The sequence below is a fragment of the Variovorax sp. FW305-3-2-15-B-LB1 genome, from assembly GCF_058787635.1.
The window spans coordinates 1-53,655 of record NZ_JBYSZY010000015.1 but is presented as its reverse complement, the minus strand read 5'-3'; the positions used below and the strand labels follow the sequence as shown (position 1 = coordinate 53,655).

Genomic DNA, 53,655 nt, shown 5'->3' with positions numbered 1-53,655 from the left:
CTTGCCACCCCATGACCACGACCCTGCGCTACCTGGATTTCGACTACAGCGAAGACACCGAAGACCACGGCACCTTCGACGCCATGGCCTCGACCCCGCCCGAGCGCACGCCCGAGGTGGAAGCCGAGATCGCGCAAGTGCTGGCCTGGGCCGAGGCCACCTTCCCCGGTGCGCGCGGCGCGCTCGACGACGGTGCGGTGTGGGACTGCGACGTGCAGCGCACGCGGGAAGACAACCCGCGCCTGGACACCCTCACGCTCTCGCTCAGCGGCACCGCCGACTTCTGCGCGGCGCTGCGCGAGCACTTCGGGCTCGACTGAAAAAAGTCGAAGGCTTTCTCAGGCGGTCTTGTTGCGCAGGCGCAGCAGGCTCAACCCCAGCAGCACGAAGGCGCCGCCCGACACGCGGTTGAACAGCTGCGCGCGCTTGGGGTTCGCGAACTGCTTCTTCAGCAGGCGCGCCAACAGCACGTACGAACCATGCGCCAGCACCGAGCCGGCCGCGAAGGTCGTGGTGAGCACGGCGAACTGCGTGAGGATCGGCGCGTCGTGCGTGAGGAACTGCGGGAACAGCGCCGAGAAGAACAGGATGCCCTTCGGGTTGGTCAGCGCCACCGTCACGCCATGCCCGAACAGCCGGCGCGCGGAACGCGAAGGCGCCGGCGCGGCCGACGGTTGCAGCTCGGCGAACACGCTCGTGCGGCTGCGCCACTGCCGGATGCCCAGGTACACGAGGTAGCCCGCGCCTGCCACCTTCAGCACCATGAAGGCCGTGGCCGAGGTGTTGAGCACCACGCCCAGTCCGCCCATCGCGGCGGCCGAGACCAGGAAGAGCCCGCAGGCGTTGCCCAGCGAGCTGATCATCGCGCGGCGCGGGCCGACGGTGATGGCGTTGGAGACCGTGAGCAGCACGGCCGGGCCGGGCGTGAAGGCGACGAGCAGGGTCACGCCGCAAAAGAGGAGCCAGGTGGAGAGATGCATGGAAGGGAATTCGCGCGAAAGCAGTGGAAGAAGGCCGTCGCAAAACTATAGTCCGGGCAGCCGCGCGCCGCTCGGGCCGCGCCGATAGTCCCCTGACATTCCTCACCCATGATCACCTGCTACCTGCGCTACATCGTCGATCCCTTCAAGCTCAAGGAATTGGAGCACTACGGCAAGCTCTGGATTCCGCTGGTCGAGAAGTTCGGCGGCCAGCACCACGGCTACTTCCTGCCGTCCGAAGGCGCGAACAACGTGGCGCTGGCGATGTTCAGCTTCCCGAGCCTGGCCGCGTACGAAACCTACCGGGCCGACTCGATGCAGGACGCCGACTGCCAGGCCGCCTTCCGCTACGCCGAAGAGACCCGCTGCATCGTCAGCTACGAACGCAGCTTTTTCCGCCCCGTGTTCCGCTGAGGTTCAGGCGCCCAGCGCGATGCACAGCGCGTGCAGGTTGGGCACGATCAGCTGCGGACGCGCGCCGTGCTCCCACGGCCGCTCGTCGCGCACCAGCCAGGCGGCCTGCATGCCGGCGTTGAGCGCGCCCACCACGTCGAGCGCGGCGTCGTCGCCCACGTGCAGCACGTCCTTGGGCAGTAGGCCGACCGAGGCCGCCGCGGCGCGGAAGATCGGCGCGTGCGGCTTGCCGCTGCCGAAGGTGCGCGCATTGAAGGCGGTGCGGAACCACCGGCCGACGCCGGTCTTGTGGAGGTCGGCGTTGCCGTTCGACACCGCCACCAGCGGGTAGCGCTCGCTGAGCCACTTGAGCGCCGGCAGCGCGTCGTCGTACAGCATGACGCGGTGGCGCTCTTCGAAGAAGGCATCGAAGGCCGGGTCGGCCAGCGCCGGGTCTTCGCCCGCGCGCACGAGCGCCGTGCGGATCGACTCGCGGCGCAGCGCGCTCAGGTCGTGCGCGAGGTCGGAGCGCTCCTTGGCGGTGGCTTCGCGCAGCTCGCGCAGCACGCCCGGCGTGAGCAGCAGCGAGGCCGTCTTGGGCGCCTCGCGCAGCAGCCATTCGTGCAGCACGCGCTCGGCACGCTCGATGGTCGGCCAGATCGGCCACAGGGTGTCGTCGAGGTCGAGCGTGATCGCCGAGATGCGCGAGATGTCGAGCGGCGTGGCGCCGCCGGGCGCCGGGGAAGCGGAAGTCATGCCCGAGAATATCGCATGCCTCTCGCCTCCGATGACCGCAAGAACGAACGCACCGCCGTGCTCTGGTGCAACCTGGGTTCGCCCGATGCCCCCACCGCCGCCGCGGTGCGCCCCTACCTCGCCGACTTCCTGGGCGACCCGCGCGTGGTCGAGATTCCCAGGGCGCTGTGGGCGCTGATCCTGCACGGCATCATCCTGCGCACGCGGCCCGCGAAGTCGGCCGCGAAGTACGCCAGCATCTGGCTGCCCGAAGGCTCGCCGCTCAAGGTCTGGACGCAGAAGCAGGCCACCCTGCTGGCCGGCTGGCTCGGCGAGCGCGGCCACCGCGTGACGGTGCGCGACGCGATGCGCTACGCCAACCCGTCGATCGCCTCACGGCTCGACGCGCTGCAGGCCGAGGGCGCCACGCGCGTGCTGGTGCTGCAGGCCTACCCGCAGTACTCGGCGACCACCACGGCCAGCGTGATCGACGCGGTGAACGCGTGGAGCCGCCGCCAGCGCCGCGTGCCCGAGTTCCGTTTCGTCAACCAGTACCACGACGACCCCGCCTACATCGAGGCGCTGGCCCAGGGCATCGAGAAGCACTGGAAGACCGAAGGCCGCGGCGAGCTGCTGGTGATGAGCTTCCACGGCATTCCCGCGCGCAACATCGCGCTGGGCGATCCCTACGAGGCGCAGTGCCTCGAGACCGCGCGCCTGCTCGCGGCACGGCTGGGCCTGGCGTCCACGCAGTACCGCACGACCTTCCAATCGCGCTTCGGCCGCGCCAAGTGGCTGGAGCCCTACACCGAGCCCACCCTGCGCGAACTCGGCGCGCGCGGCGTGAAGCACGTCGACGTGGTGTGCCCGGGCTTTCCGGCCGACTGCCTCGAGACCCTCGAAGAGATCGCCATGGAAGGCCGCGAAGCCTTCCTGCACGCGGGCGGCGAGCGCTTCGGCTACATCCCCTGCCTCAACGACAGCCCGGCGTGGATCACCGCGCTCACGGGCATCGCCGAACGCCACCTGGCGGGCTGGCCCACCCGACCCGACGCGACCACGCCATGAAGAAAGACCTGCACGAAGCCAACCGCCAGTCGTGGAACGCCGCCACGGTCGCGCACAACAGCCACAAGGGCGACCAGGCCGCCTTCTTCCGCGCGGGCGGCTCCACGCTGTTCCCCGAGGAAAGTGCCCTGCTCGGCGACGTGGACGGCCTGTCGGTGCTGCACCTGCAGTGCAACGCGGGCCAGGACAGCCTGAGCATCGCGCGCCGCGGCGCACGCGTGACCGGCGTCGACATCTCCGACGAGGCCATCGACTTCGCCACCCGTCTCTCGGCCGAGTCGGGCGTTGCGGCGCGCTTCGAGCGTGCGGACGTCTACGACTACTTCGAGGCCGCCGCCGCGCGCGGCGAGCGCCACGACCTCGTGTTCTGCTCGTACGGCACGCTGTGCTGGCTGTCCGACATCGGCGCCTGGGCGCGCGGCGTGGCGCGGCTGCTCAAGCCCGGCGGTCGCTTCGTGATCGTCGAGTTCCACCCGTTCGCGCTGGTGTTCGACCCGCAGTGGAAGTTCCACTACGACTACTTCAACGACGCGCCCGTGCCCGAGGAAGGCGTGGGCGACTACGTGGCCGAGTCGGGCGACGGCCTCGTGGCCGACGACCGGCCGATGCCCGGCGTGCAGGGCTTTCGCAACCCGCACCCGAGCTTCGAGTTCACCTGGGGCGTGGGCCAGGTGACGACCGCGCTCGCGCAGGCGGGCCTGGCCATCGAGCGCTTCGAGGAGTACCCGTACACCAACGGCTGGAAGCCCTTCGAGGGCATGCGCGAGATGGGCGGACGGCGCATGGCCCCGCCCGAAGGCATGCCGCGCATTCCGCTGATGTACGCGCTGGCGGCCCGCCGCGCCTGAACGGACTCAGAAGCGGCCGAGGTAGTCCAGCTTGCCGATGGGCACGCCCTTGTGGCGCAGCACGTCGTAGGCGGTGGTCACGTGAAAGAAGAAGTTCGGCAGCGCGAACTGCAGCAGGTAGCGCTGCGCCGTGAAGTGCGCCTCGCCTTCGCGTGCCTTGATGGTCACGGGGCGTTCTTCGTGGCCGTCGATGAGCGCACGGTCCACGCCGGCCAGGAAATCCTGCGTCTTCACGATGCGCGCCAGCAGGTCGTCCCAGGTCTTCTCTTCGTCGGGAAAGCTCGGGGCCGTGATGCCCGCGATGCGCGCCGTGCCCAGCTTGGAAGCGTCGCTCGCGCGCTGGATCTGGCCGGCCAGCGTGAGCATGTCGGGCGCCAAGCGTGCTTCGACCAGCGTCGCCGGGTCGATGCCCTGGGCCTTCGCATGCGCGAGGCTCTTGTCGAGCAGGTGGGTGAGTTGCCCGAGTCCGCGGGTGAAAACCGGCACGGACAGGTCGTACATCGAGAGGGCCATGACGAGGTGATCTTGGAGTTGAAGTCGGCGCGATTGTGAGCGCGCCGTGCCTTCAACGACCGGCCGCGCGGATAAACCCCTCGATCGGGTCCAGTTGTTCCGGTACGTTGAGCGCGGGCGCATGGCCGCAGCCCGGCACCTCGATCACCTGCAGGCGCCCGACCGCGCCCGGCCCGCGCCGATGCATCTCCTCGATCACCTCGGGCAGCACCAGGTCGGACTCGGCGCCGCGCAGGCACAGCACCGGCGCCTCGATCACGTCGTAGTGCGGCCAGATCAGGTAGTCGTTGTCGTGCGCGCTGAACTGCTTGACCATCGCCGGGTCGTAGTGCGGCGTGACGCGGCCGTCGGCCAGGCGGCGCGTGGAGCTTTCGGTCAGGCGGCGCCACTGCGCGTCGCTGAGCCAGCCGTAGGGCTTGTAGACCGTGCGGAAGAAGGCCTCGAGTTCGGCCACCGTGGCAAAGGCCGGCGGGTCGCCGGCGTAGGCGCGGATGCGCTCGATGGCGGCCTGCGCGAGCTGCGGCGCGTTGTCGTTGAGCGTGAGGCTGGCGATGCGCGCTTTCATGCGCGGCTCGAACAGGCCCGACGCGCAGACCGTGCCGATCGCGCCACCCATCGAGGTGCCCACCCAGTGCACGCGGCCCAGCCGCAGCTCGTCGCACAGCGCATTGGCCAGGCGCGCGTAGAACGCGAGCGTGTATTCGTCGTCGGGCGACGGGCTCCACTGGCTCAGGCCGCGCCCCAACGTGTCGGGGCAGATCACGCGGAAGCCGCGTGCCGCGAAGTGCTGCGCCAGCTCGTCCATGTCGCGGCTGGTGCGCGCCAGGCCGTGCCAGGCGATGACGACGGGGGCGTTGGCGGCGCCCCAATCGAGCCAGTGGATTTCACGGCCTGCGAGTTGCGCGTAGTGCGATGACGGCGTCATGGTGCTGTTGTTGTTGCCGTCGCTCATTTCGCCGCCCTCGCCCGCAGCTTGCCGACGATGCCGGTCGGGAAGTAATACACCGACAGCACGAACAGCACGCCCAGCCACAGCAGCCAGCGGTCGGGCGACAGCAGCGCCGCGAGCCACGGCAGGCCGCTGGCGGCCTCGTTGCCCAGGCGCAGCAGGTCCTGCAGGTAGCTCTGCGCCACCACGAACAGCACCGCGCCGATGGCCGCGCCGTAGATCGTGCCCATGCCGCCGATCACCACGATGAGCAGCACGTCGATCATGATCTCGAAGCTCAGCGAGGTGTCGGGCCCGTTGTAGCGCAGCCAGATGGCCAGCATCGCGCCGGCCAGCGTGGCGAACAGCGCCGACAGCACGGCCGCCGTGGTGCGGTACACCACCACGCGGTAGCCGATGGCCTCGGCGCGGAACTCGTTCTCGCGGATGGCCTGCAGCACGCGGCCGAAGGGCGAGTTCACGATGCGCAGCATCGCCAGCACCAGCACCACCGCCGCCACGAACAGCAGGTAGTAGCACAGCAGACGCCCGTCGAGCGAGACGCCGAAGAACGGTTCTTCGGCGAACTCGAAGCTCGGCGAGATCAGCTCGGGCAGCTTGAAAGTCAGGCCGTCTTCGCCGCCGGTGAAGTCCGACAGCTGCGAGGCCAGCGTCTGGAACGCCGAAGCCACGGCCAGCGTGATCATCGCGAAGAAGATCGCGCGCACCCGCAGCGAGAACAGACCGATGGCCAGCGAGAGCACCAGCGAGATCGCGAGCGACGCGCCCAGCCCCACCAGCACCGCGCCCCAGTTGGGCCCGAGCCGCGAGGCCGAGATGGCGATGCCGTAGGCGCCGATGCCGAAGAACATCGTGTGCGCGAAGCTCACGATGCCGGTGTAGCCCAGCAGCAGGTCGAAGCTCGCGACCAGCACCACGAACACCAAAATCTTGGCCGCGACGCTGAGCGCCTTGACGCCCGGGAACAGGAACGGCGCGAACGCCAGCGCCAGGAACAGGGCCAGCAGCAGCAGCGCCAGCAGGCGGCTGCGCGGCATGTCGTTGGAGAGAAGTCGTTTCAGGAACATGACGGCTTTCTCCTCAACGGTTCGCCACGGGGTACACGCCCTGCGGGCGCCACAGCAGCACGGCCACCATGAGGAAGATGCTCGCGAACTGCGTGAGCGTGGGCAGCAGGAAGCCGATGTAGTTCGTCATGAGTCCCACCAGCAGCGCGCCGAGCAGCGCCCCGCCGGTCGAGCCCAGCCCGCCGATGATGATCACGATGAAGATCAGCACGTTGACCTGCGCGCCCATCTGCGGCACCAGGTTCTGCTGGAACAGCCCCCACATCACGCCGCCCAGGCCGGCCAGCGCGCTGCCCACCACGAACACGCCGACGAACAGGCGCCCGATGCGGTAGCCCAGCGACTCGACCATCTCGCGGTCCTGCACGCCCGCGCGGATCAGGAGGCCGATCTTGGTGCGGCCCAGCGTCCAGGCCAGCACGCCGAACACCACCACGCCCACGGCCACCGCGAGCAGGCGGTACTTGCTGATGGCGGCGTCGCCGATCAGCAGCGAGCCGCGCAGCGCCTCGGGCAGCGGCAGCGGAATCTGCGCCGGGCCCCAGATCACCTTGATGAGCTCTTCGCCGATGATCATGCCGCCCATGGTGATGAGGATCTGCTTCAGGTGCTGGCCGTACACCGGCCGCACGATGAAGCGCTCGAAGGCCAGGCCGATGGCACCGGCCACCGCCATCGCGGCCAGCATGGCCGGAAACACGGCCACGAGGTTGCGCCACAGCTCGCCCGAGCCGGTCCAGTCGCCCATGAGGCCGAGCACGCTGCTGGCCACGAAGGCGCCCAGCGCAATGAACACGCCGTGGCCGAAGTTGAGCACGTCCATGAGGCCGAACACCAGCGTGAGGCCCGAGGCGATGATGAAGATGATCATGCCCATCGCCAGCCCGGCCACCGTGAGCGTGAGCCAGGTCGAGACCGAGCCCGTGAGCGGCAGCGCGACGAGCGCGAGGATGGGGGCAAGAAGCAGAGGCTTCCAGTCGAAGTCGAGTTTCATAGGGCGAGTCCGAGCAGCGATTGCTGCAGTTGCGCATCGGCGGAGAACGCGGCCATCGAGCCGCTGTGCACCATGCGGCCGTTGTCCATCACCGCGACGGTGTCGCCCAGGCGCTGGGCGAAGTGGATGTTCTGTTCGACCAGCAGGATCGTCACGCCGCTCGCCTTGAGCTCGCCGAAGGCCTCGATCATGTTGTTGATCATCACGGGCGCCAGGCCCTTGCTGGGCTCGTCGATGATGAGCAGCTGGCGCGGCTCGACGATGGCGCGCGACACGGCCAGCATCTGCTTCTGTCCGCCCGACAGCTTGCCGGCCGGGTGGTTCCAGAACTTCTCGACCGCGGGAAAGAGTTTGAAGATCCACTTCAGCCGCGTGTCGTCGATGGCGTCGGCGTTCTTGGCGCCGCGCGCGGCCAGCACCATGTTCTCCTTCACCGTGAGGTCGGAGAAGATGCCCATGTTCTCGGGCACGTAGGCCACGCCGAGTTCGGCGATCTGCGGCGTGTGCAGGGCCGTGATGTCCTTGCCGGCGAACTGCACCCTGCCCTGCGACGCATGCCACAGGCCCATGATGGTGCGCAGCGTGGTGGTCTTGCCCGCGCCGTTGCGGCCCAGCAGCATGGTGAGCTGGCCCTTGGGCACGGCCAGGTCGACGCCGTGCAGGATGTGGTACGCCCCGATGTGCGTCTGCACGCCTTCCAGGGTCAGCAAATTTTCGGTGCTCATGCGGCCTCCTTCGCGATGCCCAGGTAGGCCTCCTGCACCACCGGCGAGGCGATCACCTCGGCCGGTTCGCCGTCTGCCACGAGCGTGCCGTTGTGCAGCACGATGATGCGGTCCGCGAGCTCGCGCACCACGTCCATCTTGTGTTCGACCAGCAGGATGGTCTTGGTCTTGTCCTGCTTGAGCTTGCGGATCAGGTCGAGGATGACGGGCGCCTCGGCCGCATGCATGCCGGCCGTGGGCTCGTCGAACATGAAGACCTTGGGTTCGAGCGCCATCAGCAGCGCCACCTCGAGCTTGCGCTGGTCGCCGTGCGGCAGGCTGGCCACCGTGGCGTGGGCGCGCGGCTCGAGGGCCACGTCGGCCAGGATCTGCTCGGCGCGCTCGGTCAGCGCCTTGTGGTCGCTCCAGATGCTCCACAGGTTGAGCCCGTGGCGGTGCGCGCCGGCGCGCGTGGCCTGCACCGCGAGCCGCACGTTCTCCAGCACCGTGAGGTTCGGGAACAGGTTGGTGAGCTGGAACGCGCGCCCCAGCCCGGCGTGCGTGCGCGCCGACGGCGACAGGTGCGACAACGGTTGCCCGTCGAGCGACACCGTGCCGGCCGAGGCCTTGAGCTGCCCGGAGATCAGGTTGAAGTAAGTGGTCTTGCCCGCGCCGTTGGGGCCGACGATGGCCGTCAGCGTGCCTGGCGCGAATGCGCAGCTCACGCTGTTGACGGCCACGTGCCCTCCGAAGCGGATGGTCAGATCCCGGGTCTCAAGCATTGTGGAAAGGTCCTTGCGAATCGAAAAAATCAGTGCAGGGTGAACGGCCTCAACAGGTGCCGATCACGTAGTAGTTGGTGCCCGTCTGCTTCAGCGTGGTCATGGCGTAGATATTCCACAGACCCATCGACTGGCCCGAGCCGTTGGCATAGGTCAGTCCCCACAGCGCATAGGCGCGCCCGGCCATGGTGTGCGTGTAGTTGCTCGCGGTGTAGCAGGTTCCGCCGCCGCCCGGGCCCGCCGTCGTCGCGCCCGTGGCGGCCGCCGACATCGCGCCTTCGACGTTGCTCGCGTTCAGCGCGGCCACGGTCCAGCTGTAGCTGGTCGACGCGGCCAGGCCGGTGTCGGTGTAGCTGGTGCCGGCCACCGGCGAGGCGTTGACCTTGCTGCCGCCGCGGTACACGTTGTAGCCACTGGCGCCCGAGACGCCGGCCCAGCCGATCACCATGCTGCTGCTGGTCGCGCCCGAGGTGCCCACACCGGTGGGCGCCGGCAGCCCGCCGCCGCCGGCCGAACCGGTGACGCGGTCGATCATGGCCTTCATGGCCGCCATCTGCGGGCCCGACTTCTTGGCGTAGTTGGCGCTGTCGTAGCCCCACCAGTCCCAGCAGCTGTTGGTGGCCGCGGTGCTGGTCTGCGGGTAGATCAGGATGATGTTGTTGGTGTCGGCCCAGCGGTTGTAGCCCGTCTTCTTGACGTACTGGTCGCTCACGTCGGTGTAGTTCTGCTTGCAACCGTGCAGCACCAGGTGCACGCGGCACGAGGTGGTGGTGCAGGCCTGCGGCACGTAGAGCCAGCCGGTGGCGGCCACGCCGTGGCCGGTGACGAACTCCGACTGGTTGAACTCGGTGAAGGTGCCGCCCAGCGCGCCGTTGTTGCGCGGGTTCAGCGGACCATACAGCTGCGTGAGGATCTCGCCCGCGAGGTCGAAGCCGCAGTTGTTGATGTACGGCGCGGCCGTGGTGCTGCAGGCGCCGCCGTAGTCGTCGGTGACCATCGCGTGGCCCGCGCCGAGGTTGTTCTTGTAGACCGTGTTGGCGGCCGGCACGAAGCTCTGGTAATACGTCTTCAGGTCGTCCATCACCGGCTGCTTGACGGTGTTGTCGGAGGTGCCCGAGAACAGGTAGACCTTGGAGTTCGTGAGGTTCGACACCGGGTCGATCGCACCGCTGGCGGCCCAGCTGTTGGTGGTGCTCACGAGCGTGGAGACCGGGATGCTGGTGCTGTGCGTCATGCAGCGCCCGGTGGCATTGACCACCGAGCCTTCGGCGCAGTAGTACGGACCGCCGGCGACCACGCCCGCGCCGCGCTTGAAGGTGGCCGAATAGGCCACGTGCAGCTGCACCGCCATGAAGCCGCCGGCCGACAGGCCGGACACGCTCACCTCCGCCGGGTTGGCGCCCAGTGCCGGCAGCGGCACGGCCGCCGTGGCGGCCTGCGCCGCCGCCGTGATCACCGCTGCTGCGGCAAACCCCTTCCAGTTGTTCCATCGCATCGCTGGCATCGCTGTCTCCTATTGGTTTGTGTATCGAACGCTTGCTTGCAGACTGACGAATCGACCGTGGAGCGCGACAGCTGGCGCGGACGCAGGCTGGCGCTTCGCCCGGCGGCCATCCGGGGCGAAAAGGGGGCGGCGCCTGCATGCGCGCCGCGGGTTCAGGGGGCGATCAGCGCCGTGTTCAGCGCTTGTTCTTGATGGGGATGTCCATCTCTTCCGGCTTGATTTCGTGCACCAGCTCCGGCACGCCCCACGCGAACGCGGGGTCGGCCTTGATCTTGAAGTGGTACATCGACTGCATCGCCTGGTGGTCTTCCTTGCGGAAGGTCATCTTGCCCTTGGGCGTGTCGAAGCTCATGCCTTCCATGGTGCTGATGAGCTTGTTGGTGCCGGTGTCGCCGTTGGTCTTCTTCAGCGCCGTCACCACCGCCATCGCGGCCGAGAAGCCGCCTGCGGTGAAGAAGTCCGGCGGCGTCTTGAATTCCTTGTAGTGGGCTGCGACCATGGCCTCGTTCACCGGGTTCTTCGGGATGCCGAAGTAGTAGTAGGCCGCGCCTTCCATGCCCGGCAGCGACTTGTAGGCCGCCATGGCCGGCAGGATGTTGCCGCCGGTGGCGATCTCGATGCCGTAGCGCTTCAGGTCGAGGTCGACGATCTTGAACGGGTTGCCCGCGCCGGCCCAGACGATCCAGATGATCTTGCGGCCCGGCTGGTCCTTGAGCTTGTCGATCAGGCGCTGCGCACCGGCCGTGAAGTCGGTGGTGGCGGGCGGCAGGTATTCCTCGTGGGCGAGCTTGGCTTTCTTCAGCGCGGCGCCGAAGGCCTTCACGCCGTCGCGGCCGAAGGCGTTGTCCTGTGCGAGCGTGGCGACGGTGACGCCGGCCTTGTCGATGGCCACGGCGTTGGAGATGGCGTCCTGGCTCGAGTTGCGGCCGGTGCGGAAGATGTACTTGTTCCACTTGTCGCCGGTGATCGAGTCGGCCACGGCGGGCTCGACGATCAGGATCTTCTTGTACTCCTCGGCCACCGGCAGCATGGCCAACGCCACGCCCGAAGCGGTCGGGCCGACCGCGAGCGCGGCCTTGTCGTCGGAGTACGCCGCGGCCAGCAGCGACTTGCCCAGGTCGGGCTTGCCCTGGTCATCCTTCTCGATGACCACCAGCTTCTTGCCGTTGACCATCATCGTGCCGCCGGTGGCGTAGTTCAGGCCCATCATCAGGCCGGTCTGCGTCTGCTTGCCGTAGGCCTCCAGCGCGCCGGTCTTGCTGTAGACGTGGGCGATGCGGATCTCGTTCGATTGAGCCCAGGCGGGCATGGTGGCAACGGTGGCGCCCAGGGCGGCCAGGGCGATGAGGTGGCGACGGTGCATGTCTTGTCTCCTGATAAAGGTGACTGAATATTGCACAGTTCGTGCCACCCACCTAAGCCATTGATAACAAAGGCTTCCTCATTCGGGCGCAACCGGTTTCGCCTGATTTCAGTGCATTTGCGTTGTCTTGTTTTCAGACAACTGTCTGCTGATCAGTCAGGGTTTCCCAGCAGAGTCGCGGCGCGCCGCGAGCCAGCTTTCGAACTCGCGCTCGGCCCGCATCCGCAGCTCGTTGCGCGTGTGGTTGCACACCGCATGCGCGAGGCGCCGGTGCTTCTGCTGGCGCACGCCGCCCAGCGTGGCGTCGAGCAGGTGCTCGATGGTGGCCGACTCGGGGCGACCGTGCGGCTCGTCGAAGTCCATCGGCAGCCCGCACCAGTGGCAGTTCGGGCCGAAGGTGGAGCGCAGTGCCTTCACGCTCATGACAGTCCCATCCCCGTCATGCGTTCATACAGCGTGGCGCGCGAGATGCCCAGCAGCCGCGAGGTCGCGAGCTTGTTGCCGCCGGTGCTCTCGAGCGCGGCGGCGATCGCCTTGCGTTCCAGCTCGACCACCTGCTGCGACAGCGGGCGCAGCAGGGCTGCCTCCTGGTCGACGTCGCGCAGGCCGTGCGAGGTGTCGGGCGCCTCGATCTGCTCCAGCCCGGCCTCGCGCAGGATGCGTTCGAGCTGCGCCGCGTCGATGCGCTGCGAGTCGCTGCGCATCGTCACCTGCTCCAGCACGTTGCGCAGCTCGCGGATGTTGCCGCGCCAGTGCTGGCCAGCCAGCAGCGCGAGCGCGTCGGGCGTGAGTTCGGGCGGGGCCTCGCCGCTGCGCAGCGCCATGTCCTCGCCCAGCGCCTCGACCAGCGCCGGGATGTCGCTGCGCCGCTCGCGCAGCGGCGGCACGCGCAGCGGCAGCACGTTGAGGCGGTAATACAGGTCTTCGCGGAACAGGCCGCGGCGCACCAGCTCGGGCAGGTCGCGCGAAGTGGCGGCGATCACGCGGGCGTCGAAGGGAATCAGCTTGTTGGAACCCAGCGGCTCGATCTCGCCTTCCTGCAAGGCGCGCAACAGCTTGGCCTGCAGGCCCAGCGGCATGTCGCCGATCTCGTCGAGGAACAGGCTGCCGCCGTCGGCCAGCTTGAACTTGCCTTCGCGCCCGCGCTTGTCGGCGCCGGTGAAGGCGCCGGGCGCGAAGCCGAAGAACTCGGCCTCGAGCAGCGTGTCGGGCACGGCGGCGATGTTGACGCTGACGAACTGCCCCTTGGCGCGCGTGGACGACGCATGGATCGCATGCGCCAGCAACTCCTTGCCGGTGCCGGTTTCGCCCAGCAGCAGCACCGGGCTGGTGGACTGCGCGGCGCGGCGCGCGTGGCGCTTCACCTCCACCGCCGCCGGGCTGCTGCCGATGAAGCTCGCGAAGGTGTACTTGGAACGGCGCTGGCCGTCGGGCGCGTGCTGGTACAGCGGGTTGTTGCGCTGGCTGGCCAGCTCGCGGCGCGCATCGTCGAGGTCGCGCTGCAGCAGCGCAAACTTGCTGATGAGCGGCTGCAGCGTGGTCTCGGGCTGGTCGAACAGCACGATGCCGATGGCGCCGATGACCTTGCCCAGGCCCTCCCCGTCTTCGCGCTCCTCGCGCAACGGGATGCGGCTCACGACGAAGGTGCCGGCCTTGTTGGTCAGCAGGTCGATGAGGATCGGCTCGCCGGTTTCGAGCACGCGGCGCATCATGGTGTTGGGAATCACGTCCTCGACCATGTGGCCCATGAACTCGTCGATGGACGAGAAACCCAGCGCCGGCAGGAAGCGGCGGTAGCCCTCGTTCACCCAGACGATGCGCCCGCTGCGGTCGACCAGGAACATGCCCTGGCTGATGCTCGAAAACAGATGGAACATCGAGCGCGCGGCGAGCGCCAGGATGCCTTCGGCGTCCAGGGGCAAGGCGGGCGACGGTGCGGCGGCAGAGGGAGCGACGGACATGCGCGGATCGTACTGTGTGCGGCCCCCGCCCCTGCCGCGCGCAGGCCCACATGCAACCAAAAACAAAAGCCTTCAGCAAGCCTTAAGTAAATCAATCGTTTGATTTCAATCATGCTCTAATCGCGCCGATGAACGCCAGGGACCCTCTCACGCCAACGCCCGTGCCCTCGCCGCGCCGCGCCCCGCGCAGCGACGGCGCCGAGGCGCGCCACCGCCTGCTGCACACCGCGCTGCGGCTGTTCGCCCAGAACGGTTTCGCCAAGACCTCGATCCGCGAGATCGCGCGCGAGGCCGGCGTGAACGTCTCGGCCATCAGCTACTACTTCGGCGACAAGGAGGGGCTGTACTCCGCCACCTTCAACGAGCCGATGGGCAGCGATTCGAACGACCTGGTGGCCGCCTGCAACGTGCCCGGCCAGTCGCTCGAGGACACGCTGCGCATCTGCATGGCGGCCATGATCGATCCGCTCAAGCAAGGCGAGATCGTGCGCCAGTGCATCCAGCTGCACATGCGCGAAATGCTGGAGCCCACCAGCCAGTGGGCCAAGGAACTGGAGCGCGACATCAAGGGCCCGCACCGCGCCATCGTCGAGCTGCTGTGCCGCCACCTGCAGGTGGAGCGCGCGGACGACGACATCCACCGCCTGACCTTCGCGATCACCGGGCTGTCGATGCAGCTGTACGTGAGCCAGGATTTCATCGAGGCCCTGCGCCCGTCGCTGCTGCGCACGCCGCGCGCCATCGACACCTGGGCCGACCGGCTCACGGGCTACGCGATGGCGCTGGTCCAGGCCGAAACCGCACGCCGCCGCCAGGTGGCCGCCGAGCAGAGAAAGAAGCCATGAGACGACTCCGACGGATTGCCCTTGTTCTGAGCCTGCCGCTGGGCCTCGGCCTTGCCGGCTGCGGCCTGACGCGCCCGCCCGCCGCGGTGCAGGCGCCCTTCCCCGCGCAGTGGCACGCGCCCCTGCCCCACGGCGGCTCGCTCGCCGCGCTGGCCGAGTGGTGGCGCCAGCTGGACGACCCGCTGCTGGTCGAACTGATCGCCGCCGCCGAAACCGCCAGCCCCAACCTCGCGAGCGCCGCGGCGCGCGTGGCCGAGGCGCGCTCCACGCGCGTGCAGGCCGGCGCGGCGCTGCTGCCCAGCCTGGACGGCACGGCGTCGGCCAGCCGGGGTGTTTCGGGCTCGTCGTTCGGATCCGGCGGTTCTTCCAGTAGCAGCAGCAGCGCCTCCACCGCGCCGGTCACCACGCTGCAGGCCGGCCTGCAGTCGAAGTGGGAGATCGACCTGTTCGGCCGCCTGCGCGCCGACCGCGACGCGGCCCAGCAGAAGCTGGACAGCGCCACCGCCAAATGGCACGACGCCCGCGTCGCCGTGGCGGCCGAGACGGCCAACGCCTATTTCGCCGAGCGCGCCTGCCAGCAGCAGCTGAACGTGTCCGAATCGGATGCCAAGTCGCGCGGCGAAACGGCGCGGCTCACCGACCTGTCGGCGCGCGCTGGTTTCACCGCGCCGGCCGACGCCGCGCTGGCGCGTGCCAGCGCCTCCGACGCCTCCGGCCGCCTCACGCAACAGCGCGCCCTGTGCGCGGTGCAGCGCAAGGCGCTGGTGGCGCTCAGCGGGCTCGACGAGCCCACGCTGGCGCAGAAGCTCGCGGCCTCGCCCACGCAGCGTTCACTGCCCGTGGTCGGCGCCATCGCCAGCGTGCCGGCGCAGGCGCTCTCGCAGCGGCCCGACGTGTACGCGGCCGAACTCGGCGTGGCCGCAGCCAGCGCCGAGGTGGGCTCGGCCGAGGCCGAGCGCTATCCCAAGCTCACGCTCTCGGGCTCGATCGGCCGCATGCAGATCCGCACCAGCGGCTTTCGCGAATCGCTCGACACCTGGACGGTCGGCCCGCTGTCGCTCACCGTGCCACTGCTCGACGGCGGCGCGCGCGCGGCCAACTCCGAGGCGGCCAAAGCGCGCTACACCGAGGCCGTGTCGCTCTACCGCGCCAACGTGCGCCAGGCGGTGCGCGAGGTCGAGGAAGCCCTGGTGAACCTCGACGCCACCACCGCGCGCAGCACCGACGCCGACAGCGCGGTGAAGAACTACCAGGCCTCGTTCGACGCCACCCAGGCCCGCTACAGCAGCGGCCTGACCAGCCTGTTCGAACTCGAGGACTCGCGGCGCACGCTGTTCGCCGCGCAGACCGCGCGCGTCTCGCTGCAGCGCGAGAGCACCGAGGCCTGGGTCTCCCTGTACCGCTCGATGGGCGGCGGCTGGAGCCGCCCCGCCGAAGCATCGTCCTCTATGACCACCACCCCGGCCGCCAAGGTCGCGACGTCGCCATGAAAACAATGAAGCGTTCCACCCTTGTCCTCGCGCTGCTGGCGCTGATCGTCGTCGTTGGCGCAGGCCTGTGGCTCACCCGCAAGCCGGCCGACGACAAGGCGGCACCCGCCGCGAAAGGCCCCGCCCAGCGCCCCGCGCTGACCGTCTCGGTCGCCAAGCCCGAGGCCACCGAGCTGACGGTCACGCTGGCCGCCAACGGCAACGTGGCAGCTTGGCAGGAGGCCGTGATCGGCTCCGAATCGAACGGCCTGAAGCTGGCCGAGGTGCGCGTCAACGTGGGCGACACCGTGAAGAAGGGCCAGGTGCTCGCGGTGTTCTCGCCCGAGACGGTGCAGGCCGACATCGCGCAGGCGCGCGCCTCGCTGGCCGAGGCCCGCGCCTCGGCCGCCGACGCCGCCGGCAACGCCGCGCGCGCCCGCACGCTGCAGGCCACGGGCGCGCTGAGCCAGCAGCAGATCAACCAGTACCAGACCACCGAGCAGACCGCCAAGGCGCGCGCCGAGGCGGCCGAGGCCGTGCTGGCCGCGCAGCAGGTGCGCGGGCGCAACACGCAGGTGCTGGCGCCCGACGACGGCGTGATCTCCGCGCGCACCGCCACGGTCGGCAGCGTGGTGGGCGCCGGCACCGAGCTGTTCCGGCTGATCCGCCAGGGCCGGCTCGAATGGCGCGCCGAAGTCACCTCGGCCGAGCTGGGCCGCGTCGCCGTGGGCACGCCGGCCTTCGTGGTCAGCGCCAGCGGCGCGCAGGTGAAGGGCACGGTGCGCAGCATCGCGCCCACGGTCGATCCGCAGACGCGCGCGGCGCTGGTCTACGTCGACCTGCCCAACGTGCAGCAGAACACCGGCGTGAAGGCCGGCATGTTCGCGCGCGGCGACTTCGAACTCGGCCGCAGTTCCGCGCCGACGGTGCCGCAAAGCGCGATCGTGCCGCGCGACGGCTTCAACAACGTCTTCACGCTGCTGCCCGACGGCCGCGTGGCGCAACTCAAGGTGCAGACGGGCCGCCGCCTGAAGGACCGCGTGGAGATCACCAGCGCCCTGCCCGAGGGCGTGCAGATCGTGGTGCAGGGCGCGGGCTTCCTCAACGACGGCGACCTGGTGCGCGTGGTGGATGCCACGCCCGCAGCGACGCCTGCGTCCGCCACCCCGGCGAAGGCGGGGGCATCCGCCCCTTCGCCTAAGTAAGCCAACACAAGGAACACGCCATGAACGTTTCCGCCTGGTCCATACGCAACCCCATTCCGGCGGTGATGCTGTTCGTGCTGCTCACCTTCGGGGGGCTGTTGTCGTTCAACGCCATGAAGGTGCAGAACTTCCCGGACATCGACCTGCCGACCGTCACCGTCTCGGCCTCGCTGCCGGGCGCCGCGCCCTCGCAGCTCGAAACCGACGTCGCGCGCAAGCTCGAGAACTCCATCGCCACCATCCAGGGCCTGAAGCACATCACGACCAAGGTGCAGGACGGCGCCGCCACGCTGATCGTCGAGTTCCGCCTCGAGAAGCCCGTGCAGGAAGCCGTGGACGACGTGCGCTCGGCCGTGCAGAAGGTGCGCGCCGACCTGCCCGCCGACGTGCGCGACCCGGTCGTCACCAAGCTCGACTTCGCGGCCCAGCCGGTGCTGGCCTTCACCATCGCCTCGTCGCGCATGGACAACGAGGCGCTGAGCTGGTTCGTCGACAACGACATCACCAAGAAGCTGCTCGCGCTGCCCGGCGTGGGCGCCGTGAACCGCGTGGGCGGCGTCACGCGCCAGGTGCACATCGACCTCGACCCGGCCAAGCTGCAGGCGCTGGGCGCCTCGGCCGCCGACATCTCGCGCCAGCTGCGCCAGGTGCAGACCGAAAGCGCCGGCGGGCGCATCGACCTGGGCGGCAGCGAACAACCGGTGCGCACCATGGCCACCGTGCAGTCGGCCGACCAGCTCGCCGACATGCAGATCGCGCTGAGCGACGGCCGCCGCATCCGCCTGGACCAGGTGGCGCGCATCAGCGACACCATCGCCGAGCCGCGCGCCGCCGCGCTGCTCAACGGCAAGCCGGTGGTGGGCTTCGAGGTGGCCCGCAGCCGCGGTGCCAGCGAGGTGGAAGTGGGCCGCGCCATTCAGAAGGCGCTGGCCGACCTGCGCGTGCAGCGTCCCGACATCGAGCTGACCGAGGCCTTCAACTTCGTCGACCCGGTGGAAGAAGAGTACGACGGCTCGCTGCACCTGCTGTACGAGGGCGCCATCCTCGCGGTGATCGTGGTGTGGCTCTTTTTGCGCGACTGGCGCGCCACCTTCGTCTCGGCCGTGGCGCTTCCGATGTCGGTGATTCCGGCCTTCGTCGGCATGTACCTGCTGGGCTTCTCGGTCAACGTGATCTCGCTGCTCGCGCTCTCGCTGGTGGTCGGCATATTGGTGGACGACGCCATCGTGGAGGTCGAGAACATCGTGCGCCACCTGCGCATGGGCAAGTCGCCCTACCAGGCGGCCATGGAGGCGGCCGACGAAATCGGCCTGGCCGTGATCGCCACCACCTTCACGCTGATTGCGGTGTTCCTGCCCACGGCCTTCATGAGCGGCGTGGCCGGCAAGTTCTTCAAGCAGTTCGGCTGGACCGCGTCGCTCGCGGTGTTCGCTTCGCTGGTGGTGGCGCGGGTGCTCACGCCGATGATGGCGGCCTACATCATGAAGCCCATCCTCACGCAGGAGAAGGAGCCGGGCTGGCTGCGCTGGTACATGCGCGCCGTGGAGTGGAGCACCCACAACCGCTTCAAGACGATGGTGATGGCCACCCTCTTCTTCTTCGGCTCGCTGGCGATGATCCCGCTGCTCAAGACCGGCTTCATTCCGGCCGACGACAACTCGCAGACGCAGGTCTACCTGTCGCTGCCGCCGGGCTCCACGCTGGCGCAGACCACGGCCGCAGCCGAGGAAACGCGCCGCCGCGTGATGCAGATCAACCACGTGAAGAGCGTCTACACCACGGTGGCGGGCGGCAGCGCGGGCGGTGACCCGTTCGCGAACTTCGGCACGCCCGAGACGCGCAAGGCCACGCTGACGATCCAGCTCGACCCGCGCGGCGACCGGCCGCGCAAGCAGCTGATCGAGAAAGAGATCCGTACCGCGCTCGAAACCCTGCCCGGTGTGCGCAGCACCGTGGGCCTGGGCGGCTCGGGCGAGAAGTACATCCTGGTGCTCACCGGCGAAGACCCGGCGGCGCTGTCGGCGGCCGCGGGCGCGGTCGAGAAAGACCTGCGCACCATTCCCGGCCTGGGCAACATCACCTCGACCGCGAGCCTGATCCGCCCCGAGATCGCCGTGCGCCCCGACTTCGCGCGCGCCGCCGACCTGGGCGTGACCAGCTCCGCCATCGCCGAAACCTTGCGCGTGGCCACGCTGGGCGACTACGACCAGGCGCTGGCCAAGCTCAACCTCGCGCAGCGGCAGGTGCCGATCGTGGTCAAGCTCGAAGACTCGGCGCGACAAGACCTCGACCTCATCGGACGCCTGTCGGTGCCGGGCGCGCGCGGGCCCGTCATGCTGAGCCAGGTGGCCTCGCTCACGATGGAAGGCGGCCCGGCCGTCATCGACCGCTACGACCGCTCGCGCAACGTCAACTTCGAGATCGAGCTGTCGGGCGTGGGCCTGGGCGACGCCAAGACGGCCGTCGAGGCCCTGCCCTCGATCCAGAAGCTGCCGCCGGGCGTGCGCATCGCCGAGGTGGGCGACGCCGAAGTGATGACCGAGCTGTTCGCCAGCTTCGGCCTGGCCATGCTCACGGGCGTGTTGTGCATCTACATCGTGCTGGTGCTGCTGTTCAAGGACTTCCTGCACCCGGTGACCATCCTGTGCGCGCTGCCGCTCGCACTGGGCGGGGCCTTCGTGGGCTTGCTGATCGGGCAGAAGGCGCTGTCGATGCCCTCGCTGATCGGCCTGATCATGCTCATGGGCATCGCCACGAAGAACTCCATTCTTCTGGTGGAGTACGCCATCGTGGCGCGCCGCGACCACGGCATGAGCCGCTGGGACGCGCTGCGCGACGCCTGCCACAAGCGTGCGCGGCCCATCATCATGACCACGCTCGCCATGGGCGCCGGCATGCTGCCCATTGCCGTGGGCTTCGGCACCGCCGACTCGAGCTTCCGCTCGCCGATGGCGATGGCGGTGATCGGCGGGCTGATCACCTCCACGGTGCTGAGCCTGCTGGTGGTGCCGGCCGTGTTCACCTACGTGGACGACATCGAGCACTGGATCCGCCGCACCGTGCGCAAGGTGCGCGGGCAGCCGGCCGATCCGCACATCGACGACGACCTGGTCGAGGCGCCGCAGCGCTGAGACCTCTGAGCGCGGGCAGCGGTGAACCCGCTACCGCGCCTCGATGTTCAGCACCACCACGCCTGCCACGATGGCCAGCAGGCCGACCACGCGGGTCAGCGTGACCGCTTCACCGAACCAGACCATGCCGGCGACCGCGATCAGCGCGGTGCCGGCACCGGCCCAGACCGCGTAGCCCAGCCCCACATCCAGTTCGCGTACCGCGAGCGACATGAGCCAGATCGCGCCGGCGTAGCAGGCGGCCGTGAGCAGCGATGGCAACAGGCGGGTGAAACCTTCGGCATGGCGAAGGGCGATGGTGCCGGCGACTTCCGCCGCCACGCTGGCCGCAAGCAGCAGCCAGGCCAGAGTCTGTGGACTCTTCATGGGAATACCTCGTCACACCCCTGCCGTACCGGGCATGGAATGCGGGCGATGCAAGCGGTACCCCGAACGAAGCCGCCATTCTGGGGACATGCGGCGACGCGGTGATGACTGCGCAGTCAAGCCCCTTGGCGCCGCAGGCGCATTCAAAAAAAATGCCGCGGGCGCCAATCGCCCGCGGCATGTGAACCGAAAGAGAAAGCCGGTTGCGTCAGGCGTCCAGCTGCGCCAATCGCTTCAGCTTGCGTTCGCTCATGCGCTTGGCCAGGCGCGGCAGCACCAGCACGGCGACGATGGCGATGATCACCACGATCGACTCGGGGCGCTGGAAGAACACGATCGGACTGCCCTGCCCCATGGCAATCGCGTTGCGCAGGTTGGCTTCGGCGAGCGGGCCGAGGATCATGCCGACCACCACGGGCGCGGTCGGGAAGTCGAAGCGCCGCATCACCACGCCCAGCAGGCCGATGCCGAACAGCAGGAACAGGTCGAAGGTGTTCTGGCGCATGCCGTAGGCACCCACGGTCGCGAAGATCAGGATGCCGGCGTACAGCTGCGGCTTCGGGATCTTGAGCAGCTTGACCCACAGGCCGACCATCGGCAGGTTGAGCACCAGCAGCATCAGGTTGCCGATGTACAGCGAGGCGATCAGCGCCCAGACCAGCGCGGCCGAGGTGGTAAAGAGCTGCGGGCCCGGCTGGATGCCGTAGTTCTGGAACGCGCCCAGCATGATGGCCGTGGTGTTCGACGTGGGAATGCCCAGCGTGAGCAGCGGGATCAGCGCGGCGGTCACGGTGGCATTGTTGGCGGCCTCGGGGCCGGCCACGCCTTCGATGGCGCCGGTGGTGCCGAACTCGGCCTTGGCATCGGCGTCCTTCGCGAGCTTCTTCTCGGTGGCGTAGCTCAGGAAGGTCGGGATCTCGGTGCCGCCGGCCGGAATGCAGCCGAAGGGCGTGCCGATGGCCGCGCCGCGCAGCCAGGCGGGAATCGAACGCTTCCAGTCGCGCGAGGTCATGTGCACGCGGGTCAGCTTGTTTTGGCCCTCGACCACGCGGCCTTCGTACAGCACGGCGTACAGCACCTCGGCCACCGCAAACAGGCCCACCGCCACCAGCACGATCTCGATGCCGTCGAGCAGCTCGGGCATGTTGCCGGTGTAGCGGCCCTGGCCGGTGATCTGGTCCAGCCCCACGCAGCCGATGGCCAGGCCGACGAACAGCGCCGTCATGCCGCGCAGCGTGCTCTTGCCGAGCACCGCGCTCACGGTGGTGAAGGCCAGCAGCATCAAGAGGAAGTACTCGGGTGCCGCCAGGCGCACGGCGTAGTCGGCCACGAAGGGCGCGAACAGCGTGACGACCACGGTGGCGATGGTGCCGGCCACGAAGGAGCCGATGGCGGCGGTGGCGAGGGCGGCGCCCGCGCGGCCGCTCTTGGCCATCTTGTTGCCCTCCATCGCTGTGACCATGCTGGCGGTTTCGCCGGGCGTGTTCAGCAGGATCGAGGTGGTCGAGCCGCCGTACATGGCGCCGTAGTAGATGCCCGAGAAAAAGATCATCGAGGCCGTGATGTCGACCTTGCCGGTGATCGGCAGCAGCATCGCCACCGCCACGGCGGGGCCGATGCCGGGCAGCACGCCCACGGCCGTGCCCAGGGCACAGCCGATGAGGCACCACAGCAGGTTGATGGGGGTGATCGCGGCCGCGAAGCCGGTCATCAGTGCGTTGAAGATATCCATTTGGCGTGGCTCCGCTCAGATCCAGCCGGTGCTGGTGAGACCCGGCAGGCTGATGGCCAGGAACTTGGTGAACATCCAGAAGACCGGGGCCGAGATCGCCAGGCCGGTCACCAAGTCGGTGACCCAGGTGGCCGGTGCGTTGACCTTGGCCTGCCCGGCGGCGCGGCGCAGGCCCTGCACGGCCAGCAGGTAGCACAGCGCGCAGCTCAGGATGAAGCCGATGCTGGTGATGAGCGCCGCATTGAGCAGCAGGCCCGCCGCCACCCAGATGAAGCCGGGCCAGTAGGCGGCGTCGGCGCCGGAGGGCGCGTCGAGCTCGCGGAAGCCGCCGCTGAACGCTTCCCAGGTGATCCACGCGCCGCAGACCATCAGGACGATCGAGACCATCCAGGGCAGGAAGTTGGGGCCGACGCCACCGTAGCCGGCTTCGGAGGAAATGCCGATGGCGCCGAAAGCCAGCGCGGCGCCGGTCAGGAGCACGCCGAGACCGACGACGTATTGCGGCCAGCGGGCCGCGCCGGAGGTGGCCTCAGCGGAATGTGAGACCGAGGATTCTGGAGTTGTCATTTTTTGCTCCCGCAGTCGTGGGGGAAAAGAACTGCCTCCTTCCAGAAACACCGCGGAACTGGCTCTGCCAGGCCGCAGGTGTTGCCCCCGGAAGGGGGTTGGCGCAGCGACACGAAGTGCGCGCAGCCTGGGGGCGAGCCAAATTCAAACCATGCCGGACTTGGCCATGATCGCGCGCAGGCTGGCGAAGTCGTCGTCGACGAACTTGGCGAACGCGTCACCCGACAGCACGGCCGGCGTCCAGTCGTTCTTCTTGAGCGACTCGGCCCACGACGGGCTCTTGAGCGCGGCCAGCACCATGTCGGTCAGGGCCTTGCGCTGCTCGGCCGAGATGCCGGGCGCGCCGTACACGCCGCGCCAGTTGCCGATCTCGACGTCGATGCCCTGTTCCTTCAGGGTCGGCACGTTGATGCCCGGCAGGCGCTGGGCGGAGGTGACAGCAATGGGTTTCATCTTGCCGGCGGCGATGTACTCGGCGAACTCGCTGTAGCCGCTGCCGCCGATGGTGACGTTGCCGCCCAGGATGGCGGCGGTGGCTTCACCGCCTCCGCGGAAGGCCACGTAGTTGATCTTGGACGGATCGGCGCCGACCTTCTGCGCAATCATGGCCGCGGCGATGTGCTCGGTGGAGCCGCGCGAACCGCCGCCCCACTTGACGCTGCCCGGGTCCTTCTTGAGCTGCTCGACCACGTCCTTCATGGTCTTGAACGGCGAGTTCGACGGCAGCACGAAGACGTTGTATTCGGTGGTCAGGCGCGCGATGGGCGTGGCCTGCGACAGGTTGACCGGCGGCTTGCCGGTGATGATGCCGCCCAGCATGACCGAGCCCATGACCATCAGCGCGTTGGCATCGCCCTTGGAGCCGTTGACGAACTGGGCCAGGCCCAGCGCACCGGCGGCACCGCCCTTGTTGTCGTAGGCGACGGTGTCGGCCACCTTGGCGTCGGTCAGGGCCTTGCCCAGCGCGCGGCCGGTGGTGTCCCAGCCGCCACCCGGGTTGGCCGGGATCATCATCTTGACGTTGGCGGCAGCGCGCGCCGACAGCGGCAAAGCGCCGGCAGCGGCCAGTGCGGCCAGGGACTTCAAAAAGGTATCGCGACGCATCGTTGGTGTCTCCTGAGAACTTGGGAACGGATGGAACCTGACTTGGACCTGAGCCGCTATCATGCGCCGCCCCGCTGTCAGTTGGCTGTCCACCAGACTGGGGAAAACACCGAAGTACCGACCCCTGCCCGTATGAAGCTGCTGCTCGTCGAAGACGACCCCTCGATGCAAATCACCCTGCAGCGCACCCTCGGGCGACGCCGCATCGACGTGCGCATCTGCGGCGACGGCGCGCAGGCGATCGCGCAGTGGCGCGCCGTCGAGCCCGATGTGGTGGCTCTCGACCTGAGCCTGCCGCACGTGGACGGCTTGCAGGTGCTGGCCCAGGCGCGCGCCGAGGGCCTGCGCACGCCGGTGCTGCTGCTGACCGCGCGCGGCACGGTGGGCGACCGCATCATGGGCCTGAACGCCGGCGCGGACGACTACCTGCCCAAGCCCTTCGACCTGGACGAGCTCGAGGCCCGCATCCGCGCGCTGCGCCGGCGCAGCCTGAGCGCGGGGCCCGACCCCACGCTGAACCCGCTGGAGGTCGGCAGCCTGCGCTTCGAGCCCGACAACGGCGCCGTCTACCACCGCTCGGAACTGCTCGAGCTCACGCCGCGCGAGCTCGCGCTGCTCAAGGCGCTGATGATGAAGCCCGGCCACGCGGTCACCAAGGAGCGCCTGTTCGAGCTGGTGTTCCCGGGCGAATCCGAGGTGCAGTACGAGGCCATCGAGGTGGTCGTGTACCGCCTGCGCAAGAAGCTGGTGGGTACCGGCACCGTGCTGATGACGATGCGCGGCCTGGGCTATCTCTTGCGGGCCGAGACTTGAGGGCGGCCCTGCGGCGCACGATGTCGTCCCTGCGCGCGCGGCTCCTGCTCGGCATCCTGGTGCCAGTCGCGGTGTTCGTCGTGATCAATAGCGTGAGCCTGTACCGCCAGAGCCTGGCAGCCGCCACCACCGCCTACGACCGCACGTTGCTGGCCTCGGCCAAGACCATCGGCGAGCAGCTCGACGTGGAAGGCTACGACGACATGGCGCGGCTGCGCGCGATCGTGCCCTACTCCGCGCTCGAGGCCTTCGAGGCCGACAACCGCAGCCGGCTGTTCTACCGCGTGTCGGCGCTCGACGGCGAGATGGTCTCGGGCTTCGCCGAGCTGCCCTTCTGGCGCGGGCGCATCCCCGACCGCGGGGCGTACGCGGCGCTGGTCGATTTCTACGACGCCGAGTTTCGCGGCCAGCCGGTGCGTGTCGCCGTGATGCTGCAGCCGGTGGCCAGCGCGCGCGGCCGCGGCATGGCCGTGGTGCAGGTGGCCGAGACGCTGGAGCTGCGCGAGACGCTCGTGCGCAAGCTGCTGCTCGACATGCTCTGGCGCCAGTTGCTGCTGATGGGCGTGATCGCGCTGGTCACCGTGGTCGTGGTGCAGCGCGCCACGCGGCCGGTGCGCGAGCTCGGCGAAGCCATCGAGCGGCGCCCCGAAGACGACCTCTCGCCCATCGACGCGCCCGGCGCCCCGGCCGAGCTGCGCCCGCTGATCGACGCCACCACCGAGGTCATGGGCCGGCTGCAGCGCCTGCTCGACCACCAGAAGCGCTTCGTGCGCGACAGCGCCCACCAGTTGCGCACGCCGCTGGCCGTGCTGAAGGCGCAAGTGCAGTCGGCGCGCCGCGGCGACGTGGCACCCGAGCAGGCGCTGGTCGAGATCAGCCAGACCGTCGAGCGCGCCACCACGCTGGCCAACCAGATGCTGTCGCTGGCCAAGGTGGAGCAGTTGCGCCAGCAGCCCGAGTCGGCGCTGCTCGACCTGGGCGACGTGGTGCGCCACATCGCGCTCGACCTGTCGCCGCTGGTGGCCGACAAGGCGCTCGACTTCGAGCTGGCCGCCGACGACGCCGTGACCGTGCGCGCGCACCAGTGGATGCTGCAGGAACTCACGCGCAACCTGCTGCACAACGCCATCAAGCACAGCCCCGCGGGCGCGCCGCTCTCGGTGCGCGTGCAGGCCGAGGGCGACGAGGCCGTGCTCACCGTGCGCGACGACGGCCCGGGCATTTCCGCCGAGCTGCGCCAGCGCCTGTTCGCGCCGTTCTCGGCGGGCAACACCGCGAGCGGCTCGGGCCTGGGCCTGGCGATCTGCCGCGAGATCGTTCTGGCCCTGGGTGGACGCATCAGCCTCGACAACCGCACGGTACCCAACCCCGGCGGCACCGACCGCGTGACCGGGCTCGACGCCGTGGTGCGGCTGCCGCTGTCGCGCCACAATGGCTGACCTTTCTTTTCCGACCTTCATGGACCGTCTGCGCATCGACAAGTGGCTCTGGGCCGCCCGCTTCTTCAAGACCCGCTCGCTGGCCGCGGACGAAATCGGCAAGAACCGCATCCAGGTGAACGGCGAGGTCGCCAAGGCTTCGCGCGAGGTCAAGGCCGGCGACACCGTCGCGATGCGCCTGGGCCCGCTCACGCGGACCGTGACCGTGCGCGGCCTCAGCGGCCAGCGCGGCCCGGCGCCCGTGGCCCAGCAGCTGTACGAGGAAACGCCCGAGAGCCTGGCGGCGCAGGCCGCCTTCCGCGAGCAGCGCCGCATGGGCAGCGAGCCGGCCCTGGCCATCGAGCAGGGCCGCCCGACCAAGCGCGACCGGCGCGAAATCGACGGCGTGCGCCACCAGGCCGAGTGGGACAACCGCTGGAGTGCGTCGATCGACGAAAGCAACGGCGACGACGACCACCCGCCTCCACGCGGTCGCCCGCAGCGCTGATTCGCGTACCCTGCGGGCTTCGTTTCTTTTTTGACGGAGCGCCCGCAGATGTCCAAGTTCAAGAAGTACCGCGTCGGCAGCAAGTTCAAGCTCTCGCGGATCGACCCCGACGATACGCCCTTTCTCACGGATGACGAGTCGGCCCAGCGTGCCGAGCTCGACACCCTGGCCGTCGAGCTCGATGAGCTGCAGGACGTGCTGCATGCCGAAGGCCGGCGCAAGGTGCTGCTGGTGCTGCAGGGCATGGACACCAGCGGCAAGGACGGCACGGTGCGCTGGGTGTTCTCGCGCACCTCGCCGCTGGGCGTGCGGGTGACGGCCTTCAAGGCGCCCAGCGAGGACGAACGCGCGCACGACTACCTCTGGCGCTGCCACGCCGCCGTGCCGCGCACTGGCGAGATCATGGTGTGGAACCGCAGCCACTACGAGGACGTGCTGGTGCCCGTGGTCGAAGGCTGGATCGACGGCGACGAGGCCCGCCGCCGCTATGCGCAGATCAACGACTTCGAGCGGCTGCTCACCGAGACCGGCACCGTCGTCGTCAAGTGCATGCTGCACATCGACAAGGACGAGCAGCGCGAACGGCTGCAGGCCCGCATCGACACGCCCGGCAAGCAATGGAAGTTCAGCATGGGCGACCTCGAGGTGCGCACCAAGTGGACCGACTACCAGAAGGCCTATCAGAACGCGCTGGCCGCCACCTCGAGCGACCACGCGCCCTGGCACGTGATTCCGGCCAACAGCAAGCGGCACCGCAACATGATGATCGCGCAGCTGCTCGTGAAGACGCTGCGCAACATGAAGCTCAAGCCCCCGCCGCCCGACCCGGCGCTCAAGGGCATGGTCGTGAAGTGAGCCCGGAAGGTCCGGCTCAGGAGCGGCGCACGGGCGCCGTGGGGCGCATCGGTGTCTGCGCCAGCACGCGGCAGTTGCCGAACTCGCAGCGCACGGCCCAGGCCACGCCGGTGGTGCACGGCACGCTGTAGCTCTCGTAGCCCGGGCCCTTGGCCGTCAGCTCGGCGCGCGGCTGCACGTTGCAGCGGCCGGCCTTGGCCAGGCGCTCGACGTTGTAGGTGTCGATGCCCGTACGGCGCGGCTTGAGGGCGAGCACGGGGTTGAAGGTGTTGCCGTAGAACGTGTCCTGCACGTTCGGGTCGAGGTTGCGGTAGCCGCGCTTGGCCATGCAATGGACGATGGCGATCTGCTGGTGCTCGGCGATCAGCGCGCTGCTGGGGCGGGTGTTCCAGTCGATGACGGCGGCGCTGATGCCGGTGTACGAGGCCGCGGCGACGATGCCCTGGCCGTGCACCGTGATCAGGCCCAGGCCCAGCGCGGCCCACATGGCGTCGCCCGATTCGCTGCGCGCGGTGATGCGGGTGGCGGCGGTGCGGCAGTCGGCCACGTCGCTGTCGTAGCGCACCTTGTCCACGCCTTCCATGGCCACCATCGGCACGTACGACATGCCGGTGCCCTGGCCGGGCCCGGGCGGCGGTGCGCTGGCGCATCCGGCCAGAACCACGGTGGCCAATGCAATGCTGAGCGGCAGCTTCATGGGAATCCCTCGTCCTCTTCGCGGTAGTTGCGAGGGATTTAACCATACATATAGTTACTCTTGAATCGACTTGTCGCGAATGAGAGACGTCCTCCAGACGGGGCATTCGGGCGGCGATCCGGGGCCTGCGACAGGGCAAGGTACAGTTTTCACCCCTCCCCGGTTTCCCCTCCATGCCCTGTATTCCCCGGCTTTCCGCTCCCCACTTTCTCTCGATCGCACTCGCCGCCGCATCCTTCGGTGCCGCAGCCCAGCAGCCGCAACTTTCCGCTGTCGACCTGGCCCGCAAGAACGCCTGCATGGCCTGCCACGGCCTGGTGCACAAGCAGGTCGGGCCGGGCTTCGCGCAGATCGCCGAGCGCTACCGCGGCGACGCCGCCGCACCGGCACGTCTGGCCGACAAGATCCGCAACGGCAGCGTCGGCACCTGGGGCCGCGTGATCATGCCGCGCCAGTCGCTGGTATCTGAGGCCGACGCGCAGCTGCTCGCGCGCTGGGTGCTGGCGCAGCCGCAACAGCAGCAGCCACCCGCGCGCTGAATCGCCGCTCAGGTCGACAGCTGCGACGGCGCGGCCGACGCCACCCGGAAGTCCGCTGGGAACGTCCAGGTGCCGGGCGCCTCGCGCTTGCCCAGCTGGCTCAATTGATAGCCCATGCCCCACACCGCGTGCAGCGACAGGCCGTGCGGCTGGTCGACATACAACCCGAGCTTGCGGCGCAGCTTCGACACGTTGGCGTCCAGCGTGCGCGAGCCGGCGGCCACGCCGCTTTGCCAGCCGATCATTTCCAGGTGCTCCCGGTCCAGCGGCCGGTTCATGTGGCGGAAGAATTCGGCCGCGAGGTCGAATTCGATCGGCGTCAGGCGAATCTCGGTGCCGGCCACGTCGACCATGTCGAACGGCGACAACAGGCTGAATTCCTGCCAGTCGAGGCTGCGCGGCACCACCGGCCGGTTGCGCTGGCGCAGAAAGAATTCGAGCATGAAGTACATCTCCTCGAAGGTCGACGGCTCCGGCAGCACGGCGTCGTCGGGGCCGGCATGCAACAGCGACAACCCGCGGATCTGCCGCTTGCGCGCGCTCATGATCAATGGCGTGTGATAACGCAGCGTTTCACGCACCTGGCCCACGAGTTTTTGTACGTCGTCGGGCGCCGACGGAATTGAAAGCAGCAGTGCCTCGAAATTACCGCCGGGCGCCACCTGCGAAATCAATTCGTCGACATGCGCAAATGCGACGGGCGTATAACCCAGCATCTTGACGGCACGACTGGCGTGCCACCGCGTTCGGGGAGAGGGGTCCAACACTGCAATGTGCGGGGAGTTTTGCTCAAACATTGAAAATTACCTTGCACACCGTGGCGTCACAAACTTCTATTTTTGCCCCGTTGGCGGGGAAATCGACTTTCATCATTCAACCCTTCAGGAATAAATTGCTCTGAATTGTTGAAGGCAGACGCATTTTTTTACGAATGCATTTACGGCCGGCGCAATTCCTTGGGAAGTGAATCTATTCCCAAATAAAGTTCACAGGTATGAATGAAGGGAACAGAAATATGAGGATCGGGCACGGCGGCCACGCCATGCACCCATCCACCGGCCAGGGCGGCCGGGCCGGCGGCGCGCCGGTCAGCTGACGAGCAGCGTGCCGTCTGCCGCGGCCTGCCCCTGCTGCAGGGCAAAGGTGCGCGGCGTGCAGCCGTACTTCTTGCGGAAGACGAGGCCGAAGTAGGCCGGGTCCGCAAAGCCGCAGTCGTAGGCGACCTGGGCGACGAACTTGCGCGCCCCCTCGGGGCTGCGCAGCATGCGGGCCGCGGCCTCGAGCCGGTCGTTCTGCAGGGTTTCGAGAAAGGTCATGCCGCGCGCGGCCTTGGCGAACACCTTGTGCACGTAGCGCACCGACACGTTGAAGCTGGCGGCCAGCTTCTGCGCATCGATCTCGGTGTCGGCGTGGTGCTCGCGAATCCAGGCCCGCATGCGGGCGTGCAGGTCGCCGTCGCGCGGCGACACGCGCTCGCCCAGCGCGCCCGGCTGCGCCCTCAAGCCGTTCTGTTCCAGCGAGAACGACAGCATCGACATCAGGTGCTCACCGAGCAGCTGGCGCTGCGCGGGACTCTGGATGCTGCACAGGTGCTCGACGTCCAGCGCCCGCAGGTAGCCCGACAGCATCCCGGCCCAGCCCTTGGCGCCGGCCAGCCGCAGGTCGGTGGACTGGTCCGCATGCGGCAGCCAGCGGTTCACCACCGCTTCCGACAGGCCCAGCGTCCATGAGTTGGTGGCCTCGGTCGAGCGCAGGCGCAGCGGCTGCCAGGAATCGATCAGGACCATGTCGCCCGCAGCCAGTTCGATGCGCTGGCGCTGCTCGCTGATGGCCAGGCCGCCGTCGAGCTTGATCAGCAGGTGATAGGGATAGACCTCGGCGCCCATGAGCTGGCTCGGCCCTGTGCGCTCGATGGTCGCGCCGCTGCCGTGCACCCGCATGAAGGCCATCCCGGCCGTGTCGACGATGGTGAGTTCCTGCTGGAAGTGGCTGCGCTCGGGGCTGTCCAGCCGCCCCACGTGCGGGCCGATCTCGTCAGCCCAGAAGGCGAACCCGTCTTTGCGCGACACCATGCCGGTGTGAAAGCGCTGGATGCGACTGTCGGTGTCGGACATGCGGCACGCCCCTCTTCCTCCATGCAGCCGGCGCCACGCCAGAAGCCGCGGGTCATGAACGGGAACTCCCGATTTTTCCTGACAGGTCCGCGTGGACCTCGGATAATTTTTACAAACGATAACAGAGATAACAGCCCGGGTGTTCGGGGGGATGGCGCACAGCGCCCACCGGCGCAAGCCACGGTTCCAGGCCTTGCCGATCGCCGGTCGGCGGGCCGGTCCGGGCCCGCTTCGCCCTTCGGCCGGCGCTCGCCGCGGGCAATTGCATCCGGATGTGACTCGCGACACATCCGCGCCGCGAAAGCGAATGTCAAAAGAGGGCGCGATTCGTAGCATTCCTTCGGATCGAACGTCAACCGGAACTCTCTCTACTGGGGATGAAATGGCTGCCTTGTTTTTCACGGAACTCGAACCTTTCGGCACGCGATGGCGCGCAGCGCTGGCGTCCTGCCTGCCAGCGCTGCGCCGCGACGCCGAAGTGGTGCGGCCTTCGTCTCCCCCACCGGCGGACCGGGTGTGTGCGCTGGTCTTCATCGCCAACCTGGCGCAACTGGCCGACTCCGACGGCCCGGAGGTGGCAACAGGCGTGAGCCGCGAGATCCGGCGCCGGCTCTTCGCGGCCTTCCCGCCGTCGGGCGACACCGACCTGAGCTGCCTGCGCGACGACTGCTTTCTGCTGCGAACCCGCCACGCGCGGCTGGACGACCTGCTGGCCGCGCTCGGGCGCGAGCCGATCCTCGTGAAGGGCATCGCCGCGCAGCCGCTGCTGCATGCCGACTGGATCGCCCTGCGCGACAGCGGGCCGATGAGCCCGGCCGAGATCGAACTGGCACTGTGGGCCGCACAACCGCATCCCGCGCCGACGGCCAAGGGGCGGCCTGCGAGCGATGTCGTGGTGGACGACATCGAACACGTGTACGACCTGCGCATCGCGCGGCAGGGAGATGCCCTGTGGCTGCGCGAGCGCTGTCTGCGAGGCGCCGAGGAACGGGCCCGGATCGACACGCTGTTCGCGCAGCTCCAGCCCGGCTGAGATGGCCTTGCCGCCTTCAGCCCATCGCAGCCCGGCCCGGCGAAGGGGCGCCCGATGGCGAGTCGCCCCGGGGGCGCCGCACCGTCCTGTTCCTTGACCGCCGCCCGTGGATTCGCCCATGAGAACGAACCGCCGATGGTCTCGCAACCCCCTTGGCCATGTATCTCCATCCCCTGATCGCCAGCGTGCCGCCCGACGAGCGCGCCGCCTTGATTCGCAGCAGCGCGCTGCATTCCTACCGGCGCAACGAGATCGTGCTGCAGGCGGACACGCACACCGACCGCATCTACTGCGTGGCCACGGGCCTGCTGCGCGCGGTCGACCGGGACGTGACGACCGACTTCATCCGCCGGGGCGATTTCTTCCTCGGCCCCTCGCTGGGCGAGAACAGCTACCAAGCCACCTCGACGCTGGTGGCCGCCCTGCCCTCGTCGGTCTACCACCTGCCGGTGGCCGCGGTGCGCCGGCTGTGCGCGCTGTACCCCGAGGTGACCATGGGCCTGCTGGAGATCGCGATGAAGCGCGTCGCCATGGTGCGCGGGCAGCTGCGCCGCATCTCGTCGCTGTCGTCCGAAAGCCTCGTCAGCCGCGTGCTGCACGAGCTGACGCAGCTGGCGCCGGCCGCCACGGGCGGCTACGACAAGCGCATCACGCAGGCGGTGATCGCGTCGTACTCGGGACTCTCGCGCGAGGTCGTCAACAAGACCATGCGCGACATGGAAAGCCGCGGGCTGGTGCGCCGCGACGACCAGGGCGTGCACGTGCCGCCGACCTTCGCCTCGACCGATTTCGGCAGCCTGCCGCCGGACGCCCACGAGCTCTCCGACGAGCTCTGTGCCTGGAACGGCGACAGCCCCGAAGCGCCATGACGCGCCGCCTTCACCGGCCCTGACACAAGGACAGCACCGACGATGCCCAAAGGAATTCCGAACCCCGTCGACATGTATGGCATTTCGCCCCGCCCCTGGGGCTTCGAGGTGTCGCTCGTGCGAAACGGCGTGCGCTACGCGCGCCTCTTCGGCCACGCCAGCTACGGCGGCCCCCAGCAGGCGCTGCGACGCGCCCAGGCCTGGCGCGACACCATCGTGAAGGAGCATCCGCCGGTCGCGCGCAAGGAACGCGCGCAGACCCTGCGCAGCAACAACAAGACGGGCGAGCCCGGCGTCTTCAGCCGCTTGTCCGCACAAGGCAAGCCGGTGGCCTGGCTGGCCAAGACCTACCTCGGCAACGAGGAGATCCTGCGCGCCGAATTCGACCTCGCCGACTGGGGCCCTGCGGCCCGCGCGCATGCCATCGGCGAGCGGCAACGCCAGCTCGGCCGCATGGTCGGCCTCGCGCGGCTGCACCCCGCCGAAGAAGCCATCCGCCGGCGCCCGCCGCCCGACGACGAAGCGGCGCTGCCGCCCAAGCGCTCGAAGTCGGAGATCGTGCGACGCAATAACACGAGCGGCGTCAGCGGCGTGCAGTTCAAGACGCCGCGCGCGGGCCATCCCGGGTACTGGGTGGCGATCACCTACACGGCGGGAAAGGGCAGCGTGAGCCGCTCGTTCTCGGTGCGCACGCTCGGCTACGACGTGGCGCGCGACATGGCCATCGCCGAACGCCAGCGGCAGTTGCAGGCGAAGACGACGGACGACAACGCCTGAGCACCAGCAGCGTCCCGGCGAGGATTTGCAACGCCGCCCTGGCGTGAAAAGCGCGATTTCATGCGCAGTTATTTGCGGGACACCACACCAGCTAGCGCTGGTTCTGCTGCTCGCTCCTGTGCGCAATGACCGCGTCGCGCACCGCACGCTTCGGCGCCAGCTGCGGCTTGCCGCAACTGCTGCAGCGATAGAAGCGCAGGCCGGGCAGGAACTTCATCCACGACCGTCGGTGGATGCGCTCCAGCCCGGCCAGTCCGCATCGGCAGCGGACGAAAGGATTGCCGAAGGCCGGGCCGGACGCGCGGCCGTGGCGTGTCGTTGCGTACCCAGGAGCGTCGGTGTGCATGCGGGTCATCGTGCCGACCCACGGGCACGCCGCGCGCCCGACTGTGATCCCGCTCACTTGCCGCCGCAACAAATCTGCGCGCGGTGATCCGCGCCTAGGCGGCAGCGGGCTCCTGCGGCTCGCCCAGCGACAGCATCAACCGGTTGGCCCAGTTGAAGAAGGCCGCGCCGTGCACGACGTCGGCAATCGCGAGATCGTCCAGCCCCTGCGCGCGCAAGGCCTCGACGTGCGCGGACCCGAAGGTCGACGGCGTGGCCGACAGCGCGACCGAGGCCTGCACGATCGCATTCCAGCGCGCGCCCAGCTCGGCCTGCACGCCCTCGTCGAGCAGGCGCTGCACATCGTCCGTGCGCTGTGAGAAATGCGAGGCGAAGCGCGCATGCACCGAGGCGCAGTAGATGCAGCCGTTGAAGCGCGAGGCCGCGGCGGCCGAGAGCTCGCGCTCGGCGCGTGGCAGGCCGGCGTCGGGGTTGTAGAAGATGTCCTTGTCGGTGCGGGTGCGCGCGCCCAGGATGTCGGGGTCGCGTGCCAGCAGGCGGAAGTACGGCGACTTGGCGCGCGACGCATCGACGAGGCCCGCGTAGTGGCGCTCGGTCAGTTCGTCCTCGGGCAGCGGCGCGAGCCAGGGCAGCCATTCAAGCTGCGCCTGCGTGAAGCTGCGCGGGTGCGTGTTGCCGGGATGGGTCAGGGTCGATTCGGTGCTCATGGGGCGCTCATGCAGAAGGGGTGGCCAGCGCGCGCAGGCCGATGACGACGCGGATCTGGAACGCGAGGAACGCCACCAGCTGCGACAAGGTGACGATCTCCGTGGTGCGCCATCCCGCATCGAGCAGCGCCTGCAGTGCGGCCGGGCTGGCGTCGCGCGGGTGGAAAACCAGCAGGTGCGCATGTGCAAGGCCGGCCGACAGCCGTTCGCCGAGCACCGTGCGCTGCGCGCCATCGATGGCATAGACAGGACCGGCTTGGTCTTCCACGCTGAGCGGGCCCACCGGATAGCGGCCGTACGGCCCTTGCGCGGCACCGCGTGCGACCTCGGCCTCGATGGCCTGCGCCACGCCCTGCCCCGCCAAGGCCTCGGCATAGAAGCGCGCCACCTCGGGTTGCCCGTGCAATCCGGCGACGAAGGCCGCGATGGCGAAACGGTCTGCGATCTCGAAGTGGCCGGCCACGGGCTCGGCCGGCGCGAACAGCGCGAGATAGCTCTGCTGCGCCTGCGTGCGCGCCTGCTCGCGCTGCGCGCGCAGGCGGTCGAGCGCGCTGCCGGGCGCGATGCCCACCAGCCGGTCGATCACGTCGACAGCCTCGGGAACGGGAGAAGAAGAAACAACGGCATTCATGGAAACAACAGCCTAGAGAAGCGCAAGCGATTGAAGGTCCGGCACGCCCGTGTCGCGCGCCCAGCCCAGGGCCGGTGCGACGACCGTGGCGGTCAGTTCGATGGAACGCAGGATGGCCGCGTGCGGCGGATCGACCGAATGCACCTGGCACACGAGGTCGGTCACACGCCCGAGCGTGCGGTCGGCGCGCAGCGAGGCGATCACGTCGTCGGGCGCGCCGACATGCACGTCGTACGCGGCGATCAGTTCGTCGAGCGGCGCATCGGCGCGGACGCGGTCGGCCAGGCCGATCTGCCCCGTGGCGGCGGCCTGCACCACCGCGCGGCGCAGCCCGGTCTCGGCCAGGCGCAGCGCCTCCTTGCGGGTGTCCGCCACGAACACGCTGCGCGAGCCCACGATGCGCGGCGTGCGCCCCGGCGGCAGCGCGGCCAGGTAGGCGTCGATGATCGGGTCCTGCAGGTCGGCCAGCGATGCGTCGGGCGCCTGCGCAGTGCGTGGCTGCGTGCGCGAGAGCATCAGCCCGTCGCCAGCCGTGCCCGCGCGCGTGCCGCCACTCACCGAGAACGTGGCCTGCCAGAGTCGGCCGAGCAGTTGCGCGCCCGCCGGGTACAGCGTGTCGCCGCCGGGCAGCGGCCGGCCGGCCCAGGCGTCGCGCACCGTGGCGAGCTGCCGTTCGAACAGCGCCGCGCGGTCGTCGCTGTCCAGCCCGAAGGCCGCGAAGGACGCCGGCGTGCCGCCCGTGCCGACGCCCACTTCGAGCCGGCCGCCCGAGAGCAGGTCCAGCACGATCGCGTCTTCGGCCGTGCGCACCGCGTTCTCCAGCGGCAGCGTGACGATGCCCGTGCCCAGGCGGATGCGCCGCGTGCGCGAGGCGACGTGGGCGAGGAAGACGAAGGGCGACGGCAGGCCGCCCTCGTGTTCATGGAAATGGTGCTGCGCCACCCACGCGGAATCGAAGCCGAAGGCCTCGGCATGGGCGATCTGTGCGGTGACGAGGCGGTAGCGCTCGGCGGCGGGGGCATCGTCGAGCAGCCGGCTGAAAAAGCCGAGCCGCTTGCGCGGGGAAGTGAAGGTACCGGGCATCCGAAGGCCTGTGGGGTCGAGAGCCTTCGAGTGTTGCGCCGCAGGCCGCTCGAATGGAACGCCGGTTTTCGCGTTTGCTTATGCGCTTTGCGCGCATCGGGCGTTCAGTGCGGCATCGCAGGTGATCGCCGTGTGAAGCGCCGCAGCCAGCCCACGCCCGCCCCGGCGCCGACGGCCATCAGCCCGGTGGTGGCCAGCATCGCCGCCGTGTGGAGCGCGACGGCCGCGAGCGCCAGCACGAGCGAGCCACTCATCGCGCCCTTCGCCGCATCGCCCATGCACAGCGGGATCAGCGCCGGCACCAGCATCAGCCCGGCACCATGCGCCGTGGACATCATGAAAGACCACAGCGCCAGCCCCGCGTGCCCCGCCGGCGCACACGCCATGGCGGGAAGACGGCCCGACAGGTGAACGAGCACGACCACGGCGATCAGCCCGCCGGCCAGCCACTGCAGCAGGCCCCGGTCCATCGACAGGCCGAAGGCCACCGCAATGACCACGAGCGCCACCGAGGCGACGTGCCCGACGCCGATCGGCCACAGCGCCCGCAACGCCTGCGCCCGGTCGTGCGAACGCAGGCCCCATGCGGCGGCGAACATCCAGCCGGTGGTGGGGTTCAGGCCGTGCAGGACGCCCATTCCCGCCACCGCCAGCCAGGGCCAGAGGCTTGCCATGGTGCGGACCGATCGACACGCCAGGTCGCGCGCTTCTTACGACTGCGCGTGGCAGCAACCACCCGCCGCCGCAACGGGCGCGGGTTCGTAGCGGTCGTGGTGACGGATCCAGTCCATCGCGTAGGACGGGTTGTGCTCGTCGCGGCCCTTGGGCACGAGGTCGAGCATGTTGTACGTGCCCATCATCACTTCCACGCCGCGACCGTAGGTCGAGTAGGTGTGGAACACGTCGCCGGCGTCGTCCTTGAAGAACACGCTGACGCCGGGTGCCTCTTCGCTCGGGAACGGCTGCTTCACGTAGTTGTAGGCAACGGCGCCGCTGGCCATTTCGTCGGGCGTGAAGCTCACGCCGAAGTCGTGGTTGAAGTCGTTGTCGTGCGACGAGACCCAGGCGAACTGCCAGCCCATGCGCCGGCGGAAGGCTTCGATGCGGGCCAGCGGCGCGCGCGACACGGCCACCAGCGTGACGTCGCGGTGCTCGAGGTGCACGCGCATGCCGTCGGAATGGTCGGCCATGAACGAGCAGCTCTGGCAGCCCTGCTCCCAGTCGGGGCCGAACATGAAGTGCTGCACCAGCAGTTGGCGGCGGCCTTCGAACAGGTCGGCCAGCGGGCGGCGGCCCTGGGGCGTGTCGAAGACATAGGCCTTCTCGACGCGGGTCCACGGCAGCGCGCGGCGCTCCTCGGCGATCCGATCACGCAGCTGGGTCAGTTCCTTCTCGCGCGCCAGCAGCGACTTGCGCGCGTCGATCCAGTGCTCGGGGGTCACGACGGGGTGATTCACTGGGGTGTTCATGGTGTGCTCCTTGGCGTGTGTGTTGTTCAGGCCGTGGCCGTCTTCGGGCGCCGCACCGCGCGGACCTTGCTGGCCCGGCCGTCGCCGGCGTAGAAGAGCCCCGCGCCGTCGGACTCCAGGCCGCTCACGCCGACGCCGCTGGGCATTTCCAGCCGCGCGATCACGTCGCCGCTGGCGGGGTCGATGCGGCGGATGTCGCTCTGGTCGCCTTCCCAGGTGCCGTGCCAGAGTTCGCCGTCGACCCAGGTCACGCCCGTGACGAATCGGTTCGATTCGATGGTGCGACGGATCGCGCCGGTCGCCGGGTCGATCTGGTGGATCTTGCGGTCGCGGTACTCGCCCACCCACAGGCTGCCTTCGGCCCAGGTGAGGCCCGAGTCGGAGCCGTTGCCGGGCGCGGGAATCGAGGCCAGCACCTTGCCCGTGGCGGCGTCGATCTTGTCGATGCGCGCCTCGACGATCTGATAGAAGCAGGTGCCGTCGAAGGCGGTGCCGGCGTCGCAGGCGACGTCGATGCGGCGCGTGGCTTCGCCGCTCGCGGGGTCGAAGGCGACCAGTTGCCCGCCGGTGGCGGCCCACACCTGGTGGCCGTCGTGCGTCACGCCGTGGATGCGCTCCACGCCTTCGAACGGTCCGTACTCGCGCACGATCTGCGCGGCCTGCACCGCGCCTTCGAAACGGTCCTTGCCTGCCTTCTTGCTCTGACTGCTGCTGCTCATGGTGGGCTCCTGTAGGTGCGCCACAGGGGGTAGCGCATGAGCCCGACTCTATTCAATCGGCAGCGCGGCGGGGAGTAACAAGATCGTCGTGAATCCCGCCAGCGGCGGGGCCAGCCAGCGGCGCGCCCTGGCCTGACCGATGGCACGCACGCGCCGCTGCGCCTCGAGTTCGGCCAGCGCGCGCTGCACGGTGCGCTGGCTCGCGCCCAGGGCCAGCGCAAGCGCCGAGGTCGACCAGGCCGCGCCGTCGGACAGCAGCGCCACCAGCGAAGCCTGCTCGCCGTCGATGGGCGGTGCCAGCACCACGACCGGACGCGCATCCAGAGGTTGGAGGATGAAGCCCTGCGGCGTGGCCTCGATGCGCGCCATCGGCTTGACGAGCGCGCGCAGCCGGCCGATCTCGACGCGCAGGCGCGCGCGGTGCGTTTCGTCGGGGTCGCGGGTGCGGAAGGCGTCGGCGATCAGCGTGTCTCGGTCGACATCGCCGGGCCAGGCCGCAGCCAACGCACGCGCCAAGGAGAACAGCACGGGCCGGCGTGCGAGCGAACGCCAGGTGTCGCCGCCCCCGACGCCACGGCGGCAGGCATCGACGACGAGTGCATCGGACGCGAGCAGCGCCTCGACCTCATCGAGGCGCAGGGCCTGTTCGCCGCTTGCAGCGATGCGCCGGGCGGCGGGACGTTCGAGCGCGGCGCGCGCCTCCGCCACTTCGGCCAGCAGCGCCGGCACGCGCGCACGCCAGGCCGCGTCGTGCGCGCGGTCGAGCGCCGCGCGTGCCGCGGCGGTGCGCAGCGAACGCAAGGCCAGCTCCGCCGACGCCAGCTCGGCCACCGCCGACAGCAACGGCGGCAGGCTGTGCCCGTCGAGCAGTGACAGCGCGGCGGCGGCCTCGTCGAGCCGGCCGAGCAGCAGCAGCCGGCGCGCCGCGATGAGCCGCGCCTGCAGCGCATTGGCCAGGTCGTCGCGCGCCTCGAGCGTGGCCGCCGCCGCGATCAGCGCGCGCGGCGAACCGCCCAGGTCGCGCATCGCGAGTGCCACCTCGGCCTCGGCGACGACGCAACGTGCGCGCGCCAGTTCTTCGTGTGATCCGAAGCCGCTTGCAGCACGCCGCAGCAGCTCGCGCGCACGCGGGTGCTCGCCCAGCTGGGCCATGGCGATGCCGCGCAGCGCGAGTGCCGGCGGGTCGTCGCGCAGGGCCACGCGCTTGAGGGCACCCAGCGCGTCGCCGGCAGCGAGCGCGCGCGCGGAGGCGGCGATGAGGGAATCCATGGGGCGACAGGCTACAACACCGCCGGTGCGCTGCGGCCCGCCCCCTCACGAGGCGGTGTCGTCAGTCCAGCGAGATACCGCGCTCACGGATCAGCGCGTGCCACTTCTTGGTCTCGGCGAAGGCGTAGGTCTTCATCAGCACGCTGTCGCTCGGCACCGGCTCCCAGCCGCCTTCCTGAAGCTTCTTGCGCACGCTCTCGTTGCCCACCGCCGCCTGCATCTCCTTCGAAAGGCGCTCCTGGATGGCGACGGGCGTGCTGGCGGGCACCACCAGCCCTTGCCACGCGTAGGCCTCCGAATCCTTGAAGCCCTGCTCGCCCACCGTGGGCACGGCGGGCAGGATCGGCAGGCGCTTGGCGCTGAACGCCATCAGCGGAATGACCTTGCCCGACTGGATGGCGCTGAGCCCCGACGAGGTGTCCACCACCATCAACGGCACCTGCCCGCCCATCACGTCCTGCAGCGCAGGTGCGGCGCCGCGGTACGGCACGTGCATGGTCGACAGGCCGCTGCGGCTCAGGAACAGCTCCATCGCCAGGTGGTGCGGGCTGCCGTTGCCCGGCGAGGCGTACGACAGCGTGCCCGGCTTGCTCTTGAGCTGCTCCATCAGGGCGCCGATGGTCTTGAGGTTCGTCGAGGGCGCCGCCACCAGCACGAGCGGCGTGCGCGCCATCAGGCCGAGCATCGCGAAGTCGCGGTCGACGGCATAGGGCAGCTTCTTGTAGAGCGCGGGGTTGTACACGAGCACGCCGTTGTCGGCCGTGAACACGGTGTAGCCGTCACCCGGCGACCGGGCCGTGACCTCGGCGCCGATGATGGCGCCCGCACCGGCCCGGTTGTCGACGATCACCGGCTGGCCAGCCTGGACCGACATCTGCGCGCCGATGGTGCGGGCCAGGAAGTCGCTGCCACCGCCGGCGGGGTAGCCGACGATCCACTTGATCGGCTTGGACGGAAAGGCCTGCGCCTGCGCTTGCGCGGGAGCCCCCGCGAAAGCAAGTGCAGCGGCCGCGAGCGAAAGAAAACCGCGGCGCGCAAGGCGATGAGAAACGGGCATGAACGATGTCTCCTGGCAGTGGTTGTTGTGATGGCGCTGCGATTGGATGCGAGCTTCATTCATGGTTCAATCAGATATTTCTTTCCCACTTATCGGATAAACCGATGAATGTCACGTTGCGCCAATTGCGCGCCTTCATCGCGGTCGCCCGCGCCGGCAGCGTGACCGAGGCGGCTTTGCGGCTGCACATCACGCAGTCGGCGCTGAGCGGCCTCATCAAGGACCTGGAGTCGAACCTGGGCGTGCAGATGCTTCACCGCACGACGCGCAAGCTGCAGCTGTCCAGCGCGGGCGAGGTGTTCCTGCCGATGGCCGAGCGCATCCTGCAGGACCTGGGCATGGCGCTCGATGCGGTGTCCGACCTGCGCGAGCTGCGCACCGGCACCGTGCGCATCGCAGTGCCGCAGGTGATGGCGTGCACGGTCATGCCGGAAATCATGGCCGCCTTCGCCCGGAAGTACCCCGGCATCCGCGTGCGCCTGCAGGACTCGATGGTCGAAAGTGTGCTGGGCCGGCTCATCAACGGCGACGTGGACCTGGCCATCGGCCCCGAGCGCGACGCGCCCGCCAACGTGGTGGCGCGCACGCTCTTCACCCTGCCCTTCCTCGCGGTGCTGCCCCCGGGGCATCCGCTCACCAAAAAGCAAAGGGTCGCCTGGAGCGACCTGGTCCGCTACCCCGTGATCTCGCTGCAGGGGGAATACACGCAGCTGCTCAGCGCCGAGCTGTATGCGTCGCCGGGTCGGCTGGAGTTCAGCCCGACGCATGAAGTGGCCTTCCTGACCACGGCGCTGAGCATGGTCGAGCACGGCCTGGGCGTGACCACCTGCCTGCCGTATGCGGGCGAGCTGCTGCAGCGCCAGCAGCTCGAATTCCGCCCGCTCGTCACGCCCGTGCTCAGCCGCAAGTTCCAGGTGTGGCTGAACAAGGACCGGGGGCTCTCGCCGTCGGCGCAGGAGTTTCTGGACTTCCTGCTGCAGCACATCGAAGACCACCCGGCGCCCGAGGTGCGCGCGTTCCGCAAGGCGCGCTGATCACGCGCGCAGCGGGCCTCAGCTGCTGCCAGCGCCTGTCACGGGTGCCTGCACCCTCGCCGCCAGCCGCGTGCCGCCGTCGCCCGCGTCGATCTGCAAAGTGCCGCCGATGCGGGCCATGCGCGCCTGCATGCTGCGCAGGCCCAGTCCGCCGATCGATGAGGCGACCGTCACCGCGTCGAAGCCCACGCCGTCGTCCTCGACGCTCAGGAGCACGCCCGCTTCGCCGTCGGCCAACAGCTGCACGCGCAGGGTCCGCGCGCGGCTGTGCTTCACCACGTTGGCCAGCGCCTCTTCGAGCAGGCGCGTGAGGCCCAGCACCTGGCGCGCGGACAGCGCACAGGGCCAGGCCGCGGGGGTCTGCCAGTGGCTGCGCACGCCCATCTCCTCGAACAGGCGGCCGAAGCGGTGGCGCATCGGCGCCAGCCATTGCGTGGGCGTGGCGGCGACCGGGGCCGCGCCGCCGCTGTGGGTGTCGATGATCTGACGCAGGTCGTCGCGCAGCGACTTGAACATCGACAGGTACTGCGGCCGCTGCAGCGCCTCGCCCGACTGTTCCACCAGCGCGATCGAGCGCACCAGCGAACTGCCCAGGCCGTCGTGCAGGTCGTGCGCCACGCTCAGGCGCTCGTGCAGCCGCACGTTGTCGAGCTCGAGGCGGTGTTCGCGGCTGAGCGTGTCGGCCAGCTCGGTGCGCGCGCCGCGCACTTCGCGTGCGAGGTCGTCGTTGAAGTTCTCGACGCGGCGCAGGCTGCGCGTGAAGCCGCCTGCCAGGATGAGCGACATGCCGATCATGATCAGGGGCGCCGTGACCACGGTGTAGCCGAAGCGGTCGTCGATGACGCGCAGGATCATCAGCGCGTCGTGCACCGCGGCCACCAGGAAACCGAAGGCACACAGGGCCAGCAGCAGGTGCTCGGTCTTCTTCGTGTCGAGCGCGCGCAGGATGAACTGCACGCACACGGCCATGAAGAGCAGCGAATACGCGATGAACACCGCCAACGTCGCGACCGACAACGCAGGCTGCGGCAGCAGCGCGATCGCCGCCACGGCCAGCGCGGCCACGGCCCACAGTGCGCGGCTCAGGCGCGGAAAGCGCTGGCCGCCGAAGTGCCACATGAACATGCAGAAGCAGCTCACGTACAGGACCATCCAGGCCGTGATCCAGCGCGACCACGACTCGGTGGAGGCGAACGGCCACGGCAAGGTGCTGACCACGGTGTTGCTCGCGAACACCAGCCAGGCGATGGCGCTGAGCGCGTACCAGCCGTAGGCAACCTCCTGCCGGCGCATGAGCCACAGCACGAGGAAGAAGCAGCCCAGCGTGATCGAGATGACGAGGTTGACCGCGGGCAGCACGCGCGCGAACAGGCGGCGTTCGTCGTGGTACGCCACCGCCACGTCCGCCGGGCCGAGCACCACGCGGCCCAGCCCCGAGCCGTACATGCTGCCGCCCACCACCTGCACCCACAGCGTGTTGGTGCCGGGGTTCAACGCGGCGGCCGGCAGGAAGAAGACGCGCGGCGTGTTCCAGCTGCGGCTCAGCGGCTCGACCAGGCTGGCGTCGCGCCAGAGCAGGTTGTCGTTCAGCGAGATCGCGCCGGCCATGCTCAGGTAGTCGAAGGCCACGCCCAGCTGCGGCGCGTCGTCGCGGCCTGCGCAGGGGCGCTGCCAGTCGATGCGGTACCACACGATGCCCTCGAAGCCGGGCCAGCGCGTGGCCCAGTGATCAGGCAGCGTCACCGGCTGCCAGCCGTCGATGGGCGGCGGTGCCTCAGGCCCCGCGCCGGCGGTGGCGCGCACGGCCCGCACGCTGTCGATGTGCGGCGCGCACCCTTCGGCAGCCCATGCCGTGTGCGCGAACAACCACCACAGGCTCAGGCCAGCAAGCCACGCGAACGCGCTGCGAAAACGGCGCGCGTGCGCGAGGAAACGGTGAGCTTGCGGTAGATGTTCTTGATGTGGCATTCGACGGTGTGCCGCGACAGGAAGATCTGCTCGGCTATCTCGCGGTTGGTCAGGCCTTCGGCAACCAGCTGGAGGATCTGCAGTTCGCGCGCGGTCAGCACATCTTCGCCGACGCGCCCCGGCGTGGCCGGCGGCGCCTGGGTGAGGTCGAGGATGCGGCGCGCGATGAAGGGATCGATCGGTGCCCCGCCGCGCAGCACGCTGCGGATCGACAGCAGCAGCTCCAGGTCGTCGCGCTCCTTGAGCACGTAGCCGGTGGCGCCGGCGCGCAGCGCGTTGAGGATCAGGTCGTCGGTGCTCCAGGCGGAGATCACGAGGATGCCGGGGCCGTCGTCGGCATTCATTGCCGCACCGGTGGGCGCGCTCATCTGCGCGATCAGCTCCACGCCGTTGCCGTCCGGCAGGCCCAGGTCGACCAGCACGAGCGCGAACGGCTGGCGCGCGAGTTCGATGCGCGCATCGGCCAGCGTGGCCGCGAGCACCAGCACGTCGTTGCCGTAGCCCAGCTGGTTCAGGATGCCGACGATGCGCCGCTGCATCAGCGCGTCGTCCTCGACGATGAGCACGGGCGCCGGCAGGTCGGGGCTGGGCGGCGGCGTCATCGCCGGACCTTCGGGCTGGGGAGAGAAAGCGGACATCAGGACGGTTCGGACAAGGTGGGAAGCATGCCCGAATCATCACCCAGGCTTCGCGCGCGAGGCTGCAGTGTCCCCTCGCGGCGGCGCGGCGGCCATCACCAGATCTGGGGGTTCTGGTGGCACGGCGCGGCATCGGTCGGCCTTCGCCTACAGACAGGCACCACGCGAGCGGAGATGGTGGGGCCATGACACATCCGATCGAACTCATCATCGACGAGCCGGCGCCCGGATCCTTTGTCTGGCGGCTGCTCGAAACCGACACCGACGGTGCGCATCCCACCGTCCTGCGCTGCGCCTTCGACCCGGTCGAGAGCTACGAGCTCGCGCTGGCGTCGGGACAGCGCGCCCTGCGCACCGAGATGCGCACACACGGCGCTACAACGGAAGGCCACTGAGCGTCAGCATGCGCTGACGGCGGCTTCGCGAGGCGTCCTACCGCTCTCGCGCCGTCGGTTCCTAGGATGGTTTTCGGGCGCCGGTTCTCTTGCGCTTGTCGCAGTGAAGCAACCGCCGGCGTCTTCAAGGAGATGACCATGCAAAGAAAGCTCATGTGGATGTGCGTCGTTGCCGTGTCCTGTCTCACGGCCGTCTCGGCGCAAGCGCAAGTCAACCCGCCGCCCGCGGCCACGGTCGATCCGGCGGTCGCCGAATACAAGGCGGCCCGCGACAAGATCTCGGCCGACTACAAGACCGACCGCGCCGCGTGCGATGCCATGAAGGACAACGCCAAGGACGTCTGCGTCGAGGAAGCCAAGGGCAAGGAAAAGATCGCCAAGGCCGAGCTCGACCAGAAGATGAAGCCCAGCGACGGCAACGCCCGCAAGGTGGCCGAAGCCAAGGTGGAAGTGGCCTACAGCGTCGCCAAGGAAAAATGCGACGACCAGAAGGGCGAGGCCAAGTCGACCTGCGTGAAGCAGGCCAAGGCCGATGAAAGCAAGGGCATGGCCGAAGTCAAGGCGATGAAGAAGTAACCAACCGGGCCGCAGCCCTTCCCGTTGGCGCTGGCCTGGGGCGGTCGCATACTCGACAGATGCCCTCCTCTTCCACGCGTCCACGGGTCTACCTCGCCGGCCCCGACGTGTTCCGGCCCGACGCCGCGCAGTACTTTGCCGCGCTGGCCCTGGCCTGCGACGCGCTCGGCATGACGGCCGTGCCGCCGTTCGACGGCAAGGCGGCCGGCCCCGACCCCGCGCGCCGGATCTACGAAGAAAACATGAAGCTGCTGCGGTCGGCGGACGGCGTCATTGCCAACCTCGCGCCGTTTCGCGGGCTGGAGCCCGACTCGGGCACGGTGTTCGAGGTCGGCGTGGCCATCGCGCTGGGCCTTCCGGTGGCCGCCTACGGCGTCCCGCCGGGCACCTATGCGCAGCGCGCCGCCACGGCGGGCGTCGTCGGCCGCGACCCGGACGGCAGCCTGCGCGACCCCGAGGGCACGCTGATCGAAGATTTCGAGCTGCCGCTGAACCTCATGCTGGCCTGCTCGGTGCGCTTTTCGGACCTGGCGACCGACGCCTTGCGGGTGCTGGCCGAGGTGTTGGGGTCTGCGCCCGCCCAGCGGCAGTGAGCCGAAATTCGTGAAATAAGTCACAAATCAAAGGCGGGGTATCACCAATTTTGGGGAGCACGCCCCTAGAAGTAAGCCTTTCAGCCTCTTTTTGCGTTGGACACGCCAACGCCCCAAAAAGGAGGCCCGGATGCCCCCCTCAGATCAACAAGCAGTTTTCGAAGCGGCGGGCCGCCTGGGTTCCATGGAGGTCCTGACCACGCAGACCAGCGCCGTCGTCTCGATGCTGCGCGCGCTGTACGCCGCGCACCCCGAGCCGGCCAAGGTCCGCTATCACTTCGACCGGCTGATCGGCCAGTTGCTGACCAGCCCCTACCTCAGTCACGACCCGGATCACGCGCTGATCCTCCAGGACACGGCCGCGACCCTCGTGCGGCCACCGCTCGAATCCGACCCGGTGCGCTGAGCATCGGATGCACACCCAGGAGACACTGAAATGAGTTTTGAAAAAATCAAACTCCGGTTCGGCCGGTCGTTCCGTCGCGGCGACCGCGTCGTCTGCGAAGGCCGGCTCGGCACCATCACCGGAGCGACCTATCCGCATGTGCGGGTGCGTTTCGACGGACGGCAGATTGCGGTGCCTTGCGATCCTTGCGAACTGCATGTGGGCACAGCGCCGATCGCGACGCTGTCCGCGCTCGAACCGCAGCCGTCCTGAAGAGATCGCCTCGCCTTTTCGGCGGGCAGCCACGCATTGCGAGCAGACGCAAAAAAGCCCCGACTGGCGGGGCTCTTTTGGGCTGTTTGATCACTGCAAGGTGATCAGGAAGCCAATCCTGGCGGAACCGGAGGGATTCGAACCCTCGATGAGGCTCTACACCCCATACTCCCTTAGCAGGGGAGCACCTTCGGCCACTCGGTCACAGTTCCTGAAAGCAACCGCAATTATGCCATTACTTAAGCGCTCGGTTGGTCCAGATCGAACGCTTTATGCAGTGCGCGCACCGCCAATTCCATATATTTTTCGTCGATCACGACCGAGGTCTTGATTTCGCTGGTCGAGATCATCTGGATGTTGATGCCCTCTTCGCTCAACACACGGAACATCTTGCTCGCCACACCCACGTGGCTGCGCATGCCGATGCCCACGATGCTGACCTTGCAGATCTTGGTGTCGCCCACGATTTCGGTGGCGCCCAGCGAAGGCATCACCTTCGACTCGAGCAGTTCGACCGTGCGCGCGAACTCGTTGCGATGCACGGTGAAGCTGAAGTCGGTCTTGCCGTCCTTGCTGAGGTTCTGGATGATCACGTCGACTTCGATGTTGGCGTCTGCCACGGCACCGAGGATGTGATACGCGATGCCCGGCTTGTCGGGCACGCCGAGCACCGAGATCTTGGCTTCGTCGCGATTGAATGCGATGCCGGATACGACGGCTTGTTCCATGTTTTCGTCTTCCTCGAAAGTGATCAGCGTGCCGGACTTGGCCTCTTCATTGATGTCGATGTCCCATGCGGTGAAGCTCGAGAGCACACGCAGCGGCACCTTGTACTTGCCGGCGAATTCCACCGAGCGGATTTGCAGCACCTTGGAACCCAGGCTAGCCATCTCGAGCATCTCTTCGAAGCTCACGGTGGTCAGGCGGCGCGCATCGGGCTCGACGCGCGGGTCGGTGGTGTAGACGCCGTCGACGTCGGTGTAGATCAGGCACTCGCTGGCCTTCATGGCCGCTGCGATGGCCACGGCCGAGGTGTCGCTGCCGCCACGGCCCAGCGTGGTGATGTTGCCTTCGTCGTCCACGCCCTGGAAGCCGGTGATGACCACCACGCGACCGGCTGCGAGGTCGGCGCGCACCTTGGCGTCGTCGATGCTCTCGATGCGGGCCTTGGTGTACGAGTTGTCGGTGCGCACCGACACCTGCCAGCCCGCGTAGCTCACCGACTCCACGCCCTCGGCCTGCAGCGCCATGGCCAGCAATGCCGACGACGCCTGTTCGCCTGTGGAAGCGAGCATGTCGAGTTCGCGGTGATAGGCCACGCCGGGTTTGCCCGGGGAGAGCTCCTTGGCAAGACCGAGCAGGCGGTTGGTTTCGCCGCTCATGGCGCTGGGCACCACGATCATCTGGTGGCCCGCACGCGCCCATTTGGCGACGCGCTTGGCGACATTGCGGATGCGCTCGGTCGAGCCCATCGACGTGCCGCCGTATTTGTGAACGATCAATGCCATGGATGAAATCAGAGAAAGATAAAGGGCCGCCTGGAAAGCGGCGCCCTGCAAGCCGTCAGAGCGAAGTCTTCAGCGAGGGCGGGGCATTGTACCAATGCAGCCGCTCTCCCCTGCGCTCGGCGAAGCCCGCGCCCACCTTGAGGTGGATGCGGTGGCCGCGCGTGGTGCAGGCGCGGACCTGGTCCAGCAGCTGGTCGAGCTGCGCCGCGCTCGGAGCGCAGCCGTGCGACTGCATCAGCCAGTGGCGCAGCACGTTGGCCTGCCGCGCGCGCGACAGCGCCTGCAGCGGCCGGATCTGCGGCGGTTCACCGACCACGGCCAGGTCCTGTGCCGCCAGTTCGCCCAGCAGCTGCTGGGCCTGCGCCGCGTGGCCGATGCTGCGGGCGAAGGTCGCACGAAACTGCGGGAAGGTGTCCGCCAGCGCCGGCAGCAGCACGGCGCGGATGCGGTTGCGCGTGTAGCGCGCGTCGGCGTTGCTCGGGTCTTCGATCCACGGCAACTGCTGCTGCGCCAGCCAGCTGCGGATGTCGGCCGCCGGCACCGCGAGCAGCGGCCGATGAATGTTCAATCCGTCGCGCACCGCATGCGCCGGCATCGCGGCCAGGCCCGGCAGGCCGGCACCGCGGGACAGCGCCAGCAGCAGCGTCTCGACCTGGTCATCGGCATGGTGCCCCAGCGCGATGGACGACACCGCAGGCCGCGCCCCCTCGGCACGCGCCATGGCCCCATACGCGTCATAACGTGCGCGCCGCGCGGCATCCTCGGGGCTGTCGCCCGGCGCATGCCGCGCATCGACCCGGTGCGTCACCAACGGCACACCGAGCCGCTCGCAAGCCTGCGCGCACTGCCGCTCGAAGTCGTCGGCCGCCGCCTGCAGCCCGTGATGCACATGGAAGGCGATCACCTGCCCCGGCCATCGCGCCGCGCAGGCCGCGAGCAAGGCGGTCGAATCCGCACCGCCGCTGAAGCCGACGGCCAGCGGCAGGCTCGCCGGTTCGAACGCGGCCATGGCGCGTTCGAAGGCTTCGCTCATGATGGAAAAGGGAAAGCCGCTCAGCGGCTGTTGTCGGCCTTGGTGTCGTTGAACCGGCCGTAGCTCTGCAGGCGCTCGTAGCGGCGGTCCAGCAGTTCCTTCGTCTTCAGGTCGCTGACCTGGCGGAAGGCGTCGTTGAGCGCGCGCTTGAGGAACGCGGCCATCTGGCGATGGTCGCGGTGCGCGCCGCCGACGGGTTCGTTGACGATCTTGTCGACCAGGCCCAGTGCCTTCAGGCGATGCGCCGTGATGCCCAGGGCATCTGCGGCTTCCTGCGCCTTGTCGCTGGTCTTCCAGAGAATGGACGCGCAGCCTTCGGGGCTGATCACCGAGTAGATCGAGTACTGCAGCATCACGAGCTGGTCGCCGACCGAAATGGCCAGCGCGCCGCCCGAACCGCCTTCACCGATGATGGTGACGATGATGGGTACCTCGAGCTGCGCCATCTCGAAGATGTTGCGGCCGATGGCTTCCGACTGGCCGCGCTCTTCGGCGTCGATGCCGGGGTAGGCGCCGGGCGTATCGACGAAGGTGAACACCGGCAGCTTGAATTTCTCGGCCGTCTTCATGAGACGCAGCGCCTTGCGGTAACCCTCGGGCTTGCTCATGCCGAAGTTGCGCGCGGTGCGCTCCTTCGTGTCGCGGCCCTTCTGGTGACCGAGCACCATGCAGGGCACGCCGTTGAAGCGCGCCAGCCCGCCGACGATCGACAGGTCGTCCGAGAAATGGCGGTCGCCATGCAGCTCGACGAAGTCCGTGAAGATTTCGTTGACGTAGTCGAGCGTGTACGGGCGCTCCGGATGCCGCGCGATCTTGGTGATCTGCCAGGGCGTCAGGTCGCTGTAGATGTCTTTGGTGAGTTGCTGGCTTTTCTTGCCGAGCTGATCGATTTCTTCCGAGATGTCGACCGCCGATTCGGTCTGTACATAACGCAGTTCTTCGATCTTTGTTTCGAGTTCAGCAATGGGCTGCTCGAAGTCGAGGAAGGTTCGTTTCGCCAACGTCTTCTCCTGTTTATTTCATCAATTGACCGGCCATCCGGCTCTTTTGCATTTATTCCAGAAACACCGAGAAACCGGCTTTGCCGGGCCTGCGGTGTTGCCCCTCGAAGGGGGTTGGCGAAGCGACACGAAGTGCGCGAAGCCTGGGGGTGATCCTTAGTAAACGACCGGCACGGGGTCCAGCGATCGCCAAATATACCAAGTCGCCACGCTGCAATACGGCGCCCAGGCCACGGCGACATCGCGGGCATCGCTGCGGCTGACCGGGTCGCCCGAAAAATAGTTCACGCTGATGCCATTGAGCAGGCCCTGGTCGTCGACCGGCAGCACGTTCGGGCGCATCAGGTGGAAGATGAGGAACATTTCGGCGGTCCAGCGGCTGATGCCGCGGATCGCCACGAGCTCTTCGATGATGAGCTCGTCCGACATGTCTTTCCAGCGGTCGACGTGCACGGTGCCCGAATCGAAATGCAGGGCCAAGTCGACCAGATATTCGATCTTGCGCGCCGACAGTCCGGCGCCGCGCATGTCGTCGACCTTGAGCTTGAGCACGTTGGCCGGCGTCAGCTTGCGCGGCAGCGCCGCGAACTTGTCCCAGGTCGACTGCGCGGCCTTCACCGAGATCTGCTGGCCCACGATGCTGCGCGCCAGCGTGGTGAAGGCATCGCCGCGCGACTCGAGGCAGGCCTCGCCGAACTTCGGGATGAGCCGCTTCATCACGCGGTCTTTCTTGGCCAGGTGCTTGCAGGCTTCCTCCCAATAGTCCGGCGTGTAGATGCGCACGCTGGTCTGCTGGGTGGCGGGTACGGGGTTCGTCGTTCCGTTCACTGTGCAGCCGCCCAGGTCGTTCCCGTGGGCGAATCCTTGAGCACGATGCCCTGCTCGAGGAGTTCCTGGCGAATGCGATCGGCCTCGGCGAAATTCTTCGCCGCCTTGGCCGCCGCGCGTGCATCGATCTTCGCCTGGATGGTGGCTTCGTCGAGCGTGGTGCCGGCTTGCAGGAACGCCTTCGGATCGCCTTGCAGCAAGCCCAGCGTGCCGGCCAGCGCCTTGAGCAGGCCCGCGGTGTCTGCAGACTTGGTGCGGTTGACTTCGCCGGCCAGCTCGAACAGCACGGCGATGGCTTCGGGCGTGCCGAAGTCCTCGTCCATCGCCGCCTTGAAACGCGCCGCGTGGGGCTGCGTCCAGTCGATGACCACGGTCGCGGGCGCCACCAGGTCGAGCGCGGTGTACAGGCGCTTGAGTGAGTTGCGCGCGTCGTCGAGGTGCGCGTCGCTGTAGTTCAGCGCGCTACGGTAATGCGTGCGCACGAGGAAGAAACGCAGGCTCTCGGCGTCGTACTTCTGCAGCACTTCGCGGATGGTGAAGAAGTTGCCCAGGCTCTTGGACATCTTCTCGTTGTCCACGCGCACGAAGCCGTTGTGCACCCAGAAGCGCGACAGCGGCTTGCCGTTGGCGCCTTCGCTTTGCGCAATTTCGTTCTCGTGGTGCGGGAACTGCAGGTCGGCACCGCCGCCGTGGATGTCGAAGGTCTCTCCGAGCGTGGCGCAGCTCATGGCCGAGCACTCGATGTGCCAGCCCGGACGGCCGGTGCCGAAGGGGCTGTCCCACTTGGCGTCGTCGGGCTCGGTCGGCTTGGCAGATTTCCAGAGCACGAAGTCGAGCGGGTCCTGCTTGCCGTCGAGCACCGCGACGCGTTCGCCCGCATGCAGTTCGTCGAGCGACTTGCCCGAGAGCTTGCCGTAGCCCGGGAACTTGCGCACCGCGTAGTTCACGTCGCCGTTGTCCGAACGGTAGGCCAGGCCCTTGCGTTCCAGCGTCTCGATGATGCCGAGCATCTGCGGCACGTATTCGGTGGCGCGCGGCTCGATGGTGGGTGGCTCGATGCGCAGCGCACCGATGTCCTCGTGCATGGCCGCGATCACCTCGTCGGTCAGCGCGCGGATGGTGATGCCGCGCTGGACCGCGCGGGCGATGATCTTGTCGTCGATGTCGGTGATGTTGCGCACGTAGGTCACGGCATAGCCGCTGGCGCGCAGCCAGCGCTGCACCACGTCGAACGCCATCATCATGCGGGCGTGGCCGATGTGGCACAGGTCATAGACGGTCATGCCGCACACGTACATGCGAACCTGTCCAGGTTGCAGGGGGGAGAAATCCTCCAATTCACGCGACAGCGTGTTGTAGATGCGCAGACTCATGGGACTCGGAAAGCGTTGATTCGCGCACGTGCGGTACGGGCGAACAACGGTGTATTTCAGGGGTGACGGGGGGCGTGGCTACGAGGGGTTCGACGTGGCCCCTCGGCTACAATGCGACGCAGTATAAACGGCTGCCGCCGCGCAGCATCCGGGTGTTCTCCAGGCCCCCGCTCCCCCCCAATCCTGCCGAGGCTTCATGAAGCACGCCGCGTTCTCCAGACTCCCCATCGCCTTTGCACTGCTGTTCGGTCTGTGGGGCTTCGCCGCGCACGCCAACGACTACGACGACGTCAACCTCCTGCTGCGCCAGGGCAAGGCCGCCGAGGCGCTGGCCAAGGCCGACACCTACATCGCCGGCAAGCCGCGCGACCCGCAGATGCGCTTCCTGCGCGGCGTGATCCTCACCGAGCAGAACAAGACCGCCGACGCGATCACCGCGTTCACGCAGCTCACGCAGGACTTCCCGGAACTGCCCGAGCCCTACAACAACCTCGCGGCGCTGTACGCGTCGCAGAGCAAGTTCGACCAGGCCCGCGCCGCGCTCGAAACCGCGCTCAAGCTCAGCCCCAACTACGCCACCGCGCACGAAAACCTCGGCGACGTGTACGCGCGCTTGGCGGCCCAGGAATACCAGCGCGCCCAGCAGTTCGCGACCACCAATGCGAGCGTCGCGCCCAAGCTCGCGCTGATCCGCCAGATCTTCACGCCCAAGGCCGCGGCCGATGCGGCCGTGCTGCCGGCCGCGCCGCCCGAAGTGCGCAAGCCCGTGGGCCGCACGACCAAGTAACCGCCTCTTGCAATCCGGCGGTGCGCACACAGTTGCCTCCCAACCTGCGTCATCGCAGGCCCACCGCCCTCCCCTCCACC

Annotated in this window: 59 protein-coding genes and 1 tRNA gene (1 of these 60 only partly in view); 24 read left to right on the top strand and 36 right to left on the bottom strand. The window is 68.7% G+C overall.

Annotation, left to right across the window (positions count from 1 at the left end):
- Together hpnE and AC3WQR_RS12120 are read left to right on the top strand one after the other, a co-directional pair.
- Positions 1-15, top strand: partial view of a hydroxysqualene dehydroxylase HpnE gene (gene hpnE, locus AC3WQR_RS12125; protein ID WP_492742183.1) — the end only. It extends 1,251 nt beyond the left edge of the window; only the last 15 of its 1,266 coding nucleotides appear in the window; its start codon lies beyond the left edge, outside the window; the stop codon is at positions 13-15.
- On the top strand, positions 12-320 hold the full coding sequence (locus tag AC3WQR_RS12120) for a hypothetical protein (protein ID WP_492742182.1): 309 nt from the start codon (positions 12-14) through the stop codon (positions 318-320). Before hpnE ends, AC3WQR_RS12120 begins: the two co-directional genes overlap by 4 nt.
- 18 nt (positions 321-338) lie before the next feature.
- Here AC3WQR_RS12120 and AC3WQR_RS12115 read toward each other — a convergent pair whose 3' ends face one another.
- On the bottom strand, positions 339-980 hold the full coding sequence (locus AC3WQR_RS12115) for a LysE family translocator (RefSeq protein ID WP_492742181.1): 642 nt from the start codon (positions 978-980) through the stop codon (positions 339-341).
- 108 nt (positions 981-1,088) lie between these two features.
- On the opposite strand from AC3WQR_RS12115, the gene AC3WQR_RS12110 reads away from it, so the two are divergent.
- A complete protein-coding gene (locus AC3WQR_RS12110) occupies positions 1,089-1,394 on the top strand; it encodes an NIPSNAP family protein (protein WP_492742179.1) in 306 nt (101 codons plus the stop codon).
- Positions 1,395-1,397: 3 nt separating this feature from the next.
- On the opposite strand, the gene AC3WQR_RS12105 is transcribed toward AC3WQR_RS12110, so the two are convergent.
- Positions 1,398-2,129: an HAD family hydrolase gene (locus AC3WQR_RS12105; RefSeq protein ID WP_492742178.1), complete on the bottom strand. Its 732-nt coding sequence runs from the start codon at positions 2,127-2,129 to the stop codon at positions 1,398-1,400.
- A gap of 15 nt (positions 2,130-2,144) precedes the next feature.
- Between AC3WQR_RS12105 and hemH the strand changes: the two genes are divergently transcribed.
- Positions 2,145-3,176 (top strand): ferrochelatase, encoded by a 1,032-nt coding sequence (gene hemH / locus AC3WQR_RS12100; protein WP_492742176.1) that lies wholly within the window; start codon positions 2,145-2,147, stop codon positions 3,174-3,176.
- Entirely contained in the window at positions 3,173-4,024 is an 852-nt protein-coding gene (locus AC3WQR_RS12095; RefSeq protein ID WP_492742174.1) for a class I SAM-dependent methyltransferase, read from the top strand. Before hemH ends, AC3WQR_RS12095 begins: the two co-directional genes overlap by 4 nt.
- Positions 4,025-4,030: 6 nt before the next feature.
- Here the strand turns inward: AC3WQR_RS12095 and AC3WQR_RS12090 are convergent, their stop codons facing one another.
- From AC3WQR_RS12090 to AC3WQR_RS12045, 10 genes are all read right to left on the bottom strand, one after another.
- Positions 4,031-4,537 carry a DUF1993 domain-containing protein gene (locus AC3WQR_RS12090; RefSeq protein ID WP_489056987.1) on the bottom strand — a complete coding sequence of 169 codons (507 nt, stop codon included), beginning with the start codon at positions 4,535-4,537 and terminating at the stop codon, positions 4,031-4,033.
- 52 nt (positions 4,538-4,589) lie between these two features.
- A complete protein-coding gene (locus AC3WQR_RS12085; RefSeq protein WP_492742230.1) occupies positions 4,590-5,462 on the bottom strand; it encodes an alpha/beta fold hydrolase in 873 nt (290 codons plus the stop codon).
- A 23-nt stretch (positions 5,463-5,485) separates the two neighbouring features.
- On the bottom strand, positions 5,486-6,553 hold the full coding sequence (locus tag AC3WQR_RS12080) for a branched-chain amino acid ABC transporter permease (protein ID WP_492742172.1): 1,068 nt from the start codon (positions 6,551-6,553) through the stop codon (positions 5,486-5,488).
- 13 nt (positions 6,554-6,566) lie between these two features.
- Complete coding sequence (locus tag AC3WQR_RS12075) at positions 6,567-7,547, bottom strand: branched-chain amino acid ABC transporter permease (RefSeq protein ID WP_062475880.1); 981 nt, start codon at positions 7,545-7,547, stop codon at positions 6,567-6,569.
- A complete protein-coding gene (locus tag AC3WQR_RS12070; RefSeq protein WP_492742171.1) occupies positions 7,544-8,272 on the bottom strand; it encodes an ABC transporter ATP-binding protein in 729 nt (242 codons plus the stop codon). The genes AC3WQR_RS12075 and AC3WQR_RS12070 overlap by 4 nt, the downstream gene beginning before the upstream one ends.
- The gene (locus tag AC3WQR_RS12065) at positions 8,269-9,033 is read right to left on the bottom strand and encodes an ABC transporter ATP-binding protein (protein WP_095947803.1); all 765 of its coding nucleotides are present in this window, start codon (positions 9,031-9,033) and stop codon (positions 8,269-8,271) included. The genes AC3WQR_RS12070 and AC3WQR_RS12065 overlap by 4 nt, the downstream gene beginning before the upstream one ends.
- Positions 9,034-9,082: 49 nt before the next feature.
- Positions 9,083-10,537, bottom strand: a complete 1,455-nt coding sequence (locus AC3WQR_RS12060; protein ID WP_492742169.1) for an extracellular catalytic domain type 2 short-chain-length polyhydroxyalkanoate depolymerase — start codon at positions 10,535-10,537, stop codon at positions 9,083-9,085.
- Between the two features lie 175 nt (positions 10,538-10,712).
- Positions 10,713-11,900, bottom strand: a complete 1,188-nt coding sequence (locus AC3WQR_RS12055; RefSeq protein WP_070060448.1) for a substrate-binding domain-containing protein — start codon at positions 11,898-11,900, stop codon at positions 10,713-10,715.
- Between the two features lie 156 nt (positions 11,901-12,056).
- On the bottom strand, positions 12,057-12,323 hold the full coding sequence (locus tag AC3WQR_RS12050; protein ID WP_070060447.1) for a hypothetical protein: 267 nt from the start codon (positions 12,321-12,323) through the stop codon (positions 12,057-12,059).
- Entirely contained in the window at positions 12,320-13,861 is a 1,542-nt protein-coding gene (locus tag AC3WQR_RS12045) for a sigma-54 interaction domain-containing protein (protein ID WP_492742168.1), read from the bottom strand. Before AC3WQR_RS12045 ends, AC3WQR_RS12050 begins: the two co-directional genes overlap by 4 nt.
- Positions 13,862-13,989: 128 nt before the next feature.
- On the opposite strand from AC3WQR_RS12045, the gene AC3WQR_RS12040 reads away from it, so the two are divergent.
- From AC3WQR_RS12040 to AC3WQR_RS12025, 4 genes are read left to right on the top strand one after another with little or no spacing between them, the layout of a single operon-like run.
- Positions 13,990-14,706 carry a TetR/AcrR family transcriptional regulator gene (locus AC3WQR_RS12040; RefSeq protein WP_492742167.1) on the top strand — a complete coding sequence of 239 codons (717 nt, stop codon included), beginning with the start codon at positions 13,990-13,992 and terminating at the stop codon, positions 14,704-14,706.
- On the top strand, positions 14,703-16,196 hold the full coding sequence (locus AC3WQR_RS12035) for an efflux transporter outer membrane subunit (RefSeq protein ID WP_492742165.1): 1,494 nt from the start codon (positions 14,703-14,705) through the stop codon (positions 16,194-16,196). Before AC3WQR_RS12040 ends, AC3WQR_RS12035 begins: the two co-directional genes overlap by 4 nt.
- Positions 16,193-17,380, top strand: a complete 1,188-nt coding sequence (locus tag AC3WQR_RS12030; protein ID WP_095947807.1) for an efflux RND transporter periplasmic adaptor subunit — start codon at positions 16,193-16,195, stop codon at positions 17,378-17,380. The genes AC3WQR_RS12035 and AC3WQR_RS12030 overlap by 4 nt, the downstream gene beginning before the upstream one ends.
- 20 nt (positions 17,381-17,400) lie before the next feature.
- Positions 17,401-20,511, top strand: coding sequence for an efflux RND transporter permease subunit (locus AC3WQR_RS12025; protein ID WP_492742164.1), 3,111 nt, complete (start codon positions 17,401-17,403; stop codon positions 20,509-20,511).
- A gap of 30 nt (positions 20,512-20,541) precedes the next feature.
- Here AC3WQR_RS12025 and AC3WQR_RS12020 read toward each other — a convergent pair whose 3' ends face one another.
- The 4 genes from AC3WQR_RS12020 to AC3WQR_RS12005 all read right to left on the bottom strand — a co-directional run bounded on the left by AC3WQR_RS12020 (position 20,542) and on the right by AC3WQR_RS12005 (position 24,280).
- On the bottom strand, positions 20,542-20,877 hold the full coding sequence (locus AC3WQR_RS12020; RefSeq protein ID WP_095745062.1) for a DMT family transporter: 336 nt from the start codon (positions 20,875-20,877) through the stop codon (positions 20,542-20,544).
- Between the two features lie 208 nt (positions 20,878-21,085).
- Positions 21,086-22,609: a tripartite tricarboxylate transporter permease gene (locus AC3WQR_RS12015; protein ID WP_354343496.1), complete on the bottom strand. Its 1,524-nt coding sequence runs from the start codon at positions 22,607-22,609 to the stop codon at positions 21,086-21,088.
- A gap of 15 nt (positions 22,610-22,624) precedes the next feature.
- The gene (locus tag AC3WQR_RS12010) at positions 22,625-23,176 is read right to left on the bottom strand and encodes a tripartite tricarboxylate transporter TctB family protein (protein WP_354343494.1); all 552 of its coding nucleotides are present in this window, start codon (positions 23,174-23,176) and stop codon (positions 22,625-22,627) included.
- A gap of 144 nt (positions 23,177-23,320) precedes the next feature.
- Entirely contained in the window at positions 23,321-24,280 is a 960-nt protein-coding gene (locus AC3WQR_RS12005; RefSeq protein WP_070060440.1) for a Bug family tripartite tricarboxylate transporter substrate binding protein, read from the bottom strand.
- A 132-nt stretch (positions 24,281-24,412) separates the two neighbouring features.
- On the opposite strand from AC3WQR_RS12005, the gene AC3WQR_RS12000 reads away from it, so the two are divergent.
- From AC3WQR_RS12000 to AC3WQR_RS11985, 4 genes are read left to right on the top strand one after another with little or no spacing between them, the layout of a single operon-like run.
- Positions 24,413-25,093, top strand: a complete 681-nt coding sequence (locus AC3WQR_RS12000; RefSeq protein WP_062481159.1) for a response regulator transcription factor — start codon at positions 24,413-24,415, stop codon at positions 25,091-25,093.
- Positions 25,094-25,113: 20 nt separating this feature from the next.
- A complete protein-coding gene (locus AC3WQR_RS11995) occupies positions 25,114-26,532 on the top strand; it encodes a sensor histidine kinase (RefSeq protein WP_172438295.1) in 1,419 nt (472 codons plus the stop codon).
- Between the two features lie 19 nt (positions 26,533-26,551).
- Positions 26,552-27,019, top strand: a complete 468-nt coding sequence (locus AC3WQR_RS11990; RefSeq protein WP_062481157.1) for an RNA-binding S4 domain-containing protein — start codon at positions 26,552-26,554, stop codon at positions 27,017-27,019.
- 48 nt (positions 27,020-27,067) lie between these two features.
- A complete protein-coding gene (locus AC3WQR_RS11985; protein ID WP_492742163.1) occupies positions 27,068-27,874 on the top strand; it encodes a PPK2 family polyphosphate kinase in 807 nt (268 codons plus the stop codon).
- 16 nt (positions 27,875-27,890) lie between these two features.
- Here the strand turns inward: AC3WQR_RS11985 and AC3WQR_RS11980 are convergent, their stop codons facing one another.
- On the bottom strand, positions 27,891-28,571 hold the full coding sequence (locus AC3WQR_RS11980; protein ID WP_062481152.1) for a hypothetical protein: 681 nt from the start codon (positions 28,569-28,571) through the stop codon (positions 27,891-27,893).
- 173 nt (positions 28,572-28,744) lie between these two features.
- Between AC3WQR_RS11980 and AC3WQR_RS11975 the strand changes: the two genes are divergently transcribed.
- Positions 28,745-29,110, top strand: coding sequence for a c-type cytochrome (locus AC3WQR_RS11975; RefSeq protein ID WP_492742161.1), 366 nt, complete (start codon positions 28,745-28,747; stop codon positions 29,108-29,110).
- Positions 29,111-29,118: 8 nt separating this feature from the next.
- Here the strand turns inward: AC3WQR_RS11975 and AC3WQR_RS11970 are convergent, their stop codons facing one another.
- Together AC3WQR_RS11970 and AC3WQR_RS11965 are read right to left on the bottom strand one after the other, a co-directional pair.
- Positions 29,119-29,826, bottom strand: coding sequence for a winged helix-turn-helix transcriptional regulator (locus tag AC3WQR_RS11970; protein WP_185993578.1), 708 nt, complete (start codon positions 29,824-29,826; stop codon positions 29,119-29,121).
- Between the two features lie 372 nt (positions 29,827-30,198).
- The gene (locus tag AC3WQR_RS11965; protein WP_492742160.1) at positions 30,199-31,224 is read right to left on the bottom strand and encodes an AraC family transcriptional regulator; all 1,026 of its coding nucleotides are present in this window, start codon (positions 31,222-31,224) and stop codon (positions 30,199-30,201) included.
- 382 nt (positions 31,225-31,606) lie between these two features.
- Here AC3WQR_RS11965 and AC3WQR_RS11960 point away from each other — a divergent pair, with 382 nt between their 5' ends.
- The 3 genes from AC3WQR_RS11960 to AC3WQR_RS11950 all read left to right on the top strand — a co-directional run bounded on the left by AC3WQR_RS11960 (position 31,607) and on the right by AC3WQR_RS11950 (position 33,903).
- Positions 31,607-32,257, top strand: a complete 651-nt coding sequence (locus AC3WQR_RS11960) for a hypothetical protein (protein WP_492742158.1) — start codon at positions 31,607-31,609, stop codon at positions 32,255-32,257.
- 158 nt (positions 32,258-32,415) lie between these two features.
- Positions 32,416-33,126 carry a Crp/Fnr family transcriptional regulator gene (locus AC3WQR_RS11955; RefSeq protein ID WP_095745057.1) on the top strand — a complete coding sequence of 237 codons (711 nt, stop codon included), beginning with the start codon at positions 32,416-32,418 and terminating at the stop codon, positions 33,124-33,126.
- A 42-nt stretch (positions 33,127-33,168) separates the two neighbouring features.
- Positions 33,169-33,903, top strand: coding sequence for an AP2 domain-containing protein (locus AC3WQR_RS11950; RefSeq protein ID WP_492742157.1), 735 nt, complete (start codon positions 33,169-33,171; stop codon positions 33,901-33,903).
- Positions 33,904-33,994: 91 nt separating this feature from the next.
- Here AC3WQR_RS11950 and AC3WQR_RS11945 read toward each other — a convergent pair whose 3' ends face one another.
- The 9 genes from AC3WQR_RS11945 to AC3WQR_RS11905 form a co-directional block, all read right to left on the bottom strand.
- A complete protein-coding gene (locus tag AC3WQR_RS11945; RefSeq protein WP_492742156.1) occupies positions 33,995-34,249 on the bottom strand; it encodes a hypothetical protein in 255 nt (84 codons plus the stop codon).
- 94 nt (positions 34,250-34,343) lie between these two features.
- Entirely contained in the window at positions 34,344-34,955 is a 612-nt protein-coding gene (locus AC3WQR_RS11940; RefSeq protein WP_492742155.1) for an alkylhydroperoxidase domain protein, read from the bottom strand.
- Positions 34,956-34,962: 7 nt separating this feature from the next.
- Positions 34,963-35,586: a CMD domain protein gene (locus AC3WQR_RS11935; RefSeq protein ID WP_492742154.1), complete on the bottom strand. Its 624-nt coding sequence runs from the start codon at positions 35,584-35,586 to the stop codon at positions 34,963-34,965.
- Positions 35,587-35,598: 12 nt separating this feature from the next.
- Entirely contained in the window at positions 35,599-36,669 is a 1,071-nt protein-coding gene (locus AC3WQR_RS11930; RefSeq protein WP_492742153.1) for a putative FMN-dependent luciferase-like monooxygenase, read from the bottom strand.
- Between the two features lie 104 nt (positions 36,670-36,773).
- Positions 36,774-37,343 carry a hypothetical protein gene (locus tag AC3WQR_RS11925; protein WP_492742152.1) on the bottom strand — a complete coding sequence of 190 codons (570 nt, stop codon included), beginning with the start codon at positions 37,341-37,343 and terminating at the stop codon, positions 36,774-36,776.
- A gap of 36 nt (positions 37,344-37,379) precedes the next feature.
- Positions 37,380-38,138 carry a DUF899 domain-containing protein gene (locus AC3WQR_RS11920; RefSeq protein WP_062481163.1) on the bottom strand — a complete coding sequence of 253 codons (759 nt, stop codon included), beginning with the start codon at positions 38,136-38,138 and terminating at the stop codon, positions 37,380-37,382.
- A 26-nt stretch (positions 38,139-38,164) separates the two neighbouring features.
- On the bottom strand, positions 38,165-38,857 hold the full coding sequence (locus tag AC3WQR_RS11915) for a Vgb family protein (RefSeq protein ID WP_070060429.1): 693 nt from the start codon (positions 38,855-38,857) through the stop codon (positions 38,165-38,167).
- Positions 38,858-38,905: 48 nt separating this feature from the next.
- Entirely contained in the window at positions 38,906-40,126 is a 1,221-nt protein-coding gene (locus AC3WQR_RS11910) for a helix-turn-helix domain-containing protein (RefSeq protein ID WP_492742150.1), read from the bottom strand.
- A gap of 61 nt (positions 40,127-40,187) precedes the next feature.
- Positions 40,188-41,183 (bottom strand): Bug family tripartite tricarboxylate transporter substrate binding protein, encoded by a 996-nt coding sequence (locus AC3WQR_RS11905; protein ID WP_492726349.1) that lies wholly within the window; start codon positions 41,181-41,183, stop codon positions 40,188-40,190.
- A 104-nt stretch (positions 41,184-41,287) separates the two neighbouring features.
- Between AC3WQR_RS11905 and AC3WQR_RS11900 the strand changes: the two genes are divergently transcribed.
- Positions 41,288-42,217 carry a LysR family transcriptional regulator gene (locus AC3WQR_RS11900; RefSeq protein ID WP_492742149.1) on the top strand — a complete coding sequence of 310 codons (930 nt, stop codon included), beginning with the start codon at positions 41,288-41,290 and terminating at the stop codon, positions 42,215-42,217.
- 18 nt (positions 42,218-42,235) lie between these two features.
- Here AC3WQR_RS11900 and AC3WQR_RS11895 read toward each other — a convergent pair whose 3' ends face one another.
- Complete coding sequence (locus tag AC3WQR_RS11895) at positions 42,236-44,029, bottom strand: sensor histidine kinase (protein ID WP_492742148.1); 1,794 nt, start codon at positions 44,027-44,029, stop codon at positions 42,236-42,238.
- A gap of 65 nt (positions 44,030-44,094) precedes the next feature.
- On the bottom strand, positions 44,095-44,823 hold the full coding sequence (locus AC3WQR_RS11890) for a LuxR C-terminal-related transcriptional regulator (protein ID WP_492742147.1): 729 nt from the start codon (positions 44,821-44,823) through the stop codon (positions 44,095-44,097).
- A gap of 185 nt (positions 44,824-45,008) precedes the next feature.
- Here AC3WQR_RS11890 and AC3WQR_RS11885 point away from each other — a divergent pair, with 185 nt between their 5' ends.
- The 5 genes from AC3WQR_RS11885 (at position 45,009) to AC3WQR_RS11865 (ending at position 47,045) form a co-directional block, all read left to right on the top strand.
- The gene (locus AC3WQR_RS11885) at positions 45,009-45,218 is read left to right on the top strand and encodes a hypothetical protein (protein WP_492742146.1); all 210 of its coding nucleotides are present in this window, start codon (positions 45,009-45,011) and stop codon (positions 45,216-45,218) included.
- A gap of 138 nt (positions 45,219-45,356) precedes the next feature.
- The gene (locus tag AC3WQR_RS11880; RefSeq protein WP_492742145.1) at positions 45,357-45,794 is read left to right on the top strand and encodes a hypothetical protein; all 438 of its coding nucleotides are present in this window, start codon (positions 45,357-45,359) and stop codon (positions 45,792-45,794) included.
- Positions 45,795-45,853: 59 nt separating this feature from the next.
- Entirely contained in the window at positions 45,854-46,387 is a 534-nt protein-coding gene (locus AC3WQR_RS11875) for a nucleoside 2-deoxyribosyltransferase (protein WP_492742144.1), read from the top strand.
- Between the two features lie 130 nt (positions 46,388-46,517).
- Positions 46,518-46,793, top strand: coding sequence for a hypothetical protein (locus tag AC3WQR_RS11870; protein WP_095947829.1), 276 nt, complete (start codon positions 46,518-46,520; stop codon positions 46,791-46,793).
- A gap of 30 nt (positions 46,794-46,823) precedes the next feature.
- Positions 46,824-47,045: a hypothetical protein gene (locus AC3WQR_RS11865; protein ID WP_062480937.1), complete on the top strand. Its 222-nt coding sequence runs from the start codon at positions 46,824-46,826 to the stop codon at positions 47,043-47,045.
- A gap of 119 nt (positions 47,046-47,164) precedes the next feature.
- On the opposite strand, the gene AC3WQR_RS11860 is transcribed toward AC3WQR_RS11865, so the two are convergent.
- The 6 genes from AC3WQR_RS11860 to cysS all read right to left on the bottom strand — a co-directional run bounded on the left by AC3WQR_RS11860 (position 47,165) and on the right by cysS (position 52,788).
- Positions 47,165-47,257 (bottom strand) — tRNA-Ser (locus AC3WQR_RS11860).
- A gap of 27 nt (positions 47,258-47,284) precedes the next feature.
- Positions 47,285-48,553: an aspartate kinase gene (locus AC3WQR_RS11855; RefSeq protein WP_062480939.1), complete on the bottom strand. Its 1,269-nt coding sequence runs from the start codon at positions 48,551-48,553 to the stop codon at positions 47,285-47,287.
- Between the two features lie 55 nt (positions 48,554-48,608).
- Entirely contained in the window at positions 48,609-49,586 is a 978-nt protein-coding gene (tilS, locus tag AC3WQR_RS11850) for a tRNA lysidine(34) synthetase TilS (RefSeq protein WP_492742141.1), read from the bottom strand.
- Positions 49,587-49,606: 20 nt separating this feature from the next.
- Positions 49,607-50,587, bottom strand: coding sequence for an acetyl-CoA carboxylase carboxyltransferase subunit alpha (locus AC3WQR_RS11845; RefSeq protein WP_056582036.1), 981 nt, complete (start codon positions 50,585-50,587; stop codon positions 49,607-49,609).
- Between the two features lie 156 nt (positions 50,588-50,743).
- Positions 50,744-51,415 (bottom strand): DNA-3-methyladenine glycosylase family protein, encoded by a 672-nt coding sequence (locus tag AC3WQR_RS11840; protein ID WP_095745035.1) that lies wholly within the window; start codon positions 51,413-51,415, stop codon positions 50,744-50,746.
- Complete coding sequence (gene cysS, locus AC3WQR_RS11835; protein WP_070060418.1) at positions 51,412-52,788, bottom strand: cysteine--tRNA ligase; 1,377 nt, start codon at positions 52,786-52,788, stop codon at positions 51,412-51,414. Before cysS ends, AC3WQR_RS11840 begins: the two co-directional genes overlap by 4 nt.
- Positions 52,789-52,984: 196 nt before the next feature.
- Between cysS and AC3WQR_RS11830 the strand changes: the two genes are divergently transcribed.
- Positions 52,985-53,575 carry a tetratricopeptide repeat protein gene (locus AC3WQR_RS11830; RefSeq protein ID WP_070060417.1) on the top strand — a complete coding sequence of 197 codons (591 nt, stop codon included), beginning with the start codon at positions 52,985-52,987 and terminating at the stop codon, positions 53,573-53,575.
- Positions 53,576-53,655 lie beyond the last annotated feature (80 nt).

Coding starts and splice junctions, on each gene's coding strand:
- AC3WQR_RS12120 (WP_492742182.1), top strand. CDS start 12: ATGACCACGACCCTGCGCTACCTGGATTTCGACTACAGCGAAGACACC.
- AC3WQR_RS12115 (WP_492742181.1), bottom strand. CDS start 980: ATGCATCTCTCCACCTGGCTCCTCTTTTGCGGCGTGACCCTGCTCGTC.
- AC3WQR_RS12110 (WP_492742179.1), top strand. CDS start 1,089: ATGATCACCTGCTACCTGCGCTACATCGTCGATCCCTTCAAGCTCAAG.
- AC3WQR_RS12105 (WP_492742178.1), bottom strand. CDS start 2,129: ATGACTTCCGCTTCCCCGGCGCCCGGCGGCGCCACGCCGCTCGACATC.
- hemH (WP_492742176.1), top strand. CDS start 2,145: ATGCCTCTCGCCTCCGATGACCGCAAGAACGAACGCACCGCCGTGCTC.
- AC3WQR_RS12095 (WP_492742174.1), top strand. CDS start 3,173: ATGAAGAAAGACCTGCACGAAGCCAACCGCCAGTCGTGGAACGCCGCC.
- AC3WQR_RS12090 (WP_489056987.1), bottom strand. CDS start 4,537: ATGGCCCTCTCGATGTACGACCTGTCCGTGCCGGTTTTCACCCGCGGA.
- AC3WQR_RS12085 (WP_492742230.1), bottom strand. CDS start 5,462: ATGACGCCGTCATCGCACTACGCGCAACTCGCAGGCCGTGAAATCCAC.
- AC3WQR_RS12080 (WP_492742172.1), bottom strand. CDS start 6,553: ATGTTCCTGAAACGACTTCTCTCCAACGACATGCCGCGCAGCCGCCTG.
- AC3WQR_RS12075 (WP_062475880.1), bottom strand. CDS start 7,547: ATGAAACTCGACTTCGACTGGAAGCCTCTGCTTCTTGCCCCCATCCTC.
- AC3WQR_RS12070 (WP_492742171.1), bottom strand. CDS start 8,272: ATGAGCACCGAAAATTTGCTGACCCTGGAAGGCGTGCAGACGCACATC.
- AC3WQR_RS12065 (WP_095947803.1), bottom strand. CDS start 9,033: ATGCTTGAGACCCGGGATCTGACCATCCGCTTCGGAGGGCACGTGGCC.
- AC3WQR_RS12060 (WP_492742169.1), bottom strand. CDS start 10,537: ATGCCAGCGATGCGATGGAACAACTGGAAGGGGTTTGCCGCAGCAGCG.
- AC3WQR_RS12055 (WP_070060448.1), bottom strand. CDS start 11,900: ATGCACCGTCGCCACCTCATCGCCCTGGCCGCCCTGGGCGCCACCGTT.
- AC3WQR_RS12050 (WP_070060447.1), bottom strand. CDS start 12,323: ATGAGCGTGAAGGCACTGCGCTCCACCTTCGGCCCGAACTGCCACTGG.
- AC3WQR_RS12045 (WP_492742168.1), bottom strand. CDS start 13,861: ATGTCCGTCGCTCCCTCTGCCGCCGCACCGTCGCCCGCCTTGCCCCTG.
- AC3WQR_RS12040 (WP_492742167.1), top strand. CDS start 13,990: ATGAACGCCAGGGACCCTCTCACGCCAACGCCCGTGCCCTCGCCGCGC.
- AC3WQR_RS12035 (WP_492742165.1), top strand. CDS start 14,703: ATGAGACGACTCCGACGGATTGCCCTTGTTCTGAGCCTGCCGCTGGGC.
- AC3WQR_RS12030 (WP_095947807.1), top strand. CDS start 16,193: ATGAAAACAATGAAGCGTTCCACCCTTGTCCTCGCGCTGCTGGCGCTG.
- AC3WQR_RS12025 (WP_492742164.1), top strand. CDS start 17,401: ATGAACGTTTCCGCCTGGTCCATACGCAACCCCATTCCGGCGGTGATG.
- AC3WQR_RS12020 (WP_095745062.1), bottom strand. CDS start 20,877: ATGAAGAGTCCACAGACTCTGGCCTGGCTGCTGCTTGCGGCCAGCGTG.
- AC3WQR_RS12015 (WP_354343496.1), bottom strand. CDS start 22,609: ATGGATATCTTCAACGCACTGATGACCGGCTTCGCGGCCGCGATCACC.
- AC3WQR_RS12010 (WP_354343494.1), bottom strand. CDS start 23,176: ATGACAACTCCAGAATCCTCGGTCTCACATTCCGCTGAGGCCACCTCC.
- AC3WQR_RS12005 (WP_070060440.1), bottom strand. CDS start 24,280: ATGCGTCGCGATACCTTTTTGAAGTCCCTGGCCGCACTGGCCGCTGCC.
- AC3WQR_RS12000 (WP_062481159.1), top strand. CDS start 24,413: ATGAAGCTGCTGCTCGTCGAAGACGACCCCTCGATGCAAATCACCCTG.
- AC3WQR_RS11995 (WP_172438295.1), top strand. CDS start 25,114: ATGTCGTCCCTGCGCGCGCGGCTCCTGCTCGGCATCCTGGTGCCAGTC.
- AC3WQR_RS11990 (WP_062481157.1), top strand. CDS start 26,552: ATGGACCGTCTGCGCATCGACAAGTGGCTCTGGGCCGCCCGCTTCTTC.
- AC3WQR_RS11985 (WP_492742163.1), top strand. CDS start 27,068: ATGTCCAAGTTCAAGAAGTACCGCGTCGGCAGCAAGTTCAAGCTCTCG.
- AC3WQR_RS11980 (WP_062481152.1), bottom strand. CDS start 28,571: ATGAAGCTGCCGCTCAGCATTGCATTGGCCACCGTGGTTCTGGCCGGA.
- AC3WQR_RS11975 (WP_492742161.1), top strand. CDS start 28,745: ATGCCCTGTATTCCCCGGCTTTCCGCTCCCCACTTTCTCTCGATCGCA.
- AC3WQR_RS11970 (WP_185993578.1), bottom strand. CDS start 29,826: ATGCTGGGTTATACGCCCGTCGCATTTGCGCATGTCGACGAATTGATT.
- AC3WQR_RS11965 (WP_492742160.1), bottom strand. CDS start 31,224: ATGTCCGACACCGACAGTCGCATCCAGCGCTTTCACACCGGCATGGTG.
- AC3WQR_RS11960 (WP_492742158.1), top strand. CDS start 31,607: ATGGCTGCCTTGTTTTTCACGGAACTCGAACCTTTCGGCACGCGATGG.
- AC3WQR_RS11955 (WP_095745057.1), top strand. CDS start 32,416: ATGTATCTCCATCCCCTGATCGCCAGCGTGCCGCCCGACGAGCGCGCC.
- AC3WQR_RS11950 (WP_492742157.1), top strand. CDS start 33,169: ATGCCCAAAGGAATTCCGAACCCCGTCGACATGTATGGCATTTCGCCC.
- AC3WQR_RS11945 (WP_492742156.1), bottom strand. CDS start 34,249: ATGCACACCGACGCTCCTGGGTACGCAACGACACGCCACGGCCGCGCG.
- AC3WQR_RS11940 (WP_492742155.1), bottom strand. CDS start 34,955: ATGAGCACCGAATCGACCCTGACCCATCCCGGCAACACGCACCCGCGC.
- AC3WQR_RS11935 (WP_492742154.1), bottom strand. CDS start 35,586: ATGAATGCCGTTGTTTCTTCTTCTCCCGTTCCCGAGGCTGTCGACGTG.
- AC3WQR_RS11930 (WP_492742153.1), bottom strand. CDS start 36,669: ATGCCCGGTACCTTCACTTCCCCGCGCAAGCGGCTCGGCTTTTTCAGC.
- AC3WQR_RS11925 (WP_492742152.1), bottom strand. CDS start 37,343: ATGGCAAGCCTCTGGCCCTGGCTGGCGGTGGCGGGAATGGGCGTCCTG.
- AC3WQR_RS11920 (WP_062481163.1), bottom strand. CDS start 38,138: ATGAACACCCCAGTGAATCACCCCGTCGTGACCCCCGAGCACTGGATC.
- AC3WQR_RS11915 (WP_070060429.1), bottom strand. CDS start 38,857: ATGAGCAGCAGCAGTCAGAGCAAGAAGGCAGGCAAGGACCGTTTCGAA.
- AC3WQR_RS11910 (WP_492742150.1), bottom strand. CDS start 40,126: ATGGATTCCCTCATCGCCGCCTCCGCGCGCGCGCTCGCTGCCGGCGAC.
- AC3WQR_RS11905 (WP_492726349.1), bottom strand. CDS start 41,183: ATGCCCGTTTCTCATCGCCTTGCGCGCCGCGGTTTTCTTTCGCTCGCG.
- AC3WQR_RS11900 (WP_492742149.1), top strand. CDS start 41,288: ATGAATGTCACGTTGCGCCAATTGCGCGCCTTCATCGCGGTCGCCCGC.
- AC3WQR_RS11890 (WP_492742147.1), bottom strand. CDS start 44,823: ATGTCCGCTTTCTCTCCCCAGCCCGAAGGTCCGGCGATGACGCCGCCG.
- AC3WQR_RS11885 (WP_492742146.1), top strand. CDS start 45,009: ATGACACATCCGATCGAACTCATCATCGACGAGCCGGCGCCCGGATCC.
- AC3WQR_RS11880 (WP_492742145.1), top strand. CDS start 45,357: ATGCAAAGAAAGCTCATGTGGATGTGCGTCGTTGCCGTGTCCTGTCTC.
- AC3WQR_RS11875 (WP_492742144.1), top strand. CDS start 45,854: ATGCCCTCCTCTTCCACGCGTCCACGGGTCTACCTCGCCGGCCCCGAC.
- AC3WQR_RS11870 (WP_095947829.1), top strand. CDS start 46,518: ATGCCCCCCTCAGATCAACAAGCAGTTTTCGAAGCGGCGGGCCGCCTG.
- AC3WQR_RS11865 (WP_062480937.1), top strand. CDS start 46,824: ATGAGTTTTGAAAAAATCAAACTCCGGTTCGGCCGGTCGTTCCGTCGC.
- AC3WQR_RS11855 (WP_062480939.1), bottom strand. CDS start 48,553: ATGGCATTGATCGTTCACAAATACGGCGGCACGTCGATGGGCTCGACC.
- tilS (WP_492742141.1), bottom strand. CDS start 49,586: ATGAGCGAAGCCTTCGAACGCGCCATGGCCGCGTTCGAACCGGCGAGC.
- cysS (WP_070060418.1), bottom strand. CDS start 52,788: ATGAGTCTGCGCATCTACAACACGCTGTCGCGTGAATTGGAGGATTTC.
- AC3WQR_RS11830 (WP_070060417.1), top strand. CDS start 52,985: ATGAAGCACGCCGCGTTCTCCAGACTCCCCATCGCCTTTGCACTGCTG.